51 protein-coding genes (2 of these 51 running past the window's edge) are annotated in these 57,378 nt (G+C 71.7%); 29 read left to right on the top strand and 22 right to left on the bottom strand.

Annotated elements, in window-relative coordinates; translation table 11 throughout:
- Positions 1–928, top strand: the 3' portion of a protein-coding gene (locus ACFWY5_RS06625) for a beta-ketoacyl synthase N-terminal-like domain-containing protein (RefSeq protein WP_379630734.1). Its footprint begins 275 nt before the window's first position; the window shows 928 of its 1,203 coding nt (coding positions 276–1,203); its start codon lies off the left edge, out of view; the stop codon is at positions 926–928.
- A 274-nt stretch (positions 929–1,202) separates the two neighbouring features.
- Here the strand turns inward: ACFWY5_RS06625 and ACFWY5_RS06620 are convergent, their stop codons facing one another.
- Entirely contained in the window at positions 1,203–3,377 is a 2,175-nt protein-coding gene (locus tag ACFWY5_RS06620) for an MMPL family transporter (RefSeq protein ID WP_379630733.1), read from the bottom strand.
- Positions 3,378–3,497: 120 nt separating this feature from the next.
- On the opposite strand from ACFWY5_RS06620, the gene ACFWY5_RS06615 reads away from it, so the two are divergent.
- Both ACFWY5_RS06615 and ACFWY5_RS06610 read left to right on the top strand, forming a co-directional pair.
- Positions 3,498–4,187, top strand: a complete 690-nt coding sequence (locus ACFWY5_RS06615; RefSeq protein WP_379630732.1) for a response regulator transcription factor — start codon at positions 3,498–3,500, stop codon at positions 4,185–4,187.
- On the top strand, positions 4,184–5,287 hold the full coding sequence (locus ACFWY5_RS06610) for a sensor histidine kinase (protein ID WP_379618511.1): 1,104 nt from the start codon (positions 4,184–4,186) through the stop codon (positions 5,285–5,287). The genes ACFWY5_RS06615 and ACFWY5_RS06610 overlap by 4 nt, the downstream gene beginning before the upstream one ends.
- Positions 5,288–5,321: 34 nt before the next feature.
- Here the strand turns inward: ACFWY5_RS06610 and ACFWY5_RS06605 are convergent, their stop codons facing one another.
- From ACFWY5_RS06605 to ACFWY5_RS06575, 7 genes are all read right to left on the bottom strand, one after another.
- Positions 5,322–6,995 (bottom strand): serine/threonine-protein kinase, encoded by a 1,674-nt coding sequence (locus ACFWY5_RS06605; protein WP_379630731.1) that lies wholly within the window; start codon positions 6,993–6,995, stop codon positions 5,322–5,324.
- A 9-nt stretch (positions 6,996–7,004) separates the two neighbouring features.
- Positions 7,005–7,316, bottom strand: a complete 312-nt coding sequence (locus ACFWY5_RS06600) for an AzlD domain-containing protein (RefSeq protein ID WP_379618507.1) — start codon at positions 7,314–7,316, stop codon at positions 7,005–7,007.
- The gene (locus ACFWY5_RS06595; protein ID WP_379618505.1) at positions 7,313–7,975 is read right to left on the bottom strand and encodes an AzlC family ABC transporter permease; all 663 of its coding nucleotides are present in this window, start codon (positions 7,973–7,975) and stop codon (positions 7,313–7,315) included. Before ACFWY5_RS06595 ends, ACFWY5_RS06600 begins: the two co-directional genes overlap by 4 nt.
- 10 nt (positions 7,976–7,985) lie before the next feature.
- On the bottom strand, positions 7,986–8,831 hold the full coding sequence (locus tag ACFWY5_RS06590) for an AraC family ligand binding domain-containing protein (RefSeq protein WP_379630730.1): 846 nt from the start codon (positions 8,829–8,831) through the stop codon (positions 7,986–7,988).
- Positions 8,828–10,357, bottom strand: a complete 1,530-nt coding sequence (locus ACFWY5_RS06585; protein ID WP_379630729.1) for a serine/threonine-protein kinase — start codon at positions 10,355–10,357, stop codon at positions 8,828–8,830. Before ACFWY5_RS06585 ends, ACFWY5_RS06590 begins: the two co-directional genes overlap by 4 nt.
- 10 nt (positions 10,358–10,367) lie before the next feature.
- Positions 10,368–12,308 (bottom strand): serine/threonine-protein kinase, encoded by a 1,941-nt coding sequence (locus tag ACFWY5_RS06580; protein ID WP_379630728.1) that lies wholly within the window; start codon positions 12,306–12,308, stop codon positions 10,368–10,370.
- 165 nt (positions 12,309–12,473) lie between these two features.
- The gene (locus tag ACFWY5_RS06575; protein ID WP_379618497.1) at positions 12,474–13,835 is read right to left on the bottom strand and encodes an amino acid permease; all 1,362 of its coding nucleotides are present in this window, start codon (positions 13,833–13,835) and stop codon (positions 12,474–12,476) included.
- A 165-nt stretch (positions 13,836–14,000) separates the two neighbouring features.
- Between ACFWY5_RS06575 and dnaE the strand changes: the two genes are divergently transcribed.
- From dnaE to ACFWY5_RS06560, 3 genes are all read left to right on the top strand, one after another.
- Entirely contained in the window at positions 14,001–17,528 is a 3,528-nt protein-coding gene (gene dnaE, locus ACFWY5_RS06570) for a DNA polymerase III subunit alpha (protein WP_379630727.1), read from the top strand.
- 164 nt (positions 17,529–17,692) lie between these two features.
- Positions 17,693–18,988: a discoidin domain-containing protein gene (locus ACFWY5_RS06565; protein ID WP_379630726.1), complete on the top strand. Its 1,296-nt coding sequence runs from the start codon at positions 17,693–17,695 to the stop codon at positions 18,986–18,988.
- Positions 18,989–20,158, top strand: a complete 1,170-nt coding sequence (locus tag ACFWY5_RS06560; RefSeq protein ID WP_379618491.1) for an MFS transporter — start codon at positions 18,989–18,991, stop codon at positions 20,156–20,158. It abuts the gene before it with no gap.
- On the opposite strand, the gene ACFWY5_RS06555 is transcribed toward ACFWY5_RS06560, so the two are convergent.
- The gene (locus ACFWY5_RS06555; protein ID WP_379630725.1) at positions 20,133–20,678 is read right to left on the bottom strand and encodes a hypothetical protein; all 546 of its coding nucleotides are present in this window, start codon (positions 20,676–20,678) and stop codon (positions 20,133–20,135) included. The two genes, ACFWY5_RS06560 and ACFWY5_RS06555, sit on opposite strands and share 26 nt — an antisense overlap.
- A 490-nt stretch (positions 20,679–21,168) precedes the next feature.
- Between ACFWY5_RS06555 and ACFWY5_RS06550 the strand changes: the two genes are divergently transcribed.
- Positions 21,169–21,795 (top strand): TolB family protein, encoded by a 627-nt coding sequence (locus ACFWY5_RS06550; RefSeq protein ID WP_379630724.1) that lies wholly within the window; start codon positions 21,169–21,171, stop codon positions 21,793–21,795.
- A 721-nt stretch (positions 21,796–22,516) separates the two neighbouring features.
- Positions 22,517–25,915, top strand: a complete 3,399-nt coding sequence (locus tag ACFWY5_RS06545; protein WP_379630723.1) for a M28 family peptidase — start codon at positions 22,517–22,519, stop codon at positions 25,913–25,915.
- Between the two features lie 4 nt (positions 25,916–25,919).
- Here ACFWY5_RS06545 and ACFWY5_RS06540 read toward each other — a convergent pair whose 3' ends face one another.
- The 3 genes from ACFWY5_RS06540 to murA form a co-directional block, all read right to left on the bottom strand.
- Entirely contained in the window at positions 25,920–28,769 is a 2,850-nt protein-coding gene (locus tag ACFWY5_RS06540; RefSeq protein WP_379630722.1) for an ATP-binding protein, read from the bottom strand.
- 110 nt (positions 28,770–28,879) lie between these two features.
- Positions 28,880–31,084: a transglycosylase domain-containing protein gene (locus tag ACFWY5_RS06535; protein WP_379630721.1), complete on the bottom strand. Its 2,205-nt coding sequence runs from the start codon at positions 31,082–31,084 to the stop codon at positions 28,880–28,882.
- A gap of 52 nt (positions 31,085–31,136) precedes the next feature.
- The gene (gene murA / locus ACFWY5_RS06530) at positions 31,137–32,447 is read right to left on the bottom strand and encodes a UDP-N-acetylglucosamine 1-carboxyvinyltransferase (protein ID WP_379630720.1); all 1,311 of its coding nucleotides are present in this window, start codon (positions 32,445–32,447) and stop codon (positions 31,137–31,139) included.
- Positions 32,448–32,587: 140 nt separating this feature from the next.
- On the opposite strand from murA, the gene ACFWY5_RS06525 reads away from it, so the two are divergent.
- A complete protein-coding gene (locus ACFWY5_RS06525; RefSeq protein WP_379624029.1) occupies positions 32,588–33,064 on the top strand; it encodes a hypothetical protein in 477 nt (158 codons plus the stop codon).
- On the opposite strand, the gene ACFWY5_RS06520 is transcribed toward ACFWY5_RS06525, so the two are convergent.
- Positions 33,061–34,431 carry an amidase gene (locus ACFWY5_RS06520; protein ID WP_379630719.1) on the bottom strand — a complete coding sequence of 457 codons (1,371 nt, stop codon included), beginning with the start codon at positions 34,429–34,431 and terminating at the stop codon, positions 33,061–33,063. The genes ACFWY5_RS06525 and ACFWY5_RS06520 overlap by 4 nt on opposite strands.
- Before the next feature lie 170 nt (positions 34,432–34,601).
- Here ACFWY5_RS06520 and ACFWY5_RS06515 point away from each other — a divergent pair, with 170 nt between their 5' ends.
- Positions 34,602–34,862 carry an RDD family protein gene (locus tag ACFWY5_RS06515; protein WP_379630718.1) on the top strand — a complete coding sequence of 87 codons (261 nt, stop codon included), beginning with the start codon at positions 34,602–34,604 and terminating at the stop codon, positions 34,860–34,862.
- On the opposite strand, the gene ybaK is transcribed toward ACFWY5_RS06515, so the two are convergent.
- Positions 34,849–35,349, bottom strand: coding sequence for a Cys-tRNA(Pro) deacylase (gene ybaK, locus ACFWY5_RS06510; protein ID WP_379630717.1), 501 nt, complete (start codon positions 35,347–35,349; stop codon positions 34,849–34,851). The genes ACFWY5_RS06515 and ybaK overlap by 14 nt on opposite strands.
- 38 nt (positions 35,350–35,387) lie before the next feature.
- Entirely contained in the window at positions 35,388–36,098 is a 711-nt protein-coding gene (locus tag ACFWY5_RS06505) for an AraC family transcriptional regulator (RefSeq protein WP_379630716.1), read from the bottom strand.
- Positions 36,099–36,205: 107 nt separating this feature from the next.
- Here ACFWY5_RS06505 and ACFWY5_RS06500 point away from each other — a divergent pair, with 107 nt between their 5' ends.
- Positions 36,206–37,327, top strand: a complete 1,122-nt coding sequence (locus ACFWY5_RS06500; protein WP_379624039.1) for an MFS transporter — start codon at positions 36,206–36,208, stop codon at positions 37,325–37,327.
- 286 nt (positions 37,328–37,613) lie between these two features.
- Here ACFWY5_RS06500 and ACFWY5_RS06495 read toward each other — a convergent pair whose 3' ends face one another.
- Together ACFWY5_RS06495 and ACFWY5_RS06490 are read right to left on the bottom strand one after the other, a co-directional pair.
- Complete coding sequence (locus tag ACFWY5_RS06495) at positions 37,614–39,083, bottom strand: amidohydrolase family protein (RefSeq protein ID WP_379624041.1); 1,470 nt, start codon at positions 39,081–39,083, stop codon at positions 37,614–37,616.
- Positions 39,080–40,333: an MFS transporter gene (locus ACFWY5_RS06490; RefSeq protein ID WP_379624043.1), complete on the bottom strand. Its 1,254-nt coding sequence runs from the start codon at positions 40,331–40,333 to the stop codon at positions 39,080–39,082. The genes ACFWY5_RS06495 and ACFWY5_RS06490 overlap by 4 nt, the downstream gene beginning before the upstream one ends.
- A gap of 173 nt (positions 40,334–40,506) precedes the next feature.
- On the opposite strand from ACFWY5_RS06490, the gene hisD reads away from it, so the two are divergent.
- From hisD to ACFWY5_RS06440, 10 genes are read left to right on the top strand one after another with little or no spacing between them, the layout of a single operon-like run.
- Positions 40,507–41,817, top strand: a complete 1,311-nt coding sequence (gene hisD, locus ACFWY5_RS06485) for a histidinol dehydrogenase (RefSeq protein ID WP_379630715.1) — start codon at positions 40,507–40,509, stop codon at positions 41,815–41,817.
- A complete protein-coding gene (locus tag ACFWY5_RS06480) occupies positions 41,814–42,884 on the top strand; it encodes a histidinol-phosphate transaminase (RefSeq protein WP_379630714.1) in 1,071 nt (356 codons plus the stop codon). Before hisD ends, ACFWY5_RS06480 begins: the two co-directional genes overlap by 4 nt.
- Positions 42,881–43,474, top strand: a complete 594-nt coding sequence (gene hisB / locus ACFWY5_RS06475) for an imidazoleglycerol-phosphate dehydratase HisB (protein WP_379624049.1) — start codon at positions 42,881–42,883, stop codon at positions 43,472–43,474. The genes ACFWY5_RS06480 and hisB overlap by 4 nt, the downstream gene beginning before the upstream one ends.
- Entirely contained in the window at positions 43,471–43,626 is a 156-nt protein-coding gene (locus ACFWY5_RS06470; protein ID WP_379624051.1) for a hypothetical protein, read from the top strand. Before hisB ends, ACFWY5_RS06470 begins: the two co-directional genes overlap by 4 nt.
- Positions 43,623–44,252, top strand: a complete 630-nt coding sequence (gene hisH, locus ACFWY5_RS06465) for an imidazole glycerol phosphate synthase subunit HisH (RefSeq protein ID WP_379624053.1) — start codon at positions 43,623–43,625, stop codon at positions 44,250–44,252. The genes ACFWY5_RS06470 and hisH overlap by 4 nt, the downstream gene beginning before the upstream one ends.
- Before the next feature lie 7 nt (positions 44,253–44,259).
- Complete coding sequence (locus tag ACFWY5_RS06460) at positions 44,260–44,589, top strand: hypothetical protein (protein ID WP_379624055.1); 330 nt, start codon at positions 44,260–44,262, stop codon at positions 44,587–44,589.
- Positions 44,590–45,312, top strand: a complete 723-nt coding sequence (gene priA, locus ACFWY5_RS06455) for a bifunctional 1-(5-phosphoribosyl)-5-((5-phosphoribosylamino)methylideneamino)imidazole-4-carboxamide isomerase/phosphoribosylanthranilate isomerase PriA (RefSeq protein ID WP_379630713.1) — start codon at positions 44,590–44,592, stop codon at positions 45,310–45,312.
- A 34-nt stretch (positions 45,313–45,346) separates the two neighbouring features.
- Positions 45,347–45,736 (top strand): Rid family hydrolase, encoded by a 390-nt coding sequence (locus ACFWY5_RS06450; RefSeq protein ID WP_379624109.1) that lies wholly within the window; start codon positions 45,347–45,349, stop codon positions 45,734–45,736.
- Positions 45,733–46,497, top strand: coding sequence for an imidazole glycerol phosphate synthase subunit HisF (gene hisF / locus ACFWY5_RS06445; RefSeq protein WP_379624059.1), 765 nt, complete (start codon positions 45,733–45,735; stop codon positions 46,495–46,497). Before ACFWY5_RS06450 ends, hisF begins: the two co-directional genes overlap by 4 nt.
- A gap of 8 nt (positions 46,498–46,505) precedes the next feature.
- The gene (locus tag ACFWY5_RS06440; protein ID WP_379624061.1) at positions 46,506–46,820 is read left to right on the top strand and encodes a nuclear transport factor 2 family protein; all 315 of its coding nucleotides are present in this window, start codon (positions 46,506–46,508) and stop codon (positions 46,818–46,820) included.
- A gap of 50 nt (positions 46,821–46,870) precedes the next feature.
- On the opposite strand, the gene ACFWY5_RS06435 is transcribed toward ACFWY5_RS06440, so the two are convergent.
- The 4 genes from ACFWY5_RS06435 to ACFWY5_RS06420 form a co-directional block, all read right to left on the bottom strand.
- Positions 46,871–48,229 (bottom strand): glutamine synthetase family protein, encoded by a 1,359-nt coding sequence (locus ACFWY5_RS06435; RefSeq protein WP_379630712.1) that lies wholly within the window; start codon positions 48,227–48,229, stop codon positions 46,871–46,873.
- Between the two features lie 61 nt (positions 48,230–48,290).
- Complete coding sequence (locus ACFWY5_RS06430) at positions 48,291–48,452, bottom strand: hypothetical protein (protein ID WP_184960810.1); 162 nt, start codon at positions 48,450–48,452, stop codon at positions 48,291–48,293.
- A gap of 104 nt (positions 48,453–48,556) precedes the next feature.
- Positions 48,557–49,021 carry an ABA4-like family protein gene (locus ACFWY5_RS06425; protein ID WP_379630711.1) on the bottom strand — a complete coding sequence of 155 codons (465 nt, stop codon included), beginning with the start codon at positions 49,019–49,021 and terminating at the stop codon, positions 48,557–48,559.
- Entirely contained in the window at positions 49,018–49,647 is a 630-nt protein-coding gene (locus tag ACFWY5_RS06420; RefSeq protein WP_379630710.1) for a hypothetical protein, read from the bottom strand. Before ACFWY5_RS06420 ends, ACFWY5_RS06425 begins: the two co-directional genes overlap by 4 nt.
- A 335-nt stretch (positions 49,648–49,982) precedes the next feature.
- Here ACFWY5_RS06420 and ACFWY5_RS06415 point away from each other — a divergent pair, with 335 nt between their 5' ends.
- The gene (locus tag ACFWY5_RS06415) at positions 49,983–50,606 is read left to right on the top strand and encodes a MerR family transcriptional regulator (protein ID WP_379624069.1); all 624 of its coding nucleotides are present in this window, start codon (positions 49,983–49,985) and stop codon (positions 50,604–50,606) included.
- Here ACFWY5_RS06415 and ACFWY5_RS06410 read toward each other — a convergent pair.
- Positions 50,603–51,232: a TIGR03085 family metal-binding protein gene (locus ACFWY5_RS06410; protein WP_379624071.1), complete on the bottom strand. Its 630-nt coding sequence runs from the start codon at positions 51,230–51,232 to the stop codon at positions 50,603–50,605. The two genes, ACFWY5_RS06415 and ACFWY5_RS06410, sit on opposite strands and share 4 nt — an antisense overlap.
- 116 nt (positions 51,233–51,348) lie before the next feature.
- Here ACFWY5_RS06410 and ACFWY5_RS06405 point away from each other — a divergent pair, with 116 nt between their 5' ends.
- The 7 genes from ACFWY5_RS06405 to ACFWY5_RS06375 form a co-directional block, all read left to right on the top strand.
- Positions 51,349–53,130: an ABC transporter ATP-binding protein gene (locus ACFWY5_RS06405; protein WP_379630822.1), complete on the top strand. Its 1,782-nt coding sequence runs from the start codon at positions 51,349–51,351 to the stop codon at positions 53,128–53,130.
- Complete coding sequence (locus ACFWY5_RS06400; protein ID WP_379624073.1) at positions 53,130–54,899, top strand: ABC transporter ATP-binding protein; 1,770 nt, start codon at positions 53,130–53,132, stop codon at positions 54,897–54,899. The genes ACFWY5_RS06405 and ACFWY5_RS06400 overlap by 1 nt, the downstream gene beginning before the upstream one ends.
- A 139-nt stretch (positions 54,900–55,038) precedes the next feature.
- Positions 55,039–55,377 (top strand): phosphoribosyl-AMP cyclohydrolase, encoded by a 339-nt coding sequence (gene hisI, locus ACFWY5_RS06395; RefSeq protein ID WP_379624075.1) that lies wholly within the window; start codon positions 55,039–55,041, stop codon positions 55,375–55,377.
- The gene (locus tag ACFWY5_RS06390) at positions 55,374–55,931 is read left to right on the top strand and encodes a Trp biosynthesis-associated membrane protein (protein ID WP_379624077.1); all 558 of its coding nucleotides are present in this window, start codon (positions 55,374–55,376) and stop codon (positions 55,929–55,931) included. The genes hisI and ACFWY5_RS06390 overlap by 4 nt, the downstream gene beginning before the upstream one ends.
- 90 nt (positions 55,932–56,021) lie before the next feature.
- A complete protein-coding gene (locus ACFWY5_RS06385; protein ID WP_379624079.1) occupies positions 56,022–56,714 on the top strand; it encodes a DUF4190 domain-containing protein in 693 nt (230 codons plus the stop codon).
- Positions 56,715–56,837: 123 nt separating this feature from the next.
- Complete coding sequence (locus tag ACFWY5_RS06380; protein ID WP_379624081.1) at positions 56,838–57,353, top strand: CD225/dispanin family protein; 516 nt, start codon at positions 56,838–56,840, stop codon at positions 57,351–57,353.
- A gap of 17 nt (positions 57,354–57,370) precedes the next feature.
- Positions 57,371–57,378, top strand: partial view of a DUF2752 domain-containing protein gene (locus ACFWY5_RS06375; RefSeq protein WP_379624083.1) — the beginning only. 442 nt of this gene lie beyond the right edge of the window; the window shows 8 of its 450 coding nt (coding positions 1–8); its start codon is at positions 57,371–57,373; its stop codon lies beyond the right edge, outside the window.

Here is a 57,378-nt window from a genome sequence, read left to right as displayed (position 1 = left end):
CCCCTACGACCTGTCGGTGGTGACCGCGAGCGGCTCGGGCGGCAACGCCTTCGGCCAGCGGGAGATCCAGGCGCTGTGGAACCAGGGTCCCAAGGCGGTCAGCGCCTACCAGTCGATCGGCTGGTTCTACGCCGCCAGCAGCGGCCAGCTGTCGATCAAGCACCAGCTCAAGGGCGCCTGCGGCGTCCTGGTGGCCGACGCGGCCGGGGCGATCGACGCGCTGGCTGAAGCGGCGCGGCTCGTACGGGGCGGGACCGAGGCGGTCGTCACCGGCGGCACCGAGGCGCCCTTGTCTCCCTACGCGCTGGCCTGCCAGTCGAGCGAGACGGCGCTGTCCGGCGGCGCCGACCCGGACCTGGCCTACCGGCCCTTCTCGCCGGACGCCGCCGGGTACGTACCGGCGGAAGGGGGCGCGATCCTGCTGGTCGAGGAGAGAGACTCGGCCTACGGCAGGGGCGCGCCCACGGTCTACGCCGAGATCGCCGGGACCGCCTCCACCCACGACGCCCACCACGTCACCGACCCCAGCTCCGACCACCGCCAGTACGCGCGGGCCATGCGCGAGGCGATCGCCAGAGCCGGGCTGACCCCCGCCGACATCGGCGTCGTCTTCGCCGACGGCGCGGGCAGCCGGGACCGGGACGCCGCCGAGGTGGCCGCGCTCCGGGAGGTCTTCGGGGCGCGCCGGGTGCCGGTGACCGTCCCGAAGACCATGACCGGCCGCCTGTGCTCGGGCGGCGCCGCGCTCGACCTCGCGTGGGCCGCGCTGGCCCTGGCCGACGGGGTCATCCCGCCCACCATCAACACCACCTCCACCGACCTGGACCTGGTCACCGAGCCGCGCCTGGTGCGCGGGCTCTCGGCCGCCCTCGTCACCGCCCGCGGCGCCGGTGGCTTCAACTCCGCCGCCGTCCTCACCCGCCCCTGACCGCCCACCTCGCCCAGCCCGCCTCCCGCCCGGGGGCGGGCTTTCCGGCGCCCTCACGGACCTTCGCTCCGCGCCGGCCTCTCGCCCCGTGCGGGCTTTGGAAGCCGTGCGGGGCTTTTAGATCCCGTGCGGGGCTTTGGGTCCGTGCGGGGCTTTTGGATCCGCGAAGGGCTTTGGTCTGTGCGGGGCTTTGGTCCGTGCGGGGCTTTTGGGCCGGGAAGGGCTTTGGTCCGGGAGGGGCCGCCGCCCCGGGTGGGGCGGCGGCCCGTTCGGGTCAGCCCACAGGTTCCGGTACGGCCGGCGCCACCCGATCCTCGTGCCGCAGTGGCGAGGGCCGCACGAACAGCACCCGCGCCGCCCACCCCGGCAGCCACCAGTTCCAGCGCCCCATCATCGCCACCGCCGCGGGCACGAGCACGGCCCGGATGAGCGTGGCGTCCAGGGCGATCCCCAGCGCCAGCCCGCTGGCGAACACCTTGACATCCAGCTCCGGCGTCATAGCCAGCACCGCGAAGGAGATGAACAGGATCAGCGCCGCCGAGGTCACCAGCCGCCCCGTCCGCCCGACCCCCTCCACGACCGCCTGCGCCGTGTTTCCGGTCTTGTCGTACTCCTCCCGCATCCTGGCCAGGAGGAACACCTCGTAGTCCATGCTCAGCCCGTACAGGAACGCGAAGATGGTCAGCGGGACGAACTCCCCGATGGCCCCGGTCGGCTGGATGTCCAGGATCTCCCTGGTGCCCCAGCCGTACTGCCAGATGAGCACCATCGCGCCGATCACCGCGCCCAGCGAGAGCAGGTTGAGCAGGACCGCCTTCAGCGGCAGCAGCAGCGAGCGGAACGCGCGGGCGAGCATCACGAACGTCACCAGCGCGATCATCGCGAACATCCACGGGAAGGCGCCGTAGGTGTGCTCACGGAAGTCCATGCTCTGCGCGGCGTTGCCGCCGACCAGCACGCCGGCCGGCACCGCGGCGCGCACGCGGGCGATGGTCGCCTCGCCGGCGTCGGTGCCGTTCTCGGCCGCGGGCAGCACGGCCAGGACGGCGGTGCCCTCGCGGCGCCAGCCGGGCGTGTCCGGCGACAGCACCGCCGAGACGCCCTCCACCCCGGCGATCATGGCGGTGGCCGTGGCCGGATCGCCCTTCACCAGCACGTCGAACGGGGTGATGGAACCGGTCGGCACACCCGCCTGCCGCAGCGCGGTCAGCCCGGCGTACCCGGAACCGGAGGTGCGCAGGTGCGCGCTCTCCGGCAGGCCGAGGTTGACGCCCAGGGCGGTGTAGCAGAGCGCGGCCAGCAGCCCGCCGGCCACGATCGCGGCCGGCCAGCGCCGGCGCACCACCGCGTGCGCCCACGCCGACCAGGCCCGGCCCGCCCGCGCCTCGCGGGCGAAGCGCACGTCGCCGCCCTTTTTACGGTCCAGGCGCTGGCCGGTATGGGCGAGCAGGACCGGCAGCACGGTCAGCGTCACCAGCACGCTCACCGCCGCGATGATCATCCCGGCGACGCCCAGGCTGCGCAGGAACGGCACCGGCAGCACCACCATGGTCACCAGCCCGATCGCGACGGCCACGCCGCTGAACAGCACCGCCCGCCCGGCCCCCGCCATGGCCCGGTGGACCGCCTCGTCGCCCCGGTGGCCGTTGGCCTGCTCCTCCCGCCAGCGCGCCACGATCAGCAACGAGTAGTCCACCGCGATGCCGAGCCCGAGCAGCGGCATCGTGGTCAGCGCCACGTCGTGCACGGTCATCACGAACGTCAGCAGCAGGATCGCGATGAACGACACGAACACCGCCAGCACCGAGATCAGCACCGGCACCAGGGCCAACGCCGAGCGGAAGACCAGCAGCAGCACGATCACCGCCGCCAGGACGCCGATGCCGATCTTCGTGGGCACGTCCACGCCGCCGGCGTCCACGCTGGGCGCCAGCGCGTCCAGGCCGGTCACCTCGACCCGGCTGCCCTGGGGCAGGTGCGGGCTCATCGCCGCGCTGATCACCGGGCCCTCGTCGGGTGTCTCGCCGAGGCCGCCGCCCGGCGGGCTGCCGTCGGAGTAGGTGCCGGGGTAGACCAGGCCGAAGGTGGTACGGCCGTCCGAGCCGACCAGCTTCCTGTCCCCGGTACTGGCGAACGACACGACGCGTGCCTGGGGCATCGCCGCGGACACCGCGTCGTACGCGCGGCCGAGCGCCGCCCGCTGGTCGGTCGCCGTCGTGCCCGCGGGCAGTACCACCACCGGCACGAACGGACGCTGGTAGCCGCCGTTGCCGTAAAGACGGACGATCTCCTGGTTGGCGTCGAAGGCGGGCATGCCGGCGTGGGAGTACTCCTCCGACAGCCGCTGGATCGCGATCGGGGTGGCGCCCATGCCGATCAGGAAGGCAAGGACGGCCAGCAGCGTGACGAGGCCCTTGCGGCCGAGTACGAAGGCCGAGATTCTCTCCATGGAAACAGTCGAGCAGCGCCGCCGGTGCCCGCTCTGTGGGCGTTCTTAGAAAAGCATGTGAGTGCGGTTTCACAGAGATCTTTATGGGCTTTCACAGAACGGACGGGAAAGACTGGTCCCGTGAGCCGAATCCTGGTCGTCGACGACGAACCGTACCTGGCCGACCTGGTCTCCACCGCCCTGCGCTACGAGGGGTTCGAGACGCGGATCGCCGGCAGCGGGGCGTCCGCGGTGGCGCTGGCCCAGAGCTTCGACCCCGACCTGATCGTGCTGGACGTCCTGCTGCCCGACATCCTCGGCACCGAGGTCTGCCACCGGATCAGGACGGCGGGCTCCCAGGTGCCCGTCGTCTTCCTCACCGCGCGCGACGCCACCGAGGACAAGATCACCGGGCTGACCGTCGGCGGCGACGACTACGTCACCAAGCCGTTCAGCCTGGAGGAGCTGATCCTGCGCATCCACGCCGTGCTGCGCAGGACCAGCGGGGCCGCGCAGAGCCCGGCGCGGGCCGGGTTCGCCGACCTGGTCGTGGACGACGACACCTACGAGGTCTGGCGGGCCGGTCAGCGCATCGACCTGACCCCGACCGAGTTCAAGCTGCTGCGCTTCCTGGTCGCCAACGCGGGCAAGGTCATGTCCAAGCGCCAGATCCTCGACCACGTCTGGGACTACGACTTCGGCGGCAACGACGGCGTCGTCCAGACCTACATCAGCTACCTGCGCCGCAAGGTCGACGCCTTCGAGCCCCCGCTGATCCACACCATGCCCAGGATCGGCTACGTGCTGCGTCTGCCCAGGGAGGACCGATGACCCTGCGCACCCGGCTGGTCCTCACCACGGTCGGGCTGGTCACGCTGGCGCTGGGGCTCGTGGCCGGGGCCACGTTCGGCGCGCTGCAGGACTGGCGCGGCTCCGGCGGCAGCAGGCTGCTGGCCATGAACACCCCGGAGGCGCTCGTGGCCGCCTCCGACGAGCTGACCTCGCGGGTGGCCTGGGTCCTGGCCGGTACCTCGGCGGCGGCGCTGGTCCTGCTGACGTTTCTGGCCGCCCACCTGATCCGCAAGGGGCTGCGCCCGCTGGACCGCATGGTCGAGGCCGCCGCCGACATCGGCGCGGGCAACCTGGAACGCCGTGTCGAAGCCGCCCGCCCGGTCGGCGAGGTGGGCCGCCTGGCCCACGCGCTCAACGCGATGCTCGGCCAGCTGGAGGGGGCGTTCCGCCAGCGGGAGTCCTCGGAGGAACGGCTGCGCAGGTTCGTCGCCGACGCCTCCCACGAACTGCGCACCCCGATCGCCACCATCCGCGGCTACGCCGAGCTGTTCCGCCGCGGCGCCGACGGCCGTCCCGAGGACCTGGCGCGGGCCATGCACCGCATCGAGGCCGAGGCCGGGCGCATGGGCTCGATGGTCGACGAGATGCTGCTCCTGGCCCGCCTCGACCAGGGCCGCCCCCTGGAACGCACGCCCGTCGACCTGATGGCGCTGGCCGCCGACGCCGTCTCCGACGCCCACGCCATGGACCCCGGGCGCGTGATCGGGCTGGAGTGCGCCACCCCCGTCACCGTTACCGGCGACCCGCTCAGGCTCCGCCAGGTCGTCGGCAACCTGCTCAAGAACGTTCTGGACCACACGCCGCCCGGCACGCCCGCCGTCGTCCGCCTGGACAGGGAGGGCGGGCACGCGGTGCTGGAGGTCATCGACGAGGGACCCGGCCTGAGCGAGGAGCAGACCGAACGGGTGTTCGAGCGCTTCTGGCGCGGCGAGCACCGGCAGGCCGACGGGCGGCGGCTCGGGGGGTCGGGGCTGGGGCTGTCGATCGTGGCCGCCGTCGTGGCGTCCCATGGCGGCGAGGTGCGGGCCGCGTCCACCCCCGGCACAGGCACCACCTTCACGGTACGGCTACCGCTCTGACCTGACCCGCATGCCTGGGTGCCGCATGGGTGCTTCAGCCCTCTGTGTCGGTCATCGCGAGGCCGGAACCGGGGTCCTCGTTCTGCTGGTCCCCGGCTTGCTGGTCCTCGTTCTTGCCCTCGTCCTGCTTGTTCTTGCCGCCCTTGCCGTCGCCGTTCTCCGACGGGTCGACCTCGCCGGGCTGGTCGTCGTCGCCCTTCTCGGTGGCCGAGCGGGTGGGGGTGGGCTTCCTGGTCGGGGTGGGATCGGGTTCCGGGGTTCTGGTGGTGGGCTGGGTGGTGGGGCTCTGCCGTACCGGAGAGTCGGAGGGCGGGGCGGAGGACGGCGGGGGAGTGCCGGACGGCGAGGGGTTGCTCGTGGGGGTGCTCTTCACCACGGGCGTCGAGGGCGTCCGGGTGGCCACGTCGCGCTCCGACCACCACGCCACCCCGCCCGTCACCAGGCCCGCCGCCAGCACGAGCCCGATCAGCGCGGCCACCCGCCCCGCCCGCCCGGAACCGCGTCCATGCCGTCCGGACCCGCGCCCGTCACGGCCACCGCTCCCACCTCCCGCGCCCGGCCCGCCATACCCGTCCGCGACCTCCGCACCCGCAGCGCCGGCGCCCTGACCGCCCGCGCCTGCCACACCAGCACCTGCCACGCCAGCGCCACGAGCGCCAGCGCCGCCCATGCCCGCGCCTGCGATGCCAGCGCCACCCATGCCGGCGCCATCCGAGCCGCCCATGCCTGCACCCGCGCCCGGCCCGCCATACCCGGTCGCGACCCCCGCGCCAACGCCCGCGGCCCCCGCGCCCGCGACGCCCGCATCACGCGAGCCTGCGCCGCCTGCTCCCACGCCGCCCGCTTCGGTTTCCGGGATCGAGGGGAGGGGGGCGGTGGGTTCGGGGGCGAGGCCGGTGGTGACGGCGTGCAGGTGGCGCTCGGTGTCCTCGGCGGTCAGGCGGTCGGCGGGGTTCTTCTCCAGCAGGCCCAGAATGATCGGGCCCAGCGGCCCCGCCTTGGACAAGGGCCCCGGCGGGTCGTGCATGACGGCGCCCAGCGTGGCCAGCGCGTGCCCGCGCTGGAAGGGGGAGTGGCCCTCGACGGCCACGTACAGGGTGACGCCCAGCGACCACAGGTCGGCGGCCGGACGGGCGGTGCCGCCAGCGGCGCGTTCAGGGGCGATGAAGGCGGGGGTGCCGACCAGGACGCCGGTCCTGGTGAGGGAGGCGTCGTCCTCGGTGGTGGCGATGCCGAAGTCGGTCAGCACCGCCCGGCCGTCGTCGGTGAGCAGCACGTTGTCCGGTTTGACGTCGCGGTGCAGGACCCCGGCCGCGTGCGCCGCGCGCAACGCCTGCATGAGCTGCAGGCCGATCGCCGCCGCCTGGACCGGGGGCAGCGCGCCCTCCTCCCGCACCGCTTCACCCAGCGTGCGCGAGGGCACGAGCTGCATGATGATCCAGGGGTGCCCGTGCTCCTCCAGCACGTCATAGACGGTCGCCACACCCGGGTGGGCGACCCGTCCGGCGGCCCGCGCCTCGCGGAAGGTCCGTACGGTGAACACCTCGCGCTCGGGGCCGCTGAGGTCGGGTGGCGGCTGGATCTCCTTGACCGCCACGTCCCGGCCGAGCACCTCGTCATGGGCCTGCCAGACGGTGCCCATGCCACCCTTGCCGATGGTTCTGAGCAGACGGTAGCGGCCGCCGACGATCACCGCAGATTCGGACATGCGGGGCGTCTACCCGGTAAAGAGCCTTACAAGCGCGGTGACGACGGCCGCCGACGCCAGCACGGCCAGGAACGGCGCGCGCAGCAGCAGCGCGACCACCGCGGCGCCCAGCCCGGCGGTCCTGGCCAGGTCGAAGTCCAGGCGGCCCTGCGCGGTGAACATCTGCACCGCGATCAGCGCGGCCAGCAGCGCCACGGGCACCAGTTCGGAGAAGCGGTGCACGAGCGGGTGGTCCAGGACCTTGCGCGGGGCGGCGAGGCCCGCCAGCTTCAGCGCGTAGCAGCCCGCGCAGACGATCGCGATCGCCCACCAGAGCGTCATCGGACCATCACCACCAGCACGGCGGCCGCCGCCACCAGCACGGGCACGCCCGGCGGCAGGAACGGCGTGGCGGCCAGCGCGATGAGCGCGCCGGTCAGGGCGAGCGTGCGCAGTTCGGAACGTTCCCGCAACCGCGGCCACAGGATGGCCAGGAACGTGGCCGGGCCGACGACGTCCAGCCCCAGCATGCCCGGGTCGCCCATGAAGGAGGTGCCGAGCGCTCCGGCGAGCGTGGTGAGGTTCCACATGACGTAGAGCGTGACGAACGTGGTGGTGAACCCGGCCCTGGCCGCCGCCGGGTCCGGCTGGGCGAGGGCGACGGCGGCGGTCTCGTCGATGACGCCGTGTGCGGTCACCGCCCGGCGCCCGCCGCGGACCTGGAGGAGGTCGGCCAGGCGCAGGCCGTACAGGGTGTTGCGGGTACCGAGCAGCAGGGCTCCCGCCGTGGCCGAGACCAGGTCGCCGCCCGCGCCCACGGCGCCGGTCAGGGCGAACTGCGAGGCGCCCGTGAACGTCAGCAGGCTCAGCACGCACGCCTGCGCCACGTCCAGTCCCGCGGTGACGGCCGCGGCCCCGAAGGCGACGCCGGACAGGCCCACTGCCAGCCCGACGCCCAAACCGTCCCGGATCGCGGCGGAACGGGTTGTTGTCTGTTCCATGCGGGTAAGGCTAGGAAACTGGGCCTTCCTCCGTCTTGTACGTTCCTGCGGAGCGCCGGTACGCCGCCGGTGGCACGCCCACGATGCGCTTGAAGTGCCTGTTCAGGTGGGCCTGGTCGGTGAAGCCCACCTCGGCCGCCACCAGGGCGGGCGGGCTGCCCGTCTCCAGGAGTGAGCGGGCCCGCCGTACCCGCAACGAGGTGAGGTAGGCGTGCGGGGGCAGGCCCGTCGCCGCCTTGAACGCCCGCAGCAGCGGGAACGGCCGCGCGCCCACCGTCGCGGCCAGTTCCTCCAGCGTCGGCGGGTCCACCATGCGCGCGCGCAGCACCTCCAGCGCCGCCTCCACTTCACGCCCGCCCGCGGGCGCGCCGTTCGACGGGGCGTGCGGCGGCGTCGAGTGGCGCGACATCAGCTGCGCGAAGAACGTCCGCATCAGCGTCGAGGCCGCCAGGTCGTCGCCGCGTTCGGCCGCCAGATGCGTGCGCCTCAGCAGTCCCGCCAGCGCCGGATCGTTCACCACCTGCTCGGGAAAGAACGGCCGCGCGTACGGCAGGCCCAGCTCGGCCGTCACCTCCGCCATGGCCTCGGCCGACGGGTACAGCATCCGGTAGGCCCACCCGTCCGGCGTCCCCGCGTGACCGGTGTGCACCGAGTCGGCGTTGACCAGCACGATCTCGCCCGAGCCCGCCCGGTGGGTGGCGCCGCGGTTCTGGAACTCCTCGACGCCGTCGAGGATCAGCCCGATCGCGTACTCGGCGTGGGTGTGGCGGCTGAAGCGGTGGGTGACGTAGCGGGCTTTGAGCAGGTTGACCTCGGGCACCGCCGGGTGCCGCCAGAAGTTCGCCTGCTCCTTCACAACACCCGAAAATACTCCACGAAGGTGTTGAAGTAGTTCACGTGGGCCTCCCAACGGCTGTCGGGAAGCTCCCAGTAGACGGCGTACGGGCGGCCGTCGGCGGCGCGGAAGCCCCGCGTGATGACGTGCACCCGCGTCGTGCCCTTCATCCGCGTGAACTCCCAGTCGGCGGCGGGGCGGCCCAGGTAGGTCAGCCGCCTGATCGCGATCCGTTTGTAGTCGCGGAACTCGTTCCTGCGCAGGATGTCGCCCTCGACGTTCTTCCAGTGCTGGACGGGGTCGCTCCAGACGTCGTCGGTCCACTCGACGATGAGCTGGCCGCCGGGGCCGGGGCCGGTCCAGGAGATGCTGTCGCGGTCCGGGGTCTTGCTGCCCTTCCAGTCCTTGGGCACGGCCAGGGAGAAGGCGCCGGTCTTGCTGGTGACCGTGCGCCAGCCTTTGGGGAGCGTGGGGGACGGTGTGGCGGTCGTCGCGGGGGTGGCGGTGGCGCCGGTGGCGGGTGGTGTCGGGGTGGGCTTGGGCGCGGCGGTGCCGGCCAGCCGGCCCGACAGCAGGAAACCGGCCGTGGCCAGGCCGCCCACGGCGACGAGCGCGGTGGAGGCGGCTATCCAGCGTGGGCGGCGTCTGGTCCGCGACTCGCCCGTGGGGTGGCCGCCGTTGTGGAGGGTGGGTTCGTGGCGGGCGCCGCCGGGTGGCCTGACGTGGCCGTGGGGCGGCGGGGCCGTACCGGATGCAGCGTGGAGCAGTGCGGCGGCCTGGGCGGCGGGGATGCGGGCGGCCGGGTCGCGGCGCAGCAGGCCCTCGATGACCGGCGCGAGCGCGCCCGCGTGCGCCGACGGGGCGGGCGGGTCGCGCAGGACGGCGGCCACCGTGGCCGCCCACGAGTCGCCGCGGAAGGGCGGCCTGCCCTCGACCGCGGTGTACAGGGTCGCGCCCAGCGCCCACAGGTCGGACTCGGGCCCGGCGGGCAGGCCGTTGAGGCGCTCGGGCGGCATGTACGCGGGCGTGCCGACCAGGTTGCCCGTCGCGGTCAGGCCCTGCTCGGCCTCCAGCGTGGCGATGCCGAAGTCGGTCAGCACCACGCGGCCGTCGTCGGCCAGCAGCACGTTCTCCGGCTTCACGTCACGGTGCAGCACGCCCGCGGCGTGCGCGGTGCGCAGCGCGTCCAGCAGCGCCGCGCCGATCGCCGCCACCGTGGCGGGCGGCAGCGGGCCGTCGTCGCCGACGACCTTGGCCAGCGAGCGCGAGCGCACGAGGTTCATGACGATCCAGGGGCGGCCGTCCTCCTCGACCACGTCGTAGACCACGACCACCGACGGGTGCTCCAGCCGCCCGGCGGCCCTCGCCTCCCGGATCGTGCGCCGGTTGAGCTCGCTGCGCTTGGCCTCGCCGACGCCGGAGTAGCGGACCTCCTTGACGGCCACGGGACGGTCGAGCAACTCGTCGTGGGCGCGCCACACCACGCCCATGCCGCCCTCGCCGATCGGCTCGATGAGTCGGTAGCGGTTGCTGACCAGCCGTTCCACGCGGTGCAGCCTACTTGGCGGGTTTGAAGGTGGCGGCGAAGGTGTCGAAGAAGTGCAGGTCCTTCTTCCACCGGCTGGCCAGGTTGTGCCAGTAGATGGAGTAGCCCATCCCGCCTTCGGTGACGAAGCCCCGGTTGCGTACCCGGGTCTCACCGGTGTTGGTGTTCCAGGTGAACTCCCAGTCCGCCGCCGCCACCATGTAGTCGACCTTCTTGATGTGGATCTTCTTGTAGCCGCCGAAGGTGTTCTTGGCCGACTTCTCCTGCCGCTTCCAGTCGCCGACCGGGTCGTCGCCGGCCTTGTCGATCTGGTCGATCGCCACGAAGGCGTTGGATCCGGCGCCGGGGCCGCGGTAGAAGATCTGGCTGCCCTCGCGCTTGAACTCCTTCCAGCCCTTGGGCAGGGCCAGGGAGAAGCCCGACTTGTCCTTGTGCATCTTCCAGCCGTCGGGCAGCACGCCCTCCGCCTTGGACGCCTCCGGGGTGGGGGAGGGGCCGGTCTGCTCCGGCGGGCTCTTCTCGGGGCTGGAGGTCACGGCGGCGCTCTGCTGGGCGCGCCCCGGGTCCTCTTTCTTGTCTCCCTTGTCCAGGGCCGAGTTCAGGCCGAGGTAGCCGCCGATCCCGGCGACCAGGATCACGGCCGCGCCGACCGCGATGAGCGGGCCGTAACGGCGGCGGCCGCCCTCGCCGGAGGGATGGGTGAGCTCGGTCGCGGGGGCGGCCGGGACCAGGTCCCAGGAGTCCGGGTCGTCGGCGTCGGCGGGCGCCTCGGCCGCGAGCGCCGCCCGCTGCCTGGCCGCTTCCCGCTCGCGCTCCCTGGCGGCCTCACGCTCCCTCGCCCTTTCCCGCTCACGGGCCCGTTCGCGTTCCGCCGCCTTCTCGCGCTCGCGGGCCCGCGCCCGTTCGCGCTCCAGCTCCCGCTTGCGGATCTGCTCGCGTTCGCGCTCGGCGGCGGCGCGCTCGCGCTCGGCCGTGCGCGCCTGCTCCACGGCCGCGCTCTCCAGCGCGGAGGTGTCGATCCGCGTCGGCCGGGCGATCTTGGTCCCGGTTTCCGGTACGGCGGCCGCCACGGGCTTGAGGTTGGGGTCGGTGGGCATGTCGTCCACGGCCACCACGGCCTCGGAGTGCGACTGCATGACGATCCGGCGCAGCATGCGCGCCGTCTCCTCGTACGTCAGCCGCTGCACCGGCTCCTTGACCAGCAGTCCGTCGATGATGGGCTTGAGCGGCCCGGCGTTGTGCGAGGCGTCGGGCTCGTCGGTCAGCACCGCGTGCATGGTCGCCAGCGCCATGCCGCGCTCGTGCGGCGACTTGCCCTCCACCGCCGTGTAGAGGGTGGCGCCCAGCGACCACAGGTCGGACTCACGCCGCGCGGGCAGGCCCTTGAGCCGCTCCGGCGCGATGAACGCGGGCGTGCCGGCCAGGCCGGTCATGGTCAGCTGCGTCTCGGTCTCCAGCGTGGCGATGCCGAAGTCGGTCAGCACCACGCGGCCGTCGTCGGCCAGCAGCACGTTCTCGGGCTTGACGTCGCGATGCAGTACGCCCGCCTCGTGGGCCCGGTGCAGCGCGTCGAGGACGGCCACCCCGATCTCGGCCACGCGGGCGGGCTGCAGCGGACCGTCCTGCTTGATCACGGCGCCGAGGGAGCGCGAGGGCACGAGCTGCATGACGATCCAGGGGCGGTCGTCCTCCTCGATCACGTCGTGCACGACGATCACGTTGGGATGCTCGAACCTGGCCGCCGCCCTGGCCTCGCGCATGGTACGCCGGTTGAGCAGCTGGACCTCGTCGCCCAGGGCGGCCGCGTAACGGACCTCCTTGACCGCGACGGTGCGATCGAGCAGTTCGTCATGGGCCCGCCAGACGATCCCCATGCCGCCCCTGCCGATGGGCTCCTGCAGTTGGTAGCGGCCGGCGATGCGGCGACCACGCTGCGTACGATCCGACGTCAACGGCCTCAAACCCTCCTCTAGGCCAAGAAATACTCCCATAGCGGGGGATCAACGGCGACTCACGTAAGAGTCAGTCCGTTCTGCGGGTAGCAAGCTATGGCAGGTAGACGCCAGATGTAATCCTTTCGACATCATTTGTCGCCACACGTTCACCGGGCAGGCGGTCTACGGCATGGGCGGGGGACCGGCACGGTGGGCGCGCCGCCGTGCGGCGGTGATCTTCCAGCCGATCGCGATCCCGGCCGCGAGCAGCGGCAGCAGGAAGAACGCCACCCGCTGGTCGTCGTCGGCGAACGGCATGAGCAGCACCACCAGCGCCAGGAACGCCAGCGTCGCCCAGTTCGTGTACGGCGTGCCCGGCATCCTGAACGGCGAGACGTGCCCGCGCCCGCGCAGCCGGAGCTGGCAGTACACCAGCGTCCCCCAGGTGGTGATCACGCCGAGGGAGGCCACGGCGGTGGCGATGTTGAACGCGCGCTCGGGCACGAAGTAGAACAACGCCACCCCGGCCAGGAAGACGGCGGCCGTCATCAGGATGCCCCCGATGGGCACGTGCCGCCCGCTGAGCCGCGCGGCGAAGGCGGGCGCCTCGCCCTTGGTCGCCATCGAGCGCAGGATGCGGCCCGTGGAGTAGAGGCCGGAGTTGCACGACGACATGGCGGCGGTGATCACGATCAGGTTCATGGCGTCGGCCGCCCACGGCACGCCGAGGCTGGCGAAGAACGTGACGAACGGCGAGTTGTCCGCGTTGTAGGCGGTCCAGGGCAGCACCATCGCCAGCAGGATGACCGAGCCGACGTAGAAGACGGCGATGCGCCAGATGACGCCGTTGATGGCCTTGGGCATGACCTGGCGGGGGTTGGCGGTCTCCCCGGCGGTGATGCCGACCAGTTCGATGGAGGCGTAGGCGAAGACCACGGCCTGCAGGCTCATCAGCACGACGCCGAAGCCGTTGGGGAAGAAGCCGCCGTGCGCGACGAGGTTGGCCGGGGTGGCCGCGCCCACGGAGAACAGCACCGCGCAGAGCCCGACCACGAGGAAGGTGATGATCGCCAGCACCTTCAGCAGCGCGAACCAGAACTCCAGCTCGCCGAAGAGCCGCACCGACAGCAGGTTGACCACCAGCACCAGGCCCAGGGCGAGCAGCGCGGTGGCCCAGGTGGGAAAGTGGGGCGCCCAGCGGTGGACGTAGGTGGCGATCGCCGTCAGCTCGGCGATGCCGGTGAAGGCCCAGTTGATCCAGTACATCCAGCCGCTGGCGAAGGCGGCCCACGGGCCCACGAACTCGTTGGCGTAGTCGACGAACGAACCGGACGTGGGCCGGTAGAGCACCAGCTCGCCCAGCGCCCGCATGACGAAGAAGGCCGCCAGGCCGGCGGCGGCGTAGGACAGCACCAGCGCGGGCCCGGCCGCGGCCAGCCTGCCGCCCGCGCCCAGGAACAGGCCGACCCCGATCGCGCCGCCGATCGCGATCATCTGGACGTGCCGGTTGCCCAGCGCGTGGGTGTAGCCTTCGTCCGTCTGCACTGTGTGAACCCTCCGTCGCACTCCGTCATGGCGACGATATCCACGCGGGTGTCCGCGACCAGAGGGGCGCGCCGTCGTGCGGCTCTCGCGGCCGCCCCCGAAACTGTCGGTGCCGGCTACTAGAGTCGGGGCGCACGCCACGTCCGTCCCGGGAGGCGCCGCTCCATGTCGTCCAGCGACTCGTTCGTCCATCTGCACGTGCACACCGAATACTCCATGCTCGACGGGGCCGCGCGGCTCAAGCAGATGTTCGGACAGGTCGGCGAGCTGGGCATGCCCGCGATCGCCATCACCGATCACGGCAACCTGCACGGCGCCTACGACTTCTACCGGCAGGCCACGGCGGCCGGCGTGAAGCCGATCATCGGCATCGAGGCCTACGTCGCCCCCGAGATGCGGCAGAACAAGCGGCCCGTGCTGTGGGGCGAGCCCCACCAGCGGAAGGACGACGTCTCCGCGGGCGGCTACTACACCCACATGACGATCTGGGCGCGCGACAGGACCGGCCTGCACAACCTGATGCGGCTGTCCTCACGCGCCTACACCGAGGGCTTCCACCGCAAGTGGGCCCGCATGGACGCCGAGATCCTGGCCGAGCACGCCGGCGGCCTCATGGCCACGACCGGCTGCCCGTCCGGCGAGGTGCAGACCAGGCTCAGGCTCGGGCAGTACGACGAGGCCGTGCGGGCGGCGGCGAAGTACCAGGAGATCTTCGGCAGGGAGCACTACTTCCTGGAGATCATGGACCACGGACTGGAGATCGAGCGCCGCGTCCGCGACGGCCTCGCCAGGATCGGCCAGGAGCTGAACATCCCGCCGCTGGTGACCAACGACTCCCACTACACCTACGAGTCCGACGCCGCCTCCCACGACGCCCTGCTGTGCGTCCAGACCGGCAAGCAGCTGTCCGACCCCGACCGCTTCCGCTTCGACGGCTCCGGCTACTCCATCAAGTCCGCCGACGAGATGCGCGCGATCGACTCCTCCGAGCTGTGGGCGCAGGGCTGCCGCAACACGCTGCTGGTGGCCGAGAAGGTCGACGCGAGCGGGTTCTTCGAGCACAAGAACCTCATGCCGAGCTTCCCGGTGCCCGGCGGCACGACGGAGGAGGAGTTCTTCCGCCAGACGGTCTGGGAGGGCATGCGCCGCCGCTACCCGCGGGGCTGGGACGACGAGCGCACCCGGCGGGCCGAGTACGAGATGGGCGTCATCCTCCAGATGGGCTTCCCGTCCTACTTCCTCGTGGTCGCCGACTTCATCATGTGGGCCAAGGGCAACGGCATCGCGGTCGGCCCCGGTCGCGGCTCGGCCGCCGGGTCGCTGGTGGCGTACGCGATGGGCATCACCGACCTCGACCCCATCCCGCACGCGCTGCTGTTCGAGCGGTTCCTCAACCCCGAGCGCGTCTCCATGCCCGACGTCGACATCGACTTCGACGAGCGCAGGCGCGCCGACGTGATCCGCTACGTGACCGAGAAGTGGGGCGCCGACAAGGTCGCCATGATCGCCACCTTCGGCACCATCAAGGCGAAGGCCGCGATCAAGGACGCGGGCCGCGTCCTGGGCTACCCCTACGCGCTGGGCGACCGGGTCACCAAGGCCTTCCCGCCCGCCGTCATGGGCAAGGACATCCCGCTGTCGGGCATCTTCGACAAGGACCACCCGCGCTACCCCGAGGCCGGCGAGCTGCGCAGGCTCTACGACGAGGACGCCGACGTCAAGGCGACGATGGACCTCGGCAAGGGCCTGGAGGGGCTGATCCGGCAGACCGGCGTGCACGCCGCCGGCGTCATCATGTCCTCGGAGGTCCTGACCGACTACGTCCCGATCATGCGCCGCGACTCCGACGGCGTGATCATCACGCAGTTCGACTACCCGACCTGCGAGGCGCTCGGGCTGCTGAAGATGGACTTCCTGGGCCTGCGCAACCTGACGATCATCGACGACTGCCTCAAGGCCGTCGAGTCGGCCACCGGCGAGACGATCGACCTGCTCGGCCTGCCGCTCGACGACGTCAGGACGTACGAGCTGCTGGCGCGCGGCGACACCCTCGGCATCTTCCAGCTCGACGGCGGCGGCATGCGCTCGCTGCTGCGCCTGATGCGCCCCGACAGCTTCGAGGACATCTCCGCCGCCCTCGCGCTCTACCGCCCCGGCCCGATGGGCGCCAACTCCCACACCAACTACGCGCTGCGCAAGAACGGCCAGCAGGAGATCTCCCCGATCCACGAGGCGCTCGAAGAGCCCCTGCGCGACATCCTCGACACGACCCACGGCCTGATCGTCTATCAGGAGCAGGTCATGGCCATCGCGCAGAAGGTCGCCGGCTACTCGCTCGGCGGCGCCGACCTGCTGCGGCGCGCGATGGGCAAGAAGAAGAAGTCCGAGCTGGACAAGCAGTACGAGTTCTTCGAAAAGGGCATGAAGGACAACGGTTACCCGGCCGCCGCCATCAAGGCCCTGTGGGACATCCTGCTGCCCTTCTCCGACTACGCCTTCAACAAGGCCCACACCGCCGGCTACGGCCTGGTCTCCTACTGGACCGCCTATCTCAAGGCCAACTACCCGGCCGCGTACATGGCCGCCCTGCTCACCTCGGTCAAGGACGACAAGGACAAGTCGGCGCTTTACCTCAACGAGTGCCGCCGCATGGGCATCAAGGTCTTCCCGCCGGACGTCAACGACTCCGACTTCGACTTCACCCCGCGCGGCACCGACATCCGCTTCGGCCTGTCGGCGATCCGCAACGTCGGCGGCAACGTCGTCGACGGCATCATCGGCGCGCGCCGGCAGAAGGGGCGTTTCGCCGACTTCAAGGAGTTCCTGCGCAAGGTCCCGGCGGTCGTCTGCAACAAGCGCGTCATCGAGTCGCTGATCAAGGCGGGCTCCTTCGACTCACTCGGCCACGTCCGCAGGGGCCTGGTCATGGTGCACGAGCCGGCCGTCGACGCGATCATCGACCTCAAGAAGAACGAGGCCATCGGCCAGGACTCCCTGTTCGGCGCCGTCGAGGGCGGCGAGGACCAGACCTTCGACGTGCAGATCCCGGTGGGGGAGTGGGACAAGAACACCCTGCTGCAGTTCGAGCGGGAGATGCTGGGCCTGTACGTCTCCGACCACCCGCTGTTCGGCATGGAGCACATCCTGGCCTCCGGCGCCGACTGCTCGATCGCGGCCCTGCAGGACGAGAGCCGCGCCGACGGCCAGATCGTCACCGTGGGCGGCATCCTGTCGGGCGTGCAGCGCAAGGTCACCAAGAAGGGCGACACCTGGGTCCTCACCCAGCTGGAGGACCTCGAAGGCGCCATCGAGGTCATGATCTTCCCGTCGGCGTACCTGCTGTGCTCGACGATCCTGGCCGAGGACGCGATCGTCTTCGTCAAGGGCCGCATCGACAAGCGCGAGGACGTCGCGAAGATCATCGCGATGGAGGTGACCGCGCCCGACCTGACCCGGGAGGCGGGCGGGCCGCTGACGGTCAGCCTGCCGCTCGGCCGCTGCACGCCGCCGGTCGTCGCCCGGCTGAAGGAGATCCTGGCCGCCCATCCCGGTACCTCCGAGGTGCGCCTGCAGGTGCACCACGGGCCGAGGACGACGGTCCTGCGGGTCGAGGACCGGTTGCGGGTCGCGCCGTCGCCGTCGCTGGTGGGCGATCTCAAGGAATTGCTCGGCCCGGCGTGCATCGGAGGTTAAGAAACCTTCCTAACTAACTTGACACGCTCGTTGCCGCTTGCCACGATCACCGGTAAGCGGCTCGGCGCGGCCCCGCCAGGGGTGACGCGCTCAGCGAGGAAACCACCCGCTGTCCCGGCTGCTCAACGGATCATGCCCAGATCTCGCCCCCCAGGAGATTCGCCATGTCCAGAGCACGCTGGTCTCTGCTCTCCGTCCTCGTCCTGATGGCCGGGTTGTTAACCCCGGCCACCGCCACCGCCACCGCCGTCGTCGAAACCCTGCTGTCGCAGGGCAAGCCCGCCTCGTCCTCCTCCAAGGAGGGCAGCTCCTACAGCTCGGGCAAGGCCGTCGACGGCAACTTCACCTCCACCCGCTGGGCCTCCCTGGAAGGCAGCGATCCCCAGTGGATCCGCGTCGACCTGGGCAGCGTCCAGCAGATCTCGCGGGTCAAGTTGTTCTGGGAGGTCGCCTACGGCAAGGCGTACCAGATCCAGGTCTCGCCCGACGCCTCCACCTGGAGCACCGTCTACTCCACGACCTCGGGTGACGGCGGTCTCGACGACCTGACCCTCACCGCCTCCGGCCGTTATGTGCGCATGTACGGCACCGCCCGCGGCACCTCCTACGGCTACTCGCTGTGGGAGATGCAGGTGTTCGGCGGCACCCCCGGCCCCGGCGGCCCCTCCTTCACCGTCGCCGCCGCCGGCGACATCGCCGAACAGTGCACCTCCGGCTCCTCCTGCATCCACCCCAAGACCGCCGCCCTGGTCGAGTCCATGAACCCCGAGTTCGTGATCACCATGGGCGACAACCAGTACGACGACGCGCTGCTGTCGGACTTCCGGAACTACTACGACAAGACGTGGGGCCGGTTCAAGTCCAAGACGCGCCCCTCGCCGGGCAACCACGAGACCTACGACCCGGCGGGCCCGCTGGCCGGCTACAAGTCGTACTTCGGGTCCATCGCCTATCCGCAGGGCAAGCCGTACTACAGCTATGACCGCGGCGAATGGCACTTCATCGCCCTCGACTCCAACTCCTTCGACAGCCAGACCCAGCTCGACTGGCTCAGCGCCGACCTGGCCGCCAACACCAAGCGGTGCGTCGCCGCCTACTGGCACCACCCGTTGTTCAGCTCCGGTTCGCACGGCAACGACCCGGTCAGCCGTCCGGTCTGGCAGCGTCTGTACGCCGCCGGAGCCGAGCTCGTCCTCAACGGGCACGACCACCACTACGAGCGATTCGGTCCCCAGAGCCCGACCGCGCAGGCCGACCCCAACGGCATCGTCGAGATCCTCGGCGGGATGGGCGGGGCCTCGCCGTACAACATCGAGAACGTCCAGCCGAACAGCCAGAAGCGGCTCACCAACACCTTCGGCGTCGTGAAGCTGAACTTCACCGACACCACGTTCGCCTGGCAGCTCATCGGCGTCGACGGTTCGGTCAAGGACACCAGCCCGACCTACAACTGCCACTAGATGTACGTGTCGATCCGCGGCACCATGCTCACCCGCGCCGTGCCCGCCAACGTGGTGGCGCTCGGCGCGGTGAGCCTGGTGACCGACATCTCCTCAGAAATGATCACAGCGGTGCTTCCGCTGTACCTCGTGGGGACGCTCGGGCTCAGCCTCGTGCAGTTCGGCGTCCTCGACGGCCTCTACTTCGGCATCACCGCCGCCGTACGCCTGGCCGGCGGCCACGCCGCCGACCGCTGGCGCCGCCGCAAGCTGGTGGCGGGCGCGGGCTACGCCCTGTCCGCCGCCGCCAAGGTGGGACTGCTGGCGGCCGGCGCCTCCGTGGCGGCGCTCGGCGCGGCCATCGCCGCCGACCGCACCGGCAAGGGCCTGCGCACCGCGCCCCGGGACGCGCTGATCACGTTGAGCGCGCCGCCGGAGGGGCTCGGCTCCGCCTTCGGCGTCCACCGCGCGATGGACACCGCCGGCGCCTTCCTCGGCCCGCTGGCCGCCTTCGGCGTACTGGCGGCGACCGGCGGCGCGCACGACGCCGTGTTCGTGACCAGCTTCTGCGTCGCGATGCTCGGGGTCGTCCTGCTCGCCGCCCTGGTCCGCGACCGCCGCGGCCCCCTGGCTCCCCGGCCATCGCTGCGGGCGGCGGTGCTGCGCGACCGCGCGTTCCTGCGGGTCTGCGCGGCCGCGTGCCTGCTCGGGCTGGTCACGGTGAGCGACGCGTTCATCTACCTCATGCTGCAGCGGCGGCTGGGATTCGCTCCGGAACTGTTCCCCTTGCTGCCGTTGGGGACGGCCGGGGTCTATCTGCTGCTGGCCGTCCCGTTCGGCCGCCTATCCGACCGGTACGGCAGGGCCTTCGTGTTCCTGGGCGGGCACCTGGCGTTGCTGGGGGCGTACCTGGTGCTGATGGGACCGGGCTGGCTCGTGCCCGTCCTCGTGCTGCACGGGGCGTTCTACGCGGCGACGGACGGGGTGCTGATGGCCCTGGCCGGCCCGATGCTCCCCGAAACCCTGCGAACCAGCGGCCTCGCGGTCCTCCAGACGGGCCAGGCGGCGGCGCGGATGGTCTCATCGATCGGGTTCGGCGTGTTGTGGACCGGATTGGGCGCGGGGCAGGGGCTGCTGGTGATGGCAGCCGGACTCGTCATATCCATCATCGTCGCCTGGAGAGTCCTATGACCCCCAACCACCCCCCACCCCCCACCCCTCGCACCTCCACCCCTCCGGCCTCGACCTCTCCGGCCTCGACCTCTCCGGCCTCGACCTCTCCGGCCTCGACCTCTCCGGCCTCCACCGCATCGGCCTCGGCCCCTCCCACCTCCTCTGCATCAGCCTCCTCCGCATCGGCCTCCGCCCCATCCGCCTCCACCCCATCAGCCTCCTCCGCATCGGCCTCGGCCCTTCCCGCCTCCGCCCCATCCGCCTCCACCTCTCCCGCCTCCACCCCTCCGGCCTCCGCCCCATCCGCCTCCGCCCCATCCGCCTCCACCCCTCCCGCCTCTGGGCCTTCCGCCCTCGCTTCTCGCACCTCCGTGCCTCCCACCTCCGCCCCCTCCTTCCCCGGCGCTTCCGCGTCTTCTGCCTCCACCCCTCCGGCCTCCGACCCGATAGCGACCTCTAACCTCGCCTCTAGCCCGGCAACCACCCCCGGCTCGGCAACCGCCTCTAGCTCGGCAACCGCCTCTAGCCCGGGAACCACCCCTGGCTCGGGGACAGCCTCGGGCCCGGCAGGTTCTGGTGAGCCGGTGGTTGCGCGGGGCGAGGGTGGGGCTGCTGAGGTGGGTCTTGGTGGGCGGGTGGGGGCGGACGCCTACCAGGTGGTTGGTAGGGAGGAGGTGGCTACCGACCAGGTGGTAGGGGGTTCTGGGAGGCGAGGTGGGGGTCGGCGGGTGGGGGCGGTTGTTCTGGCGGTTGTGGTGCTGGCCGGGGTGGCTGTGGGGTATGCGAGCTGGGCGGCGGCGAAGAAGGAGGGGCCGGCGGCTTCGGCTGTGGATCCGGGGAGGGCGGGGCAGCTCGTGGTTCGGAGTTCGGGGCGGGTGGCGGCGGTGCCGATGGGCGATCCCACGGCAACGCCGGCCGTAAGCGCCACCAAGTGTGATCGGAACTACACGGCCGCCGGTACGACCATCTGCCTGGTCACTCGGCCTGGTGCGCCGCCTACCACGGACGCGATCATTCTTGACCGGTCGATGCGTGAGGTCCGCAAGGTACGGCTGGCCGGAATTCCCAGCCGGGCCCGGATCTCGGCCAGCGGGCGGATGGCGTCGTGGACGATGTTCGTGACCGGTGACTCCTACAACAGCGGCGGCTTCTCCACCTGGAGCGGCATCCTGGACATCAAGACCGGCTACGTGATCATCAACATCGAGGATATCCCGCTACGGATCGACGGCCGCCGCTACTACTCCGCCGACGTCAACTACTGGGGCATCACCTTCGCCGCCGACGACTCCCGCTTCTACGCCACGCTGTCAACGAAGGGCAAGACGTACCTGGTGGAGGGGGACTTCACGAACTGGCGCGCACGTACGCTGCGCGAGAACGCCGAATGCCCGTCCCTCTCCCCGGACGGCACCACCCTGGTCTACAAGAAACGCGTCAAACCTGGCCCGTGGCGCCTGCACGCCCTCGACCTCGCCACCGGCCGCGAAACGCCGCTGGCCGAGACCGCCTCCATCGACGACCAGGTCGCGTGGCTGGACGAGCGCACCGTGATGTACGCCAAGGGCAAGGACATCTGGTCCGTCCCCGCCAACGGCACCGGCACCCCCCGCCTCCTCACCCCCAACGCCTCCTCCCCCTCCGCCATCCACTAACCACCCCCGCCCTCGCCCCGTCTCTCTCTGCGGCCTGGACAGCGGAGGGTGGCGGTGCGGGCATCAGGCTGCGCGTGGCCGGGGGTGGCGCGGACGTGGAGTGCGGCCTTGCGGGGCCACGGGTGTGCGGGGGAGAGGCGCGGGCCGAGAGCCGGGCTGGGTCGGTGACGGGCCGGGGCGGGGTGGGGCGGGGTGCCTCGGGTAGCCATGAGGTTCTGTCGTGCTGCGCCTGCCCGCGCATGCCGTCGTGCTGCGGCCTGGACAGCGGAGGTGGCGGTGCGGGCATCAGGCTGCGCGTGGCCGGGGGTGGCGCGGACGTGGAGTGCGGCCTTGCGGGGCCACGGGCGTGCGGGGGAGAGGCGCGGGCCGAGCGCCGGGCGGGGTGGCGCGGACGTGGAGTGCGGCCTTGCGAGGCGTGGGCGGGGAGTGCGTCAGACGTGGGGTTGGATTCCGGGTGCGGGGTGCGGGGTGCGGGGTGCGGGGTGCGGGGTGCGGGGTGCGGGGTGCGGGGTGCGGGGTGCGGGGTGTCTGGGGGTGGGGTGTCTTACAGGTGGGCGCGTAAAGCGGTGGTTAACGTAATTTCCGTACGTATACCGATATCGATACGGATATCCCGTCAAGCTGTCCAGTCTTAGTGTCAAGCCGCCACACCCCCCATCCTCCACGCCGGCCCGCCCACACCGGCGGGCCAGCGTGGACGGAACCCTGAAAGGACTGGCGAGTGAGACGCAGATCCGTCCTCGCGGCAGTCGCCGGGCTGGCCGTCACGGCCGCCATGGTGATCAATCCGGCCGCCGCTGCGGCGCCCCCCGGCGTCAACCCCCAAAAGAGCCTGACCGCCTCAGACCCGAAGAGCCTCGCCGCCACCGCGGCCGATCGGGCCGTTGCCAGCGGGCTGGACGAATTACGCAAGGGACCTGATGAGACGTACTGGCGCCGGGCGGTCACGCCTGGCGCCAGTGGCATGTTCTACGTGTCCTACGACCGCACCTACAGGGGCCTGCCGGTGGTCGGCGGCGACGCTGTCGTCGTGACCGACTCGCAGGGCCGGGTGCGTGACACCACCGCGGCCTCCGGCCCCGCGCCGGCCGATCTCGCGGTGCGGCCCGTGGTCAGCGCCGAGCGCGCGATCCGGGTGTCGAAGAGCCGCCTGTCGCGGGTGGACGTCACCGGTACGCCCCGCCTGGTCGTGCTGGCCTGGGGCGAGCGGCCGACGCTGGCCTGGGAGACCGTGGTGGAGGGCGTCGCCGCCCGTAAGCCGAGCAAGCAGCACGTCTTCGTGGACGCCCGCACCGGCAAGGTGGCCGACCATTACGACGAGGTCAAGGCCGGCACCGGCAACGGCTACTACTACCCGAACGTGACCATCGACACGAGCCAGTCCGGCGGCACCTACCGGATGGTCGACACCTCCCGTCCCGGCATCCAGTGCGGCGGTCAGAACGGCCAGCCGTACACCGGACCGGACGACGTCTGGGGCAACGGCTCCGGCACGAACCTGGAGACCGCCTGCGTGGACGCCCTCTACGGCGCCCAGCGCGAGTGGGACATGCTGCGTGACTGGCTCGGCCGCAACGGCATCGACGGCGCCGGCCGCGGCTTCCCGGCGCGTGTCGGCCTGGCCGACGTCAACGCGTACTGGAACGGCAGCTACACCAACTTCGGCCGCTCCCAGGACAACCAGCGCCAGGTCACCCCGATCGACGTGGTCGGCCACGAGTACGGCCACGCCATCTTCCAGACCACGCCCGGCGGCGCCGGTTCCGGCAACGAGAACGGCGGCATCAACGAGGGCACCGGCGACATCTTCGGCGCTCTGACCGAGCACTACGCCAACCACCCGAACGACCCGCCGGACTACGAGGTGGGTGAAGAGGTGAACCTGGTGGGCGACGGCCCGATCAGGTACATGTTCGACCCGTCGCGCGTCGGCGACCCGAACTGCTGGTCCACCGCGATCCCGAACACCGAGGTGCACGCGGCGGCCGGTCCGCTGAACCACTGGTTCTACCTGCTGGCCGAGGGCAACGCGCCCGGCGGCGGCAAGCCGAACAGCCCGATCTGCTCCGGCGGGCCGAGCTCGGTGACCGGCATCGGCATCCAGAAGGCCGGCAAGATCTTCATGGGCGCCCTGGCCCGCAAGACCTCGTCCTGGCGTTACGCCGGCGTCCGTTCGGCCTCGCTGGCCGCGGTGGTGGAGCTGTACGGCGCCAACAGCGTCGAGTGCGCCACGACGAAGGCGGCGTGGAACGCGGTGAGCGTGCCGGTGCAGACCGGCGAGCCGACCTGCCAGCAGCCCGGCCAGGACTTCTCCATCTCCACCAACCCGGCGACGGGGACGGTGCAGCCGGGTCAGACGGCCACGACGACGGTCGGCACCCAGACCACGTCGGGTGCCGCGCAGACGGTCAACCTGACCGCCTCCGGCGTGCCCGCCGGCGCCAACGCCAGCTTCAGCCCGGCGTCGGTGACCAGCGGCAACAACAGCACGCTGACGATCACGACCAGCTCGACGACGCCGCAGGGCGCCCACACCATCACGGTGACGGGCACCGGCCAGACCGCCACGCACACGGCCACCTACCGGCTGACCGTGGGCACCACGACGGTGGATCCGCCGGACATCAGCCTGACGAACGTCAAGGCGCACATCTCGCAGTTCCAGACGATCGCCACCAACAACGGCGGCAACCGCAGGTCGACCGGCGCCGGCTACACCGCCTCGGTCTCCTACGTGGAGCAGAAGCTCCAGGCCGCCGGCTTCGAGGTACGCCGCGTGGCGTGCGGTTCGACCTGTACCTCCGGGGCGGGCCCGAACCTGATCGCCGACTGGCCGGGCGGCGACGCCAACCAGGTCATCATGGCCGGCGCGCACCTCGACGGCGTCTCGGCGGGACCGGGCATCAACGACAACGCCTCCGGCTCGTCGGCGTTGCTGGAGGTCGCGCTGACGCTGGCGGCGACGCGGCCGAACATGCTCAAGCACGTCAGGTTCGGCTGGTGGAGCGACGAGGAGCAGGGTCTCAACGGCTCAGAGGGCTACGTGGCCACGCTGAACCAGACCGAGCGCAACAAGATCCAGGTCTACCACAACTACGACATGGTGGGCTCGCCCAACGGCGGCTACTTCATCAACAACATCAACACCACCGCCGCGCAGCACCTGAAGGCGTTCTACGACCGGCTGAACCTGCAGCCTGAGGAGAACACCGAGGGCGCCAACCGCTCCGACGACGCCACCTTCCGCAACGCGGGCATCGCGACGTCGGGTGTGGCCGCGGGCGCCAGCTACACCAAGACCCAGGCGCAGGCGGCCAAGTGGGGCGGCACGGCCGGACAGGCCTACGACCGCTGCTACCACGCGGCGTGCGACACCTCCGCCAACATCAACGACACGGTCCTCGACCGCGCCTCCGACGCGGTGGCGTGGGCCATCTGGAAGCACGCGGTGGGCACGGACAACCCGAACCCGCGCGACTTCTCGATCGCGGCCAACCCGTCGTCCGGCACCGTTCTGGCCGGCAATGCGGCGACGACCACGATCAACACGCAGACGACGGCCGGCACCGCGCAGACGGTCAACCTGACCGCCTCGGGCCTGCCCGCCGGCGCCAACGCCACCTTCAACCCCGCCTCGGTCACCTCCGGAGCCAGCTCCACGCTGACGATCACCACCAGCGCGTCGACCCCGACGGGCAACCACTCGGTGACGATCACCGGCACCGGTGAGACCGCGACCCGCACCACGGTGTTCACGCTGAACGTGACGGGCGACACGGGCGGCCGCACGTTCCGCAACGACACCGACTACCAGATCCGCGACTTCACCTACATCCAGAGCCCGATCACCTCCACGGCGACGGGCACGGCGCAGTCCCCGGTGACGGTCACGGCCACCAGCAACCACACCTGCCTGGAGGACCTGGACATCTGGCTGCAAGGCCCCAACGGGGCGTGGCGCCAGATCAGGGCCGCCGGCGGCACCTCCTGCTCGGCCTTCGGCACCCGGACCTGGTCCGTGCCGGTGACCCAGCAGGCGAGCGGCCGGTGGGTGCTGTACATCGAGGACGTCTACGCCCAGGACCAGGGCGTTCTCGACTGGTGGAGCATCAAGGTCTGATGAGTCACCCGGGTCCCGGCCGCTCGGCGGCCGGGACCCCCTCAGCCGCGAGCGCGGACACGACCTCCGTCCGCGAGCGCACTCCGAGTTTGCGCAGGAGGGTCGCCACGTGAGTCTCGACCGTCCTGCGCGACAGGAACAGCACCTCCGCGATCTCCTTGTTGGTACGGCCCAGCGCCACCAGCCTGGCCACCTCCCGCTCCCGCGGCGACAGGACACCTTCGCTCTTGCGCCGCACGGTCGGGATGGCGACGCCGCACTCGCGCAGCGCGTGCCGGCAGCGGGCGGCGTCCCGGGTGGCCCCCAGCGCGGCGAAGCGTTCCGCGGCCTCGGCCAGCGCGGTGGCGGCGGCCGTACGGTCACCCAGGGCGAGATTGGAACCCGCTTCGGCCTCTCCGGCGCGTGCGGCGGCGTAGGGCTGCGGCATGGCGGCGTAGGCGGCGCGGGCCAGCGCGAACCTGGCGGCGGCCGCCTCGTGCCGGCCGGCGGCGGCCTCAAGGGTGCCGCGGGCCAGGTCGAGCGCGGCGGCGCTGGAGGGCGCGCGCCGGCCGACGACTCCGTCGGCGAAGCCGGCGGTCAGGTCCGCCGCCTCCTCGGCCATCCCGCCGCGCAGCAGGGCGTTGACCGCGGGGACCAGCAACTGGTCACCCCAGACCCACAGGCCCTTGCCGCGCAGCCGTTCCACCGCGCGTACCGCCTCGACCACGGCCGGGGCCTCCTCGCCGCGGGCCAGGTGCAGCTCGATGAGGCCGCCGCTGGCGGCCAGCGCGAGCGGCAGGTAGCCGGCGTGGGGTTCGTCGAGGCCGGCGGCGTGCAGGTGGGCGGCGGCCTCGGACCACTCGCCCGAGGCGAGCGCGAGGCGGCCGATGACGAAGTGCGCGTCGAGGGTCGCGACCGGGGTCTCCTCGAACTGCTCGATCGCGGTCGCCGCCCTGGCGCCCAGTCCCTCCCAGCGCCCGGTCAGCCAGGCCAGGCGCAGGTCCACCCCTTCGGCCAGGTTGGCGTGGAAGAAGGCACCGGTCTCCAGGGCGAGCGTGCGGCCCACGCGGCCGAGGTCGTCGGCCTCGCCGTACAGGCCGAGGGTGGCGGCCAGGTCGTAGAGGTTGCAGTAGGCGCGGGCGACCTGCCTGCGTACGGCGGCCGAGGGGTCGGAGGCCGGCAGGCGGGCGATGAGCTTACTCGCATCGGGGGTGCCCATCGCCATGGCCAGCGCCGCCCTGTTGCCGAGCACGGCCGCGCTCACCTCGGGGTCGTCGGTGGTCGCGACCAGTTCCTCGGCGCGGGCCATCCACTTCTCGTGCACGGCCAGGGGTTCGGTGCCCCACCAGGGCATGGCCAGACCGGCCAGGCCCCTGGCCGCCAGCGCGGGGCGGTCGTCCAGTTCCTCCACGGCGGTCAGGATCACCGGCGGCCCGGTGACCATGTCGCCCATCTGGGCGAACAGGATGAGGCCGAGGGCCAGCCTGGCCTGGCCGCGCAGGTCGCGGGAGAGCGTGTTGTCCGTGAGCACCTGCTTGAGCAGCCGGGTCACGCGGGGCACCGACAGCCCGGCCACGGCCAGGCGGCCCATGGTCAGCACCAGCGCGACGCGTTCCGAGCCGGGCAGTCCCGGGTCGGCGACCATCTCCTCGAGGAGCTGGATCGCCAGTGCCACGTCGCCGAGGGCGGCCGCCCGCTCGGCGGCGGCGGTGCCGTAGCGCAGCCAGGCGTTGGTGTCGCCGGACCTGCGGGCGTGGAAGGTGAGCTGGACCAGCGAGGGCGGGTCCTCGCCTGACAGGGCCCGCACCGCGCGCTCGTGGGCCATCCTGCGGTCGGGGCCGGGGATGGTGTCGTAGACCGCCTCCTGGGCGAGGGCGTGGCGGAAGCCGTACCGGTTGCCGGGATATTCGTGCAGGACGCCGAGGGCGAGCGCCTCAAGGAGGCCGCCCCCGTCACCGGCGACGGCGGCGAGCTGCGGCTCGCCCGAAGGCAGGCGGAGTACGGCGGCCGCCCGGACGGTGCCGAGCGCGGCGGGGGAGAGCCTGGCCAGCTGCTCGGTCATGGACTCGCGCAGCAGCAACGGCACTCCGGCGTGTTCCAGGGCCTCGGGGCTGCGGTCGTCGCCCAGCGAGCGCACGACCTCCTCGACCAGGAACGGGATGCCGGAGGTGCGTTCGTGCAGGCGGGTGGCGAAGGCGGAGGGCAGGTCGTCGCGGCCGAGCAGGCCCGCGGCCAGCGTGCCGACGTCGCGCGCGTCGAGCGGGCCGAGCGGGATGACGACGGTGGTGGCCTCGGGGGCGTGGCGGTAGGCGGAGCCGAGCGGCAGCCCGGCGGCGGGCAGGTCGCGCCTGCGGTAGGTCATGACCAGCGACAGCCCGTCCGGCGGCCGGCGGCGCAGGAACCGCAGCAGATCCTGGGTGCCGTCGTCGGCCCAGTGCAGGTCCTCGATGACCAGGACGGTCGGCCCGGCGGCGTCCAGCAGGCCGTGCACGGCGCGGAAGAGGCGGTGGCGCTCGGCGTCCGGGTCGGTGAGGGGCGCCGGCGCCACGGGTAACACGTCGCTCAGCTCGGGCAGATGGCCGCGCAGCGCACCCGTGACGGGATTGAGCTTGTCCGGGTACGGCAGGCGCCCCATCAGATCGCGTAACGCCTCGAAGACCGGCCCATAGGGGAACGGCTCGCGCAGCTGATGGCAGTGCCCGAGCAGCAGGCTGCGCCCGGACGCACGGGCGTGGACGGCCGCCGCGTGCACCAGCGTGGTCTTGCCGATGCCCGGCTCGCCCTCCACCAACGCCACGGACGGGGGAGCCGTCATCGCCTCGCGCAGCGACTGAAGCGCGGCGTCCCGCCCGACTAAACCTGGCCAATCGCGCATGAATGACTCCGAACGGCTAGGTGAATCCTCCCGGACGTTATCCACCGCAGCCACGTGGTTCAATCCCGGAACATAACTCCCGGGTTGCGATGCGATGTCAAGTGCCTTCTTCAGCGGTGGCGGCGCTTCCAGCGCACCTTGTGCGGCTTGCGGTGGTTGCCGCCGCCGCGATTCCAGCGCACCCGCTGGTGGCGGGCCTTGCGGTCGCGTCCCGCCTTGCGCTCGGCCGCCTGGGCCTCCTTCAGCCCCGGAGTGAATCCACCGCCGAAGCGTGACATATCCGGATGGGCAAAGCCATGGCTTCGTACCCCCCGCAACGCCGACTCCATCGACCGCACCCAGATCGGGCCCGGCAGCGAGGCTCCCTGGACCGAGCCGTAGTACTGGTCGCCGATCTGGACGCCGCGCAGCGGGTAGCGGTAGGAGCCCCGGATGTCGCCGACGCTGACCGCCGCCGCCAGGTCCGGGGTGTATCCGGCGAACCACGCCGAGGTGTAGCCGTTGTTGGTGCCGGTCTTGCCGGCGGCGGGCCGGCCGATGCTCTGGCCCTTCATCGTGCCCTTGCTGAACACCCCGCTGAGCACGTGGTTGACCGCGTCGGCCACGCGCCGGTCGAGCGCCTGCTCGCAGGAGGGCGGCACCGCGGTCCTGCCGGTGTCGCCGCCGGAGATCTCCAGGATGGCCTGCGGCTCGCAGTAGCGGCCCCTGGCGCCGAAGGCGGCGAACGAGGCGGCCACCGTCACCGGGTCCATCTCGTTGACGCCAAGCGTGAACGTCGGCACCTCGCGCAGCGCCGTCCCGTCGGCGCGGCTGACGCCGAGCGCCTGCGCGGTCCTGACCACGTTGCAGAGACCGACCTTCTCCTCCAGCATCATGTAGAAGATGTTGACCGACTGCCAGGTGCCGGTCTCCAGGCTGTGCGGGCCGCCCTTGCCCTCGCCGCTGGCGTTGTAGACGCGGGCGTTGCGGTCGTTGACCGCGTTGCCCCGGCAGTCGCGGTAGCCGCTCGCGGGCACCAGCGCGCCGGGCGTCTGGAAGCCCTGGCCGAACCGCCAGCCCTGCTGCAGGGCGGTGGCCAGCGTGAACGCCTTGAACGTCGAGCCCGCCTGGAAGCCCTGCCCGCCGCCGTGCATGACGTCGGCGGGGAGGTTGAAGGTGGTGTTCGGGCCGTTCTTGCGGTTGCCGGGGTTGTTGCCGAAGCGCTTGCTGGCCGCCATCGCCCTGATGCGGCCGTTGCCGGGCTCGACCATGGCCTCGGCGGCCACCTCGGTGTCCTCCGGCCGTACCTGCGCGGAGATCGCGCGCTCGGCGGCGCGCTGCGCCCTCGGGTCGAGCGCGGTGCGGATCGTCAGCCCGCCGCGGGCCATGCGCCGCTGCCGTTCGGCGGGCGTGTTGCCGAAGACCGGGCTGGAGAGCAGTTCCCGCTGCACGTACACGCAGTAGAACGGGTAGGGGCTCTGGGCGCAGCCGCCCGGCTGCGGCGCCAGCTTGATGCCGAGCCTGGCGCCTTTGGCCGCCGCGGCCTGCGGCCCGGTGATCATCCCGAGCGCGGCCATGCGGTCCAGGACGAGGTCGCGCCGCGCCTTCAGCCGCGCCTGCTGCCTGCGCCCGAGCGAGGGGTCGTTGGCGTACGGCGAGCGTACCGCCCCGGCCAGCGTGGCCGCCTGGGTGAGCGTGAGCTTGGCCGAGGAGGTGGAGAAGAAGCGCCGGGCGGCGGCCTCGACGCCGTAGGCTCCAGCGCCGAAGTAGGCGATGTTGAGGTAGCGCTCCAGGATCTCGTCCTTGCGGTACTTCTCCTCCAGCGCGAGCGCGTACCGCAGCTCGGTGATCTTCCTGGCCATGCTGGGCGCCCGTGCCCGGTCGCGCTCGACCTCGCTCTGCGCGTTCTCCACCAGGATGTTCTTCACGAGCTGCTGGGTGAGGGAGGAGCCGCCCTGCCGGATGCCGCCCGCCTGGCTGTTGGTGATCAGTGCCCGGATCGTGCCCTTGACGTCCAGGCCGCCGTGCTCGTAGAAGCGGGCGTCCTCGATGGCCACGATGGCCTGGCGCATGACCGGCGCGACCCCGGCCAGCGGCACCTCGGTCCTGTTGGCGGTGTAGAACTGCGCGAAGACCTCACCGTGCCGGTCGAGGAGCCGCGTCACCTGGGAGAGCGGCTCTTCGCGGGGGGCGGGCGGCAGGTCGGTGAAGGTCGCGGCGAGGTTCTTGGCCGTGAGCCCCGCGCCGCTGACGGCGGGCACGGCCAAGGCGGCCGTGAGCACCCCTCCGAGAGCCCCCACCACCCCCAAAGCGCCGACGGATTTGAGGACAGTCACGAAGGATGATGTACGACCTGGTGATCAGCGGCAAACGCCCGCTTCCAACTCTTTACCGGCGCCTTTGGATGTTCAATCCGAGCATCTTGAACTGCTCGAAAGGCCGGTGATATCCGCGTTCGATGTGGTGTACTCCGCGCAGCGTGGACTGCCCGTCGGCCACCGCCGCCGCCAGCACCGCGGAGAAGCCGGCGCGGATGTCGGGCAGCCGCACGTCGGCGCCCTTGAGCTGCGACACGCCCCGCACGACCGCCGAGTGCTTGGCGTTGGTGTCGTGGTAGCGGCAGGCCGGGCCGCCCAGGCACTGGTCGAACACCTCGATCTCGCAGCGCATCTCCTGCAGCGCGGGCACGTAGACCAGACGGTTCTCGAAGACGGTCTCGTGAAGCACCGACATGCCCTGGCTCTGCGTGAACAGCACCATGAGCGGCGTCTGCCAGTCGGTCATGAACCCCGGATGGGTGTCGGTCTGCACCGCCGCCGAGCGCAGGCCCTCGGGCGGGGCGGTCGCGCACAGGTACTCGTCGTTGATCTGGAACTGGGCGCCCATCCTGGCCAGCGTGGTGATCGCGGTGACCAGGCGGTCCTGCGGGCAGCCGTGCACGCGTACCTCGCCGCCGGTCACCAGCCCGGCCGCCAGGTAGGAGAAGGCCTCGATACGGTCGCCGGCCAGCCACGTCTGGGCGCCGTGCAGGCGCTCGACGCCCTCGATGACGATCCTGCGGTCGGGCGAGAGCTCGATCCTGGCGCCCATCCGCTGCAGGAACAGCGCCAGCTCCACGACCTCCGGCTCCATGGCCGCGTTCTTCAGCACGGTCTTGCCCTCGGCCAGCACCGCCGACATCAGCACCGTCTCGGTGGCGCCGACGCTCGGGTAGGGCAGCACGAGGCGGGTGCCGTTGAGCCGCTTGGCCTTGGCGTAGACGCCGCCCTCCTGGATGTCGACCTCGGCGCCCATCTGGCGCAGCGCGTCGACGTGGAAGTCGATGGGCCGCCGGCCGATCGGGTCGCCGCCGACCAGCGGCACGAACGCCTCTCCGGCCAGGTGCAGCAGCGGGCCGAGCATCAGGATGGGGATGCGGTTGAGCCCGGTGTACTCCTCCGGCACCCTCGGCCGGATCTCCGGCCCCTGCTCGATGCGGATCTCGCCGTCGTCGATCTCCACGTTGATGCCGAGGGCGCGCAGCATGGCGGCGGTGATGCCGACCTCGCCGACCTCGGGCGCGTTGCCGATCGTGCTCTCCCCGGTGCCCAGCATGGCGGCCACCATGTGCTTGGAGACACCGTTCTTGGATCCCCTGACGACGACGTCCCCCCGCAGCGGTCCGGAGGGATCGATCAGCCAGACCTCTTCATCGCTCATCCGGACATTGTCCCGCGTTACCGGAGGCGCTGGTGCGATGTCCGCCTCGGCGTGTTCGGGTAGGTACCGAGATACCATCGAGCGGTTCGGGCATAGTTGCGAGGGAGAGTGGCGTGGTACGGCATGTGCGGCCTTTCGCGGTGACCGTGCTTGTCATGGCGGTCCTGGGGGTTCTGGCCGGTCTGGCCTGGTCGTACGCGGCTCCGCGCGCGGCGATGGCGGTCACCGAGAAGGGCCCCGCGCTGGCCGACCCGTCCACGCAGGCGCTCATCGCCGCCGACGGATGGTTCGCGGCGATCACCGGCGGGCTCGGCCTGCTGTGCGGGGCCGCGGCGTGGTTTCGCAACCGGCGCGAGCAGTTGCCCGTGCTCGCCGGGCTCTGCGCCGGCGGCGTGCTGGCCTCCTTCCTCACGCTGTGGGTCGGCTCCGCCGTCACCATCGGCGTGGTCACCGTGGAGGCGGCGGCGCCCGGCCTGAAGGTGGTGCCGGGGTCGCTGGAGCTCACCGCGCGCGGGGTGCTCGTGGCCTGGCCGCTGCTGGCCGTGGCGCTGTTCGGCCTGCTCGAAGGCATGCACGGCTACCGCGACTCGGCGCTGCGCAAGCCGTACGGGATCTAGAGGGTGGGGCGGCGGGAGCCGTACCTGGTGGCCTGCTCGAAGGCGCGAGCCACGCGCAGGACGCGCGCGTCGGCGAAGGGGCGGCCGACGATCTGCACGCCGACCGGCAGCCCGTCCGGCGTGAAGCCCGCGGGGACGCTGGCGGCGGGCGCGTGCAGGACGCTGATCCAGTACGCCGAGCGCATCCACGACAGGTAGTCGGGCAGCCGGACCCCGTTGATCTCGGCGACGTACGGGTCCTCGACCGGGAAGGGCGGCACCTGGCTGACCGGGGCGAGCAGGACGTCGTAGCGATCCCAGAACGCGGTCATGCGGTGGTAGAGGCCGGTGCGCAGGCGTTCGGCGCGGGCCAGGTCGGCGCCGGTGAGCAGGCGGCCCTGTTCGGCGTTCCAGCGGGTGTTGGGGCCGAGGATGTCCAGGTCGGGGAAGGCCAGCGCGTAGTACCAGGCCCGGTAGATACGGAAGGCGTCGTCGGCGTCGGACAGGTCGAGGTCCACCCGCTCGACACGGGCGCCGAGCTCTTCCAGGATCCGCGGCGCGTTCGCGGTGACCTCGGCGGTACGCGGGTCGACGGGCAGCCCGCCCAGGTCGGGGCTCCAGGCGACCCTCATGTGTTCCACGGACTCGATGGGATCGGTGCGGAAGGGCTCGGTGACCGCGAACGGCGAGCCCGGGTGGAACCCGGAGACGACCTGCAGCATCAGCACGAGGTCGTCGACGGTCCTGGCCATGGGGCCGGGGACGGCGAGGGTGTACCAGGCCGCCTTGTCGGAGATCGCCGGCACCCGGCCGGGCGTCGGCCGCAGCCCCACCACGTTGCAGAACGAGGCCGGATTGCGCAGCGAACCGCCCATGTCCGAGCCGTCGGCCAGCGGGATCATCCCGGCGGCCAGCGCCGCGGCCGCGCCGCCGCTGGAGCCGCCCGCCGACCTGGTCAGGTCGTAGGGGTTGCGGGTGGCGCCGAAGACCTCGTTGACGGTGTGGGAGCCGGTGCCGTACTCGGGCGTGTTGGTCTTGCCGATCGTGACCGCCCCGGCCGCCTTGAGCCGCTGCACGATCAGGTCGTCCTTCTCCGGCACGTGGTCGGCGAAGGCGGGCGAGCCGTACGTGGTGCGCAGGCCCGCGGTGTCCACGAGGTCCTTGTGCGCGACGGGCAGCCCGTGCAGCGGCCCGGCGGGCGCGACGGAGTCCAGCGCCCGCGCGGTGTCCATGGCCTGCTCGGCGGCGAGCGTCACGATGGCGTTGACGCGGGGATTGACCTGTTCGATGCGGTCGAGGTGGGCCTGGAGCAGCTCCACGGCGCTGATGTCGCGGGCGCGCAGCAGCCGGGACATCTCGGTGGCCGTCAGATAGTGCAGATCCGTCACAGGGCGATCCTACGAATCCTCCCCCGGGGGGAGGCGCACCCGCCCGTCCGCCGGCATCGTCGGACCATGGTCAAGGCGCCGCTGAAACCCCGCTTCGTCGCGCTGGGCCTCGACTGTCTCGTCATCCTGGGCTGGCTCGCCGTCCTCGCGGTGGCCGCGCCGGCCTGGTCGTGACCACCGTGGACGGCGGGCGGCCGGGGCCGGGCCGGGTGCTGGCCCGCAACGCGGTCAAGCTCCTGCCCTGGCAACTCGCCCACATGGCGGTCATCCGGACGGTCCACACCTCCGGCGAGACGGGCGTGGCCGTCCTCGCGGCCCTGGTCGTCTGCTACGCGATGGTGCTGCTCACGCTGGTGCTCCTGCTCGCGCGCCGCGACCGCGCCGGCCTGCACGACCTGGCCGCCGGTACGCGCGTGGTCAGCCGGTCTTAGCGATCGGAGCTGTCGTGGCCCGGGTCAGCCCGACGAGGTTGCCCGGCGCCGTCTCGATCTGCAGCCCGCGCCGCCCGGCCGAGAAGTAGATCGTCTCGAAGCCGAGCGCCGACTCGTCCACCACGGTCGGCAACTGCCTGCGCTGCCCGAGCGGGCTGATGCCGCCCACCACGTAGCCGGTGACCCGCTCGACCTTGGCCGCGTCGGCCATCGCCGCCCGCTTGCTCCGGAGCGCCGCCGCGAACGCCTTCAGGTCCAGCTTGCCCGCCACCGGCACCACCGCCACCGCCAGCCCGCTCTCCACCTCGGCCACGAGCGTCTTGAAGATCTGCTCGTACGGCAGGCCGAGCGCGTCGGCCGCCTCCTCGCCATAGGCCTGCGCGTTCGCGTCGTGCTCGTACGGATGGAGGGTGAAGTCCGCCCCCGCCTTGGCCAGCGCCACGGTGGCCGGGGTGCCCTGACCGCCGCCTTTGCTCTTCTTGCTCACAGCACTTCATCGTACTCAGGATCTACAATGTAAAGGCGTCAGGAACGGAACGCGCGGCCCGGGGTGTGGCCGAAAACATGCCGGAAGGCGTCGATGAAGGCGCTGGCCGACGACCAGCCGCACCGGTGGGCCACGGTGGTGACCTGGAGGCCCTCCGCCAGCAGGATCAGGGCGTGGTGCAGGCGGGTCTGTGTACGCCACTGCGGGAAGGTCATGCCGAGCTCCGTGCGGCAGAGCCTGGCCAGGGTGCGGTCGCTGGTGCCCGCCGCCGCGGCCAGCTCCGGCAGCGTACGGTCGCCGGCCGGATCGGCCCGGACCATCGCGCAGACCGCGGCCAGGCGGGGGTCGCGCGGCGCGGGCAGGTGCACCGGGTGCTCGGGGGCGGGGGAGCGGCGCAGCCGGTCGAGCAGGACGGCGCGCAGCAGCGGGTCTCCCGGCTCCTCGGAGCAGGCCACGATCAGCTCGCGCAGCAGGGGCGTCACGGCCAGGACGGCGGGTCGCTCCAGGCGCAGCGGGTTCTCGGTGAAGCCGATCAGGCGCAGGTCGGTACGCCCGTAGGCACGATGCTCGTGGACGGTGCCCGCCGGGATCCACAGCGCCCTGTTGCCCGGCGCCACCCAGGTGCCCGCGCCGGTGGTGATGGAGATGACGCCCTCGTAGGGATAGGCGATCTGGTGGTCGTCGTGCCGGTGCGCGTCGATCTCGCCGCCGCCGGGCAGGGGACGGGTCCCGGTAGGGGCCTCCGGCATGTGCCGCACCATCCGGTTGTCTCCTCCGCGGCTCCTTGGCGATTTTCCGGCATATGTTGGCACTTTATCGGAAGCGCGCCACATGCCCCGGCGGCGACGATCGAGGGGTGCGGATCAACAGGATGGGCGTGCTGGCCGCCGGCCACGCCAGTGTCGACTTCTACCAGGGCGTCGTCCCGGCCATGGTGCCGTTCCTGGTGGCCGAGCGGCACTACGGCTACGTGGCCGCCTCCGGGATCGTGCTGGCCGCCACCCTCCTGTCGTCGGTCGTGCAGCCGGTGTTCGGCGCGATCGCCGACCGGTGGCGGCTGGCGTGGCTGATCCCGGTGAGCATGCTGGTGACCGGGCTCGGGGCGGGGCTGGCGGGCCCGGCCGGTTCGTACCCGCTGACGTGGCTGGCGATCGCCCTGTCCGGGCTGGGTGTGGCGGCCTACCATCCCGAGTCGGCGCGGCTGGCCAGGGCGGCCAGCCAGGGCAGCCATGTGGCGATGAGCTGGTTCTCGCTGGGCGGCAACCTCGGGTTCGCGGTGGCGCCGCTGATGGTCACGCCGTTGCTGGCCTGGGGCGGGCTGGCCGCCTCGCCGTTGCTGGTGGTGCCGGCGGTGCTGGGGTGCCTGGTCACGGTGGTGGCCATGCGGTCGGTCGGGCGGGGTGGCGGCGGGAGCCGTACCCGGGAGGGGGCGCGCGACGACTGGGCGGCCTTCGTGCGGCTGGCGCTGGTGATGGGGTTGCGGTCGGTGGGCTACATCGGGCTGAGCACGTTCGTGGCACTGTACGTGGGCGGGGGAGCGGCGGGCGCGGTCGCGCTGTTCGTGCAGTTCGCGGGTGGTGCGGCGGGGACGATCCTGGGCGGCCGCCTGGCCACCCGCCACGGGCGGGTGCGGACGCTGCGGCTCGCCTACGCCGCCGCGGTGCCCGCCGTGGCCGGGGTGGTTCTGGTGCCGGGCCCGGCCGTGTTCCTGTTCGTGGCGGCGACGGGCCTCGCCCTTTACGTCCCGTTCTCGCTGCACGTCACGCTCGGGCAGGACTACCTGCCCCGCCACGCCGGTACGGCCAGCGGCGTCACCCTGGGCCTGGCGGTCAGTGTGGGCGGCGTGGCCAGCCCGCTGATCGGCGCTTTGGCCGAGGCCACCTCGTTGCGCCTGGCGCTGGCCACGCTCATCGCGATGCCGTTGCTGGCCTGGTTCCTGTCGCGCCCCCTGAAGGAACCGGCGATCGCCCTGCCGTGAGGAGCTCCCGTCCCGCCCTTTCGGTGACGCCGCGCGCCGCTTCGACCAGCCGTGCCGATCCCGGTCATCCACGGTGCGAGTGACCTACGGCCGATCGGCTCCGTGGTGGGGCTGCGGGATGGCCGCCCGCGTGTGGTCCCAGAGAGCCGCGGGAGTGGGGCGGCGAGCCTGGCGGGGTTCTGCGGGAGGTTGGGATCCCAGCCCAGGGGAAAAGCTGGGATCCCAGGCCCCCGAGAGGTCCCAGCCCCGGAGGGTGACGGGCTGGGGCCCCGGGTTCGGCGGGGTGTCAGGCTCTGACCGGGCGGCCGGGGAAGGCCGTGGTGACGATCTCGGAGTCCCTGACCACGAAGTCGCCGGCCACGACGACGTGGACGAAACCGGTTGAGCCCCGGGCGGTGTCGGTGTAGCTGGCGCGGTCGGTGACGGTCTCCGGGTCGAAGACGGTGAGGTCGGCGTCGCAGCCCACCTGGACGCGCCCCTTGCGGCGCATCGCCGGCACGCCGGAGCCGACGACGTCGGCGGGCACCAGCGTGCAGCGCCTGATGGCCTCCTGCAGGCCGAGGACGGCGTTCTCGCGCACGAGGCGGCGTAGCGTGCGCCCGTAGGTGCCGGCCGTACGCGGGTGGGTGACGGCGTCGGGGGCCAGGGGCCAGGCGAGCGGGTCGGGCGCGCCCGAGCGCCACAGCAGCGGCACGGCGTCGGTGGCGACGGCGGCGTCGGGGAAGGCGAGCGCCCGCTGGATGTAGTCGAAGGCGGCCGGGTCGTCCTCGTCGAGGAGGTGGACGAACGCGGCGGCTCCCGGGGTGTCGCGGCGGGCGGCGCGCAGGGCCTCCTCGTCGGCCAGGCGGCCCTCGGCGCCGAGCAGGCCGATGGAGTGGGCGGTCAGCCCGCGCCGGTGCAGGATCTCGGGGGCGAGGAAGGCGGCGCCGACGCCGGTCATGCCGGCGCCGTAGGGGTAGGCCTCGGTGGTGACGCGCGAGCCCTCGGCGCGGACCTTCTCCACGAGGCCGAGCACCCGGTCCACATGCCGGATGGAGGTGCTGTTGACGTGGCAGTAGTGCATGTGGGCGCCGGTCTCGGCGGCGGCGCGCACCACTTCCTCGGCGCCGTCGATGGGCGTGGTGGGGTCCTGTTCGACGAGTTCGCGGGCGTGGGTGTAGGTCGGCAGGTTGTGGCGGGCGGCCAGCGCGGCCACGGCGAGGTATTCGGAGGGGTCGACGCGCGGGGCGTAGCCGACGAGGACGCCGATGCCGAGCGCGCCGTCGGCGAGGTCGCCTTCCAGCATGGCGAGGATGCGGTCCACGACGGGGCGGGCCGCGGGGCGCTGCCAGTCCTCGTGGCCGATGTAGGCGAGGAACTCCTCGATGTCGCCACCGGCCTCCAGCCCGAGGAGTACGGCCATGCGGGCGATGCCCCAGGAGGTGGCGAAGCCGTAGTTGAGCGGCCGGCCCTGCTGGGCGGCCTTGTGGTAGGCGGCGGCGACGGGGTAGGCGCCGGCTTCGAGTTCGAGCACGGTGGTGACGCCGTCGAGGGCCTGCAGGCGGTGCCCGGCGACGTCCATGGTGTGGCTGTGCAGGTCGATGAAGCCGGGGCAGACGACGAGGCCGCCGAGGTCGACGCGGGTCGTGCCGGTCAGCGGCGTCTGGGAGACGGCGCGGATGACGCCGCCGGTGATGCCGATGTCGCGCACGGCGTCGAGGCCGGTCTCGGGGTCGATGGCCCGGCCGTTGGCGAGGACGAGGTCGTACGCGGTCACGCGGTCTCCTTGGTGCCGAAGGTGAACTGTTCCGGGCGTTGCGGGACGATGACGGCGATCAGCGCGGCCAGCACCGTGGTGGCGATGAGCAGGCCGAAGGCGGCGGTGTAGGAGAACTTGTCGACGAGCAGGCCCATGAGGACGGGGGCGAGCACGCCGGCGACCTGGCCGCCGACGTTGACGACGCCCATGCCGGAGCCGACGACGGCGGGCGGCAGCGCGCGGAACGGCATGCCGAGCACGCCCATGGTGGACAGGCCCGCCACGCCCAGGGCGAGCGTCTGGTAGATGGTGAAGCCGATGGCCGTCTCGGCCCGCAGCATGACCACCAGCAGGAGCGCGGTGAGCAGCAGCAGCGGGATGACGAAGAGCCGGGCGCGGTCGTGGAAGTAGCGGTCGAACAGCCAGCCGCCGATGAACGTGGTCGCGCACATGACCAGGCTGGGAACGGCGCTCATGAAGCCGGTGCTGATGAGCGAGATGCCGCGTTCCTCCAGCAGGTAGCTGGGAACCCAGGTCATCATTCCGTAACCGAGCATGTTGGCGGCGCAGAAGAGCGCGGCGAACTTCCACACCGAGGCCGAGCGCAGCACGAGGGACAGGGGCACGCCCTGCCGTTCGGTGCGGTCGGAGCCGTTGAGGTGGGACGGCAGCGCGGGCGGCAGCATCTTCCACAGCATGAAGCCGATGATCACTCCGGCGAGGGCGGTGACCCAGAAGGTGTGGCGCCAGCCGAGCAGGAGGATGAGCGGGGCCACGATGAGCGGGGCCACGCCGGCGCCGAGCTGGTTGGCGGCCAGCATCGATCCGGCGGCGGTGGCGCGGCTCGCGGGGGTGGTGCGTTCGGCCATGGCCTTGAACGAGGCGCCGGGGAACAGTCCCTGGCCGACGCCGAACAACGCCCTGATGACCAGGAGCGCCGCCAGGCCCCAGGCCAGGCCGGTGAGCGCGGTGAAGATCGACCACAGCACGAGGGAGACCATGAGCTGACGGCGGGCGCCGAAGCGGTCGGCGAGGATGCCGCCGGGCACCTGGCACAGCAGGTACACCAGGGAGAAGACGGTGATGAGCCAGCCTTGCTCGGTCTTGCTGAGGTCGTATTCTGCACCGATGAACGGCAGGGCGACCGCCATCATGACGCGGTCGATGTAGTCGATCACCCACACGCCCATGAGCAGGCCGACGGTGAGCGCGGCGGTCTTGCGTACCTGCGCCGACGTCATGGTGGGGGTGGTCTCGGCGAGTCCCATGCCGTTGGTTCCTCCCGGGCCTCGAAATCGCTTTCCGTAACCCTCCGCCTCCCGCGTGCGTTTGTGCTTCGTGCTGAACCACCAAGTCGTCGGCCACGCGCTGTGCTGGCGTACAAACCGTCCGCATCGTGGACGATACGGGGATGGGCTGCTGGACTCCGTAGACTGGGAGGGTGATTTCCCGTATCGACATGCGCGGTTCCCTGCCGGAGAACCTGCGCGACGTGCTGCCCCGCGCCGAGCTCGACGTCGAGGCCGCCCTGGAGAAGGTGCGGCCCATCTGCGAGGACGTGCGCCATCGTGGGGCGGCAGCCGTACGGGAGCTGACCGCCAGGTTCGACGGTGTCGAGATCGCCTCCACACGCGTGGCGAAGGAGGAGATCGACCGGGCCCTGGCCGAGCTCGACCCGAGGGTGCGGGCGGCGCTGGAGGAGTCGATCAGGCGGGCCAGGAAGGTCCACCGCGACCAGCGGCGCACCGACACCACCACCGAGGTGGTCCCGGGCGGCACGGTCACCGAGCGCTGGGTGCCGGTCGACCGGGTGGGGCTCTACGTGCCGGGCGGCCGGGCGGTCTATCCGTCGAGCGTGGTCATGAACGTGGTTCCCGCGCAGGAGGCCGGGGTCGCCTCGCTGGCGGTCACCAGCCCGGCGCAGCGTGACTTCGGCGGGCTGCCGCACCCGACGATCCTGGCGGCCTGCGCGCTGCTGGGCGTCGACGAGGTCTACAACGTGGGCGGCGCGCAGGCGGTGGCGATGTTCGCGTACGGCACCGAGGAGTGCGCGCCCGCGACGATGGTCACCGGTCCGGGCAACATCTGGGTGGCGGCGGCCAAGCGGCTGCTGAAGGGCCGCATCGGCATCGACTCCGAGGCCGGCCCGACCGAGATCGCGATCCTGGCCGACTCCACGGCCGACCCGGTGCACGTGGCCGCCGACCTGATCAGCCAGGCCGAGCACGACGTGATCGCCGCCGCCGTGCTGGTCACCGACAGCGTCGAGCTGGCCGAGGCGGTGGAGAAGGAGCTGCCGGGCCAGGTCGAGGCGACCAAGCACAGCGAGCGCATCGCCGAGGCGCTGGGCGGCCGGCAGTCGGGCATCGTGCTGGTGTCGGACGTCGAGGCCGGGCTGAAGGTGGTCGACGCCTACGCGGCCGAGCACCTGGAGATCCACACCGCCGACGCCGCCGCGGTGGCGGCGCGGGTGCGCAACGCGGGTGCCGTCTTCGTGGGCACGTACGCGCCGGTCTCGCTGGGCGACTACCTGGCCGGGTCCAACCACGTGCTGCCGACCGGCGGCTGCGCCTGTCACTCCAGTGGGCTGTCGGTGCAGTCGTTCCTGCGCGGCATCCACGTGGTCGACTACACCAGGCAGGCGCTGGCGGGCGCCGCCGCGCACGTGTCGGTGCTGGCCGACGCCGAAGACCTGCCCGCACACGGCGCGGCGGTCCGCGCCCGTTTCGACTGGGAAGTGCCTAACCCGTGAGGCTGGAAGACCTGCCGCTGCGCGACGATCTCCGGGGCAAGACGCCGTACGGCGCGCCCCAGATCGACGTCCCGATCCGGCTCAACACCAACGAGAACCCCTATTCGCCCTCCAAGGCCCTGGTCGACGACCTGGCCGAGGAGGTGCGCAGGAGCGCCTCGACCCTCAACCGCTACCCCGACCGCGACGCCGTGGAGCTGCGCGCGGAGCTGGCCGCGTACCTCGGCCACGGGCTGGGCGGCGAGCAGGTGTGGGCGGCCAACGGCTCCAACGAGGTGCTCCAGCAGATCCTGCAGGCGTTCGGCGGCCACGGCCGCAGCGCGCTGGGCTTCGAGCCGTCCTACTCGATGCACCCGATCATCACCTCGGGCACGAGCACGGAGTGGGTCGACGGGTCGCGTGAGGAGGACTTCACGCTCGATCCGGGCAAGGCGGTGGCCGCGATCGAGGAGCACCGGCCCGACATCGTGTTCCTGACCTCGCCGAACAACCCGACGGGCACCTCGCTGCCGCTGGCCACGATCCGGGCGGTGCTGGAGGCGGCGCCGGGCATGGTGGTCGTGGACGAGGCCTACGCCGAGTTCGCCCGGGAGGGCACGGCGTCGGCGCTGACGCTGCTGCCGGAGTTTCCCCGGCTGATCGTGACGCGGACGATGTCGAAGGCGTTCGCGATGGCCGGGACGCGGGTCGGGTATCTGGCCGCGCATCCGGTGGTGGTGCAGGCGTTGCTGCTGGTCCGCCTGCCGTACCACCTGTCGACGCTGACGCAGGCGGCGGCGCGTACGGCGCTGCGCCACCGCGAGGAGTTGCTCGGCGGCGTGGCGGCGCTGCGGCGCGAGCGTGATGCCACGGTGGAATGGCTGCGCGGACAGGGGTTGACGGTCGCCGATTCGGACGCCAATTTCGTGTTGTTCGGACGGTTCGCAAATCGTGAGGCGGTGTGGCGAGGGCTCCTGGAGCGGGGAGTGCTCATCCGCGAGGTCGGGCCACCGGAGTGGCTGCGGGTCTCGATCGGCACCGGCGAGGAGATGGCGGCGTTCCGCGCCGCTCTGGAGGGAGTTCTGTGAGCCGTATCGGCCGCGTGGAGAGGGCCACCAAGGAGACGACGGTGCTGGTCGAGGTGGACCTCGACGGCACGGGTCAGGTCGAGGTGTCCACCGGGGTGGGCTTCTACGATCACATGCTCAACCAGCTGGGCAAGCACGGGTTGTTCGACCTGACCGTCAAGACCGAGGGCGACCTCCACATCGACTCCCACCACACGATGGAGGACACGGCGCTGGCCCTGGGCGCGGCGTTCCGGCAGGCGTTGGGCGACAAGTCGGGCATCCGGCGGTTCGGTAACGCGTCGTGCCCGCTGGACGAGGCGCTGGCCAACGTCACGGTCGACCTGTCCGGCCGGCCGTACCTGGTGCACTCCGAGCCGGAGGGCATGGCGCCGATGATCGGCCCCGCGTACGACACGACGATGACCCGGCACATCCTGGAGTCGTTCGTGGCGCAGGCGGCGATCTGCCTGCACGTGCACGTCCCCTACGGCCGCAACGCCCACCACATCGTGGAGGCGCAGTTCAAGGCCCTGGCCCGCGCGCTGCGCGCGGCGAGCGAGCGCGACCCGCGCGCCAGCGGGGTGCCGTCCACCAAGGGCGTCCTATGAGCGAGAACATGATCGCCTATGCGATGGTGTTCATCGGGCTGTTCCTGTTCGGCGGCGTGTTCTCGCTGGTCAAACAGGGGCTGAAGCTCGGTGCGGTGTTCTGCGCCCTCGGCGGCGTCATGGCGATCACGGCGGGGGTGCTGTGGTGGTGAGCAGGAACGTCGTGGTGCTCGACTACGGCTCGGGCAACCTGCGCTCCGCCGAGCGCGCGCTGGCCAGGACCGGCGCCCAGGTGACGGTGACCGCCGACTACGACACGGCGCTGAACGCCGAAGGGCTGGTCGTGCCCGGTGTGGGCGCGTTCGCGGCGTGCATGGCCGGGCTCAAGGGCGTGCGCGGCGACGAGATCGTCGGGCGCAGGCTCGCCGGCGGCCGTCCGGTGCTGGGCATCTGCGTCGGCATGCAGGTGCTGTTCGCGCGGGGCGTCGAGCACGGCGTGGAGACCGACGGCTGCGGAGAGTGGCCGGGCACCGTCGAGCGGCTGGAGGCTCCGGTGCTGCCGCACATGGGCTGGAACACCGTCAAGGTGCCCGACGGCAGCGTGCTGTTCGCCGGGATCGAGGAGGAGCGCTTCTACTTCGTGCACTCCTACGGCGTACGCGAGTGGGAACTGGTGCCCGGCGACGGCTTCGGCCACCCGCTGGTCACCTGGGCCGAGCACGGCGTGCCGTTCGTGGCCGCCGTGGAGAACGGGCCGCTCATGGCCGCCCAGTTCCACCCGGAGAAGTCCGGGGACGCGGGAGCCGTCCTGCTGAAGAACTGGGTCGGCACCCTGTGAACACGCGGTGAGCAAGGAACGTGCGCGGCGGCGCGCCGTGCGCGAGGCCGAGCGCGCACAGGCGATGCGGCGCAACGAGGTGCGGCAGGCGCGTGCGGCGCGCCGCCGTGCTCGCCTCGGCCGGCTGGTTCCCCGGCCGGTGCGCTTCGCCCGCCAGGGCGGGCTGCTGGCCCGCCGCCACCGCGTCCAGAACGCCGTCGTGGTCGGCGTCTTCCTGCTCGTGCAACTGCTGGTGTGGCTGATCTGGCGGGCGCCGGCGGTGAGCTTCGGGGTGCTCGTCTTCTCGGTGTTGTTCGTCCCTGTCTTCGTGACCCTTGCCTTCAACCGGAGGATCTGAATGTCGCTTGTGTTGCTCCCGGCCGTGGACGTGGTGGACGGCCAGGCCGTACGCCTGGTCCAGGGTGAGGCGGGAACCGAAACCGGCTACGGCGACCCGCTCGCCGCCGCGCTGGCCTGGCAGGAGGCGGGCGCGGAGTGGATCCACCTGGTGGATCTCGACGCCGCCTTCGGCCGGGGCAGCAACCACGCGCAGATCGCCGAGGTCATCGCCCGGCTGGAGGTGAACGTGGAGCTGTCCGGCGGCATCCGCGACGACGACTCGCTGACGGCGGCGCTGGCCACCGGCTGCCGCCGGGTCAACATCGGCACCGCCGCGCTGGAGAACCCGGAGTGGTGCCGGAAGATCATCGCCGAGCACGGCGACAAGATCGCGGTCGGCCTTGACGTGCGCGGCACCACGATCGCCACGCGGGGCTGGACGCACGAGGCCGGCGACCTGTGGCAGACGCTCGAACGGCTGGAGGCCGACGGCTGCCCGCGTTACGTGGTCACCGACGTGACCAAGGACGGCACGCTGCGCGGTCCGAACCTGGAGCTGCTGCGCGAGTTCTGCTCGCGCACCGAGCGGCCGGTCGTGGCCAGCGGCGGCGTCTCCAGCCTCGATGACCTGGTGGCGTTGTCCGGCCTGGTGGCGCAGGGTCTGGAGGGCGCCATCGTGGGCAGGGCGCTCTACGCTCGGGCGTTCACGCTGGAGAACGCGCTGGATGCGGTCCGCGTTTAGTTCGTTGGGAGGGGGCGTGATGGGCAGCGTGAGCATGGAAAGAACCGGGACGAGGGTGTTCTCGGGCGGAGTCTGGGAGGAGCGTTACGGCTACGCGAGAGCCGTCGTCGTAGGCGACCGGGTGGTCGTCTCCGGCTGCACGGCCACTGTCGACGGCGAGGTCCAGCACGTCGGCGATCCCTACTGGCAGAGCATGACGGCGATGGGCATCGCCCTGGAGGCGGTCGAGGCGGGTGGGCTGACCCGTGACGACGTCGTCATGGTCCGGTACTACGTGGTCGAGCACCGCCACTTCGACCAGGTCGGATCCGCGATCGCCGAGGTGTTCGGCCGGGTGCGGCCGGCGTGCACGGGCGTGCGGGTGGCCGGTCTGGTCGATCCGCGGATGCTCGTCGAGATCGAGATCGAGGCGCAGAGAGCATGACGGTCGCGGTACGAGTCATCCCGTGTCTGGACGTGGACGCGGGACGCGTGGTCAAGGGCGTCAACTTCGAGAACCTGCGCGACGCGGGCGACCCTGTCGAGCTGGCGCGGCGCTATGACGCCGAGGGCGCCGACGAGCTCACCTTCCTCGACATCACCGCCTCGTCGGGCGAGCGGGAGACGATGCTCGACGTGGTCCGCAGGACCGCCGAGCAGGTGTTCATCCCGCTGACCGTGGGCGGCGGCATCCGCGCGGTCGAGGACGTCAACCGGCTGCTGCGGGCGGGCGCGGACAAGGTGTCGCTGAACACCGCCGCGATCGCCCGTCCCGAACTGCTGACGGAGTGCTCGCGCCGCTTCGGCGCGCAGTGCGTGGTGCTGTCGGTGGACGCGCGGCGTGCTCCCGGTACGGCCAGCGGCTTCGAGGTCACCACCCACGGCGGCCGCAAGGGCACCGGGATAGACGCCGTCGAGTGGGCGGCCCGCGGCGAGGAACTGGGCGTGGGCGAGATCCTGCTCAACTCGATGGACGGCGACGGCACCCTGGACGGCTACGACCTGGAGATGATCCGGGCCGTGCGAGCCGCGGTCCGGGTCCCGGTGATCGCCAGCGGCGGCGCGGGCCGGCTGGAGCACTTCCCGCCGGCGGTCGCGGAGGGCGCCGACGCGGTGCTGGCGGCCTCGGTGTTCCACTTCGGCACGCTGAAGATCTCCGAGGTCAAGGACACTCTGCGGACGGCGGGATACCCCGTCCGGGGATAAAGGGCGGTATGACCGCTGACAATCCGGTGGTGGCGGCGTTCGTCGCCGCCATCAACGAAGGCGACAGGGCGGCGTTCGAGGCGCTTCTGGCCCCGGACGCCACCATGTCCGACGACGGCTCCGACCGCGATCTCGGCCAGTGGACCGAGCGGGAGATCTTCTCGGCCGGAGGCCGTTTCACCGTCGAGTCGCAGGAGCCGGACGGGCTGTCGATGCTCGCCCGGTTCCGCAACGACACGTGGGGCGAGATGAAGACCCGCTGGCGTTTCGTCCTCACCCCGGACGGCTCGAAGATCCAGCGCTTCGAGACCGGTCAGGCCTAGAGCGCGCGCGGGTCCCGGAGACGCGCCCGCGGCTGAAGACGCGTGCGGCGCTAGAAGGCTCGCATGTGGTTGTAGAGCTCGAAGGCGGCGTCGTGTTCGCCGAACGCCGCCGCCTCCGAGCGCTTGACCGCCAGGTACGCGCGGGCGCGCAGCTCGCCCAGGGCGGCCATCAGCACCTCGTCGGCCTCCAGCGCGTCCAGCGCCTCTGTCAGCGTGGCGGGCAGGCGCGGGTAGCGGCCCGGCTCGGTGTCGGGGTCGACGGTGACCGGCTCGCCCGGGTCGAGCTCGCGGCGGATGCCGTCCAGCCCGGCGTGGATGACCGCGCCCAGCGACAGGTACGGATTGGCCGAGGAGTCCGAGGGCTTCAGCTCCAGGTTGGTCTCGCCGCCGGCGCCGAGCGGGGAGCACACGCGGACCGCCGCCTCGCGGTTGTCCGGGCCGTGGACGGCGTAGCCGCTGGACCACATGCGCGGGCCCAGGCGGCGGAAGCTGTTGACGCTGCCGCAGGTGAGCGCGGTCAGGGCGGGCAGATGGGCGAGCAGGCCGCCGACGAACCAGCCGCGCACGTCGTCGTCGGCGAAGAGGTTGCGGCCCTCGCGCCACAGCGACAGGTGCAGGTGGGCGCCGTTTCCGGCCTGTTCGACCAGGGGCTTCGGGGCCAGCGAGGCCCACATGCCCATGCGCACGGCCACGCCGCGCACGGTCTCGCGGTAGATGACGTGGTTGTCGGCCGCGCGGAGGGCGGGAGCGTGGCGTACGGACAGTTCTTGCTGGCCGGGGCCGAGTTCCGGGTGGTAGTGCTCGACCTGGAGCCCCTGCTTCTCGAGGGCGTGGACCAGGGTCATCGTGTAGTCGTGGGCGGTGTCGAAGCCGGTGGCGGCGTAGCAGAGCGTGTCGTCGAGGGGGACGAGCCGGTCGGGTCCGCCGTCGGCGTCGGGCCGGCGGTGGCCGAGCGTGAACTCCGGCTCGAAGGCGGCCACCAGCGTGTAGCCCGCACGGTCGAGGGTGGCCACGGCGTCCTTGAGAAAGGTGCGCGGGCAGGCGTCCCACGGACTGCCGTCGGCCTGGCGCAGGTCCGCCATCATCGCGGCGGCGCCGGGCGCGTAGGGGAGCGGCACGAAGGTCGCGGGGTCAGGCACGAGCCTGACCTCGCCGACGGGTCCCAGCTGCTCGACCTCCTGGAGCTGGTCGAGCATGTTCATCGCCATCATGGCCACCGTGTGCCCGATCCCCGTCTCCAGCCGTTCGGCCAGCAGTGACCGCGACGCCGCCTTGCCACGGATGACACCGCCGTGGTCGGCGTAGAGGAACCGGATCAGCTCGATCCCATCGATCTCCGCGCGTTCCAGAATGCGGTTGACGGCGGGATCAGGCTGATGGACCCTGGTGACGCTCTGACGATCTTCCATCCTGTCTGCGTAGCACGAACCGGCAGCTCAAGGAAGCGACTTCCGCAGACGAAGACGTTCCTCAGTTCAGAACGTTGGTAAAGAACACGGCCAGTTGGTTCGCTCCATTGACGATTCCGTCGAACACGCCGTTCACGGCGGCGGCGGCTTGGGCCGGCCGGGTGAACAAGTAGAAGATCACGAACGCCACCGCGACGTATGTGACCACCTTCTTGACCTGCATGGGGGGCCTCCTGCAGTCCATTCCCAGCCGTATATACCCGGATCTGGGCGATCACTGGCATCTTCTGTGAAGATGTTCTTGATCATAACCGGGGGGCGTCTTTCCTACGTCATGGTACGGGCTTTGTCGCCCCGGGGTGCGCCTGCCACGCCGCAATTCCGAGTCGTGAGACGGAGTCCCAGGTAGAGGGGCAGGGCGATGGGAGAGAGCAGGATCGTGAGAAACAGCACTGGGGCCATCAGCAGCGGGTGCAGGCCCCGTTCGCGGCTGTCGAGATAGATCCAGCGGCCCACGAAAAGATCCCAGGCGATGATCTGGGCCCACAGCGCCGCCAGCGCCTCCGGCGAGGCCACCAGGGCCTGGAGCCCGGCCAGGGTGGGCCGCGTCACCACGGGCCAGAACGCGCCCAGCAGAGGCAGCAGCAGGACCAGGTTGACCGCCACCGCGGGCAGCACGATCAGCGGCGAGGCCGCCACCGCCCGGGTCACCCGCCACGCCGGCGCCACGATCATCAGGGCCCAGAACGGCGCGGCCGCCACGAAGCTGAGCGTGAACAGGGTCTCGGTCATCGGGACTTCTCCAGGGTGGGCAGGCGCAGCGCGGCGAGGGCGGCGGACACGACGGCCACGGCCAGGGCGGCGGCGACGGTCAGGGTGAGCGCGTCGGGGCGGACGATCGACTGGCCGCGCAGCGCCTGCCAGGTCAGCAGCGCCAGCAGGGCCGTGTAGCCGGCGCCGCCGACGACGATCAGGCGCAGCCGTACCGTGTCGTGGAGTTTGCGGGTCAGGGGCGCGAGCAGGGGGAGGATCTGCAGGGCGTGCATGCCGACGAAATGGGGGACGCGCAGGTCGCCGGCCAGGGTGCTCCAGCCGAGCACGGGCAGGCCGGCGCCGCCGTCGGGCAGGCCGACGCTGTGGGCGCCCATGAGGTCGCCCTCCTGGCCCTCGGCGGGAAACGCCATCAGGCCGCCCAGTGCCAGGCCGATCGTGGAGACGATCAGGCCGGCGCCGATCGCCCGGGCCAGCGGCCGGTCGGCGGGGCGGTCGAGCAGGACGGCGACGGCGGCGGCGATGTTGGCCAGCAGGAGGACGGCGATGGTGACGCCCATGCCGACCCACAGGGTGAAGTCGAGCGGGGTGGCGACGTTGAAGTGGCTGTGCCTGACCCGGGCCGCCTGCGCGAGGATGACCGCCACCTCGGCGGCGCCGGTGACGGCCAGGACGGTCCCGGCCCGGTGGCCCCAGCGGCCTTTGCCCTTCCGCAGGGACAGGAGCCAGGCCCAGGTGAAGGAGTAGATGGTGAAGGAGACGGCGAACTTCAGCGGCTTGGCTCACAGGGGCATGCCGTCGAGCGTGCGGTCGTCGATGAGCAGGGCGGCGCCGGTGACGAGCGAGAGCGCGGCCATGGCTAAGCCGAAGATCACGAGTGGGCGGTGCATGGAAGGTCCCCCGGAGCAAGTGGATAGTAATGCTTTCCACTATCTATAGCTAAGCTATCCAACATTGGCAAGAGGAGGATTAAGGCGTGCGGATGGCAGAGCTGAGCGAGACGACCGGGGTTCCCGTGCCGACGATCAAGTACTACCTGCGGGAGGGGCTGCTGGAGCCCGGCCGTCCGGTCGGCCGTAACCAGGCCGAGTACGGGCCGGCGCACGTGAAGCGGCTACGCCTGGTGCGCGCCCTCGTCGAGTACGGCGGGCTCGGCATCGCCGCCATCCGCGACCTCGCCGCGCACCTCGACAACCCGCGTGTCGCCCTGTTCGACCTGATGGGGGAGGCGCAGAAGACCGTCACCACCCACGACCACCCCCGCCCGGGACCTCACCGCGACAAGGCGGAGCGGATCGTGGCCGAGTTGCTGGAGCGCAAGGGGTGGCAGGACGCCGGCCGCAACCCCGCCATCGGCACCCTGGTGGGCGTGCTGGCCGCGCTGGACGAACTCGGCCGCCAGGACATGGTGGCCGCGCTCGGCGACTACGCCGACGCCGCCGAGCGCATCGCCGAGGTGGACATGCGGGTGATGGGCGACGTCGAGGACCGCGAGCAGGCGGTCGAGATCGTCGCCCTCGGCACCCGCCTGGGTGACGCCATCGTGGGCGCCCTGCGGCGGGTGGCCCAGGAGCACATGTCGTCGAAGCGGGCCCCGGGCTCCTAGACGCCGAGGGAGGCGTTGAGGAGGCGGGCCACGGCGTCCTCGTCGCCGGTCAGGTCCACGCGGGCGTGCTGCTGGCGGCCGAAGCAGAACAGCAGCAGGTCGCCCGCCCGGCCGGTCACCTCGACCTTGGGCCCTTCCTGCGCCCCGCCCAGCGCGACGCCGCCGCCCAGCCGGTGCAGGACCACGCCCACGGGCGACTTGCGCAGCATGAGGCGGGCCCCCATGGCCAGCCGCTTCCAGATGAGGCGCTCGAAGTCGTCGGGCAGCGGGCGCGGCTCCCATCCGGGCTGGGCCCGGCGGATGTCCTCGTGGTGGACGAAGAACTCCAGCGTGTTGACCGTCTCGTCGAGGAACGGCAGCAGCCCGTAGAAGCCGCCGGGCTTGCGGACCATCCCGACCAGTTCGGGGAAGGGATGCTTGGCCTTCAGCCCGTTCTGCACCGAGGCGGTGTATCCGGCCAGCGGCCTGAGCGCGATGCCCGCCGCCGCGTCCGGGCGGCGTTCCCGCAGAACCAGGTGCGCGGCCAGGTCGTAGGTCGTCCACCCGGTGCACAGGGTGGGCGCGTCGGGGCCGGTCTGGTCGAGCAGATCGCAGATCGCGGAGCGTTCGGCACGGGCGTGAGTCACGGGGCCCAGCCTACCTGTGGGAATAACGGGGTGATCAGCCGTGATAGTCACTATGTAGAAATATCCCCGTTGGGAAGGAATCCCCCCGAGTGGCGAGCAAGGTCACCTCGGCCGTGATGCGTCAAGGACTGGGCGTCCTTGGGGTGGCCATCCGCACGGAGAAGGCGGTGTTCGCGATCGCCGTGCTGGCCAGCGGCCTGTACGGCGGCATGACCGTGGCCTCGGCGTGGGCCCTGGGCTGGGCGACGGAGAACGCCGTCCTGCCCGCCTTCGAGCAGGGCGACATCACCGCGGGGGTGCTCTGGTCGGCCACCCTGCTGATCATGGGCACCGCGCTGCTGAAGTCGATCGGCGTGGCGGGCCGGCGCATCTTCGCCGGTGTCGTCCAGTACCGCATGCAGGCGCGCTCGCGCCGCGACGTCACCAAGCAGTACCTGCGGCTGCCGCTGTCCTGGCACCACCAGCACCCCACCGGCCAGTTGCTGTCCAACGCCAGCGCCGACGCCGAGGCCGCCTGGGCGCCGCTTGCCCCGCTGCCGATGGCGGTGGGCGTGATCGTCATGCTGTTCACGGCCGCGATCGCCATGCTGTTCACCGACCCGGCTCTGGCGCTGGTCGGTTTCCTGATTTTTCCGGCGATAGCCGTACTGAATCTGATTTATCAGCGCAAGCTCAGCCCGCTCGCCACCCGCGCCCAGCAACTGCGCGCCGAGGTCAGCGAGATCGCGCACGAGAGCTTCGACGGCGCGCTCGTCGTCAAGACGCTCGGCCGCGAGGCGCTGGAGACCGAGCGCTTCCAGCGGCGCGCGCACGAGCTGCGCGACGCCAACATCGCGGTCGGGCGGGTGCGCGGCCTGTTCGACCCCATGCTGGAGGCGCTGCCCACGCTCGGCGTGCTCGTCGTGCTGGCCGTGGGCGCGATGCGGCTGTCGTCCGGCTCGATCAACTCGGGTGAGCTGGTGCAGGTGGCCTACCTGTTCACGCTGCTGTCCTTCCCGATCAGGGCGCTCGGCTGGGTGCTGGCGGAACTGCCCCGCAGCGTGGTCGGCTGGACGCGGGTGCAGGCCGTGCTCGACGCGAGCGGCTCCATGGAGTACGGCTCCGCCGAACCCGCCGGCACGCGGCCCGCCTCCCTCCAGGTCGACGACGTCTCCTATGCCTACGGCGACAGCGAGGTGCTGCACGGGGTGAGCTTCGACGTGGCGGCCGGCCGTACCGTGGCGCTGGTGGGACCCACCGGGTCGGGCAAGTCCACGCTCACCCAGTTGCTGGTGCGGCTGGTGGACCCGGGCGACGGCGCGGTCCGGCTCGACGGCGAGGACCTGCGCGAGCTCGCCTACGGCGCGATCGCCCGCTCGGCGGCGCTGGTGCCGCAGCAGACGTTCCTGTTCGACGACACCGTGCGCGGCAACGTCGCGCTCGGCCTGGAGGTCACCGACGAGGAGGTGTGGGCGGCGCTGCGGCTGGCGCAGGCGGACGGCTTCGTCGCACGGCTGGCCGACGGCCTGGACACCCGCGTCGGCGAGCGCGGCACCACCCTGTCCGGCGGCCAGCGCCAGCGGATCGCGCTGGCCCGCGCGATCGTGCGCCGGCCGCGCCTGCTGATACTCGACGACGCGACCTCCAGCGTGGACCCGCAGGTCGAGGCCAAGATCCTGTACGGCCTGCGCGACTCCGCGGAATCCTCCACCACGGTCGTGGTCGCCTACCGGATGGCCACGATCGCCCTGGCCGACGAGGTGGTCTTCCTGGAGCGCGGCCGCGTCGGGGACCGGGGCACCCACGAGGAGCTCCTGGCCCGCAGCGAGGGCTACCGCAACCTCGTGACCGCCTACGAGCGCGAGGAGATCGAGCGGGCGGCGATCGAGGCCGATGAAGAAGAAGGGGTGAGCGCCTGATGGCTCTGCGGGGAGTGGAGCGCACGGCGCTGGCCACGGTACGGCGGGGGCTGTCCCTGACCCCCGAGTTCCGCAACGGCCTGATCGGCACGATGGCCCTGGCCGTCGTCGCCACCGTCGGCAAGATCATCGTGCCGATCGCGGTGCAGCAGACGATCGACACCGGCCTCAAGGGCGGCAAGCCCGATCTTTCGTACATCTTCGGGGCGGTGGCGCTCTGTGCCGTCGCGGTCATCCTGACGGCCCTGGCCGGATACCTGATGAACGTCCGGCTCTACAAGTCCACCGAGTCCTCCCTGGCGACGCTGCGCGTACGCGGGTTCCGGCACGTGCACGACCTGTCGGTCCTCACCCAGAACACCGAACGCCGCGGCGCCCTGGTCTCCCGCGTCACCAACGACGTCGACCAGATCAGCACCTTCATGCAGTGGGGCGGCCTGATGATCATCGTGGCGCTCGGGCAGCTGCTCGTGGCCACGGTGCTCATGTTCATCTACTCCTGGCAGCTCACCCTCCTGGTGTGGATCTGCTTCATCCCGCTGATGATCGCCCTGCCGCGGTTCCAGCGGCTGCTGTCGCGCGCGTACACCGTCGTGCGCGAACGCACCGGCGACATGCTCGCCGCCGTCAGCGAGTCCGTGGTCGGCGCCGCCGTGATCCGCGCCTACGCCGCCGAGAACCGCACCGCGGAACGCGTCGACACCAGCGTGGACGCCAACCGCTCCGCCCAGATCAGGGCCCAGACGATCGTCGGATTCGTCTTCCCGCTGACGGAGATCGTCGCCGCCCTGGCCATCGCCGGGATCGTCCTGCTCGGCGTCCAGCTCGGCCTGTCCGGCGGCATCTCGGCCGGCAAGCTCGTCGCCTTCCTGTTCCTCGTCACCCTGTTCGTCTCGCCGCTCCAGATCGCCACCGAGGTGCTCAACGAGGCCCAGAACGCCGTCGCCGGCTGGCGGCGCATCCTCGGCGTCCTCGACACCCCGCCCGACGTGGCCGACCCGGGCGAGAAGGGCGCCGAACTGCCCCGCGGCCCCATCTCCGTCAAGTTCGAAGACGTGCACTTCGCCTACCCCGGAGGCGAGCCCGTCCTTCGAGAGGTCACCGTCGAGATCCCGCCGCGCTCGCGCGTGGCGATCGTGGGGGAGACCGGATCGGGCAAGACGACGTTCGCCAAACTCCTGACCCGCCTCATGGACCCCGCCGCGGGCCGCGTCACCATCGACGGCCACGACCTGCGCGAGATCCGCTTCTCGTCGTTGCGCGAGCGCATCGTGATGGTGCCGCAGGACGGCTTCCTGTTCGACGGCACACTCGCCGACAACATCCGGTACGGCCGGCCGTCCGCGACCGACGCCGAGATCGCCCTCGCGCTGACCGAGCTCGGCCTGGCCGACTGGGTGGACGGCCTGCCCGCCGCCCTCGACACCCCCGTCGGGCAGCGCGGCGAGTCGCTGTCGGCCGGCGAACGCCAGCTCGTCGCCCTGGCCCGCGCCTACCTCGCCGACCCCGACCTCCTCCTGCTCGACGAGGCCACCTCCGCCGTCGACCCTGCCACCGAGGTACGGCTGGCCCGCGCCCTGGAGGGCGTCACCAGGGGCCGCACGGCCATCTCCATCGCCCACCGGCTGTCCACGGCGGAGAACGCGGACGAGGTGCTGGTGTTCGACGGGGGCCGGCTGGTGCAGAGGGGGGCGCACGACGACCTGGTCCGCGAGGAGGGCGTCTACGCCGGCCTCCACGCCTCCTGGATCTCCGCCGCCCACTCCTGACCCCCGCTCTCCACCCCCTTCCGCATGTCGACGCCTCCGCTCTCCGGGAACCCGAACTCCGTACCTCGGGATCGGGCCCGACGCGGGAGGGGTGGGGAGTGGGGGAAGAAGCAGGAGGCGGGGCTGGTTGAATGGCGGCATGTCCCTGGAACCCGACATCGCCGCGCGGCTCAAGCGCGGCCCCGACGGGCTGGTGCCCGCGATCGTCCAGCAGTACGACTCCGGCGAGGTGCTCATGCTCGCTTGGATGGACGACGAGGCGCTGCATCGCACGCTCACCACCGGCCGCGCCACCTACTGGTCGCGCAGCCGCCGGGAGTACTGGGTGAAGGGGAACACCTCCGGCCACGTCCAGCACGTGAAGGCGGTGGCGCTCGACTGCGACGGTGACACGGTCCTGCTCAAGGTGGACCAGGTGGGCGCCGCCTGCCACACGGGCGACCGTACCTGCTTCGACGCGGACGCGCTGCTGCCGTGAACAGGGAGACGTGGGTCTGGGCGGCGGCCACCGGGGCGGGCTGCCTGCTGGTGCTGCTGGCGGCGGGCCGCGTCTGGGTGCGCGCCGCGGGCTCGGCCACGGGAACGGGCGGGGTCACCGCCGCAGGGACCGGCGGCGACCTGAGCGGCGGCCTGACCGCGGTGGGGCTGGCGGCGCTGGCCGGTGTGGTGGCGGTGCTGGCCACCAAGGGGGCGATGCGCCGCGTGGTGGGCGCGCTGCTGGGGTTGTGCGGCGCGGGCCTCGGATGGATCACGTTCTCGGCGCTGTCGCAGGGGTCGATCGCCGGGTGGGCGAGGAACGTCCCGGCGCTTCATGGGGTGACGGATCCGGCGTACACGATCGAGATGCTCTGGCCGGTGGTGGCGGGCGTCGGCGCGGCGCTGGTGCTGGTGGGGGGCGTGATGGCGGTGGTACGCGGCGGGCGCTGGACGGCCATGTCCGCCCGCTACGACCGGCGACCCGCGGGGGAGCGGCCTGCGGACGACCGCTCGATGTGGGACGCTCTGGACAGAGGCGACGATCCCACGCGCTGAGTCCCGAAATCTCGGGGGCTCTCGGTGTCGATCGAGGTTCCTGACCTACGCTTCCGTGCAAGGGGCCACGATGACGAAGGGCGCGGCAGCATGACCTACGGCAACCAGGACGGCAGCGGCGGTTACGGCGCGCAGCCGCCCGGCGGGGGATACGGCCAGCAGCCGGGAAACGGCGGCGGCTACGAGCAGCAGCCCGGCAGCGGCGGCGGTTATGGCCAGCAGCCCGGTAGCGGTGGCGGTTATGGCCAGCAACCGGGTAGCGGTGGTGGTTACGGCCAGCAGCCCGGCAGTGGCGGCGGCTACGGTCAGCAGCCCGGCAGCGGGGGCGGGTACGGCCAGCCTCAGCCTGGCAGCGGCGGTTACGGCCAGCCGGATCCCTACGCGCAGCAACAGCCCGGCTACGGCTACGGCCAGCCCTCCGGCGGCTACGGCCAGGCCCAGGAGGCCTACGCCCAGCAGCCGGTCTACGCGCAGCCCGCCTACGGCCAGCCCGCGGGCTACGCCAAGCCTCCGGCCCAGACGAACGCCATGGCCATCACCTCGCTGATCCTCGGCATCGTCGGCCTGTTCCTGTGCGGCCTGACCAGCATCCCGGGCGCGATCTGCGGCCACGTCGCGCTGGCCCAGGTGAAGCGCAACGGCGGTGAGGGGCACGGTCTGGCCGTGGCCGGACTGATCACCTCCTACCTGACGATCGTGGCGTGGGTGATCGGCTGGCTGGTGTTCGGCGGCTTCATCCTGGCGATGTTCGGACTGGCGAGCGCGGCGGGCACGAGCTACTGACACCCTCCTTGCGGTCAGGTCACAAATCATCCTTATGACGGATAATTCCCCATGTGGGGCGTGGTAGGTCGCTATGCTGCGGCGGGCAACTCGCCACAAGCACCACACGAGGAGTCTCCAGTCATGAGCTACGGAAACCAGGGCGGCAGCGGCGGTTACGGTGCCCAGCCCCCCGGTGGGGGATACGGCCAGCAGCCGCCGAGCGGCGGCGGCTACGGCCAGCAGCCTCCCGGCGGAGGCTACGGCGCGCAGCCTCCGAGCGGCGGGGGCTACGGCGAGCAGCCTCCCGGCGGTGGAGGTTATGGCCAGCAACCCCCGAGCGGCGGCGGTTACGGCCAGCCCGGCGGTTACGGGGGCGGGCAGACGCCGCCGGACAACCACCTGGTGGCGGCGATCCTGACCACGATCTTCTGCTGCCTTCCTCTGGGCATCGTCTCGATCGTGAAGTCGTCGCAGGTCAACTCCAAGTGGCAGGCGGGTGACTACCAGGGCGCGATGCTGGCCTCCGAGGAGGCGAAGACCTGGTGGAAGCGCTCGCTGATCGGCGGCATCATCTACTACGTGCTGCTCATCATCGGCCTGATCATCTACTTCGTGATCATCGCGGCCGCCGTGTCCAGCAGCTACTCGTCGTACTAAAGGCGATACTTGACCTCATGAGCGT

It is taken from the genome of Nonomuraea sp. NPDC059007, assembly GCF_042740555.1.
Classification (GTDB): domain Bacteria; phylum Actinomycetota; class Actinomycetes; order Streptosporangiales; family Streptosporangiaceae; genus Nonomuraea.
Note: the sequence above shows the minus strand (reverse complement) of the source record. Positions and strands in the feature narration are given on the sequence as shown.

Coding starts and splice junctions, on each gene's coding strand:
- murA (WP_379630720.1), bottom strand. CDS start 32,447: ATGAGCGATGAAGAGGTCTGGCTGATCGATCCCTCCGGACCGCTGCGG.
- ACFWY5_RS06435 (WP_379630712.1), bottom strand. CDS start 48,229: ATGGAAGATCGTCAGAGCGTCACCAGGGTCCATCAGCCTGATCCCGCC.
- ACFWY5_RS06425 (WP_379630711.1), bottom strand. CDS start 49,021: ATGACCGAGACCCTGTTCACGCTCAGCTTCGTGGCGGCCGCGCCGTTC.
- ACFWY5_RS06505 (WP_379630716.1), bottom strand. CDS start 36,098: ATGCCGGAGGCCCCTACCGGGACCCGTCCCCTGCCCGGCGGCGGCGAG.
- ACFWY5_RS06380 (WP_379624081.1), top strand. CDS start 56,838: ATGAGCTACGGAAACCAGGGCGGCAGCGGCGGTTACGGTGCCCAGCCC.
- ACFWY5_RS06540 (WP_379630722.1), bottom strand. CDS start 28,769: ATGCGCGATTGGCCAGGTTTAGTCGGGCGGGACGCCGCGCTTCAGTCG.
- ACFWY5_RS06450 (WP_379624109.1), top strand. CDS start 45,347: ATGGAAAGAACCGGGACGAGGGTGTTCTCGGGCGGAGTCTGGGAGGAG.
- dnaE (WP_379630727.1), top strand. CDS start 14,001: ATGTCGTCCAGCGACTCGTTCGTCCATCTGCACGTGCACACCGAATAC.
- ACFWY5_RS06605 (WP_379630731.1), bottom strand. CDS start 6,995: ATGTCCGAATCTGCGGTGATCGTCGGCGGCCGCTACCGTCTGCTCAGA.
- ACFWY5_RS06385 (WP_379624079.1), top strand. CDS start 56,022: ATGACCTACGGCAACCAGGACGGCAGCGGCGGTTACGGCGCGCAGCCG.
- ACFWY5_RS06440 (WP_379624061.1), top strand. CDS start 46,506: ATGACCGCTGACAATCCGGTGGTGGCGGCGTTCGTCGCCGCCATCAAC.
- ACFWY5_RS06600 (WP_379618507.1), bottom strand. CDS start 7,316: ATGACGCTCTGGTGGGCGATCGCGATCGTCTGCGCGGGCTGCTACGCG.
- ACFWY5_RS06470 (WP_379624051.1), top strand. CDS start 43,471: ATGAGCGAGAACATGATCGCCTATGCGATGGTGTTCATCGGGCTGTTC.
- hisF (WP_379624059.1), top strand. CDS start 45,733: ATGACGGTCGCGGTACGAGTCATCCCGTGTCTGGACGTGGACGCGGGA.
- priA (WP_379630713.1), top strand. CDS start 44,590: ATGTCGCTTGTGTTGCTCCCGGCCGTGGACGTGGTGGACGGCCAGGCC.
- hisI (WP_379624075.1), top strand. CDS start 55,039: ATGTCCCTGGAACCCGACATCGCCGCGCGGCTCAAGCGCGGCCCCGAC.
- ACFWY5_RS06550 (WP_379630724.1), top strand. CDS start 21,169: ATGCGTGAGGTCCGCAAGGTACGGCTGGCCGGAATTCCCAGCCGGGCC.
- ACFWY5_RS06620 (WP_379630733.1), bottom strand. CDS start 3,377: ATGGAGAGAATCTCGGCCTTCGTACTCGGCCGCAAGGGCCTCGTCACG.
- ACFWY5_RS06430 (WP_184960810.1), bottom strand. CDS start 48,452: ATGCAGGTCAAGAAGGTGGTCACATACGTCGCGGTGGCGTTCGTGATC.
- ACFWY5_RS06400 (WP_379624073.1), top strand. CDS start 53,130: ATGGCTCTGCGGGGAGTGGAGCGCACGGCGCTGGCCACGGTACGGCGG.
- ACFWY5_RS06565 (WP_379630726.1), top strand. CDS start 17,693: ATGTCCAGAGCACGCTGGTCTCTGCTCTCCGTCCTCGTCCTGATGGCC.
- ACFWY5_RS06610 (WP_379618511.1), top strand. CDS start 4,184: ATGACCCTGCGCACCCGGCTGGTCCTCACCACGGTCGGGCTGGTCACG.
- ACFWY5_RS06415 (WP_379624069.1), top strand. CDS start 49,983: ATGGCAGAGCTGAGCGAGACGACCGGGGTTCCCGTGCCGACGATCAAG.
- ACFWY5_RS06405 (WP_379630822.1), top strand. CDS start 51,349: ATGCGTCAAGGACTGGGCGTCCTTGGGGTGGCCATCCGCACGGAGAAG.
- ACFWY5_RS06490 (WP_379624043.1), bottom strand. CDS start 40,333: ATGGGACTCGCCGAGACCACCCCCACCATGACGTCGGCGCAGGTACGC.
- ACFWY5_RS06560 (WP_379618491.1), top strand. CDS start 18,989: ATGTACGTGTCGATCCGCGGCACCATGCTCACCCGCGCCGTGCCCGCC.
- ACFWY5_RS06595 (WP_379618505.1), bottom strand. CDS start 7,975: ATGGAACAGACAACAACCCGTTCCGCCGCGATCCGGGACGGTTTGGGC.